57 protein-coding genes (1 of these 57 running past the window's edge) are annotated in these 54,866 nt (G+C 67.2%); 15 read left to right on the top strand and 42 right to left on the bottom strand.

The annotated features are described in order from the left end of the window. Positions 1-833, top strand: partial view of a hypothetical protein gene (locus tag AC3WJI_RS06075; protein WP_492756357.1) — the 3' portion only. Its footprint begins 19 nt before the window's first position; the window shows 833 of its 852 coding nt (coding positions 20-852); its start codon lies beyond the left edge, outside the window; it ends in the stop codon at positions 831-833. Positions 834-836: 3 nt separating this feature from the next. Further along, a complete protein-coding gene (locus AC3WJI_RS06070; RefSeq protein WP_492756356.1) occupies positions 837-1,190 on the top strand; it encodes a hypothetical protein in 354 nt (117 codons plus the stop codon). Here the strand turns inward: AC3WJI_RS06070 and AC3WJI_RS06065 are convergent. Continuing rightward, positions 1,187-2,755, bottom strand: a complete 1,569-nt coding sequence (locus AC3WJI_RS06065) for an HAD-IIIC family phosphatase (RefSeq protein ID WP_492756355.1) — start codon at positions 2,753-2,755, stop codon at positions 1,187-1,189. The two genes, AC3WJI_RS06070 and AC3WJI_RS06065, sit on opposite strands and share 4 nt — an antisense overlap. Positions 2,756-2,801: 46 nt before the next feature. Between AC3WJI_RS06065 and AC3WJI_RS06060 the strand changes: the two genes are divergently transcribed. After that, positions 2,802-4,424, top strand: a complete 1,623-nt coding sequence (locus AC3WJI_RS06060; protein WP_492756354.1) for an NAD(P)/FAD-dependent oxidoreductase — start codon at positions 2,802-2,804, stop codon at positions 4,422-4,424. A 181-nt stretch (positions 4,425-4,605) separates the two neighbouring features. On the opposite strand, the gene AC3WJI_RS06055 is transcribed toward AC3WJI_RS06060, so the two are convergent. Further along, positions 4,606-5,022 (bottom strand): winged helix-turn-helix transcriptional regulator, encoded by a 417-nt coding sequence (locus AC3WJI_RS06055; RefSeq protein WP_492756353.1) that lies wholly within the window; start codon positions 5,020-5,022, stop codon positions 4,606-4,608. A 49-nt stretch (positions 5,023-5,071) separates the two neighbouring features. On the opposite strand from AC3WJI_RS06055, the gene AC3WJI_RS06050 reads away from it, so the two are divergent. Continuing rightward, positions 5,072-5,665 carry an NADPH-dependent FMN reductase gene (locus AC3WJI_RS06050; RefSeq protein WP_492756352.1) on the top strand — a complete coding sequence of 198 codons (594 nt, stop codon included), beginning with the start codon at positions 5,072-5,074 and terminating at the stop codon, positions 5,663-5,665. Between the two features lie 5 nt (positions 5,666-5,670). On the opposite strand, the gene AC3WJI_RS06045 is transcribed toward AC3WJI_RS06050, so the two are convergent. Genes AC3WJI_RS06045 through obgE form a run of 4 tightly spaced genes read right to left on the bottom strand, consistent with a single transcriptional unit; the run spans position 5,671 to position 9,392 of the window. After that, entirely contained in the window at positions 5,671-6,576 is a 906-nt protein-coding gene (locus AC3WJI_RS06045; RefSeq protein ID WP_492756351.1) for an NAD-dependent epimerase/dehydratase family protein, read from the bottom strand. A gap of 19 nt (positions 6,577-6,595) precedes the next feature. After that, complete coding sequence (gene proB, locus AC3WJI_RS06040) at positions 6,596-7,702, bottom strand: glutamate 5-kinase (RefSeq protein ID WP_492756350.1); 1,107 nt, start codon at positions 7,700-7,702, stop codon at positions 6,596-6,598. A 36-nt stretch (positions 7,703-7,738) separates the two neighbouring features. Beyond that, positions 7,739-8,302 (bottom strand): Uma2 family endonuclease, encoded by a 564-nt coding sequence (locus tag AC3WJI_RS06035; protein WP_492756349.1) that lies wholly within the window; start codon positions 8,300-8,302, stop codon positions 7,739-7,741. A gap of 40 nt (positions 8,303-8,342) precedes the next feature. Further along, a complete protein-coding gene (obgE, locus tag AC3WJI_RS06030) occupies positions 8,343-9,392 on the bottom strand; it encodes a GTPase ObgE (protein ID WP_492756348.1) in 1,050 nt (349 codons plus the stop codon). A gap of 155 nt (positions 9,393-9,547) precedes the next feature. Between obgE and lptF the strand changes: the two genes are divergently transcribed. The 3 genes from lptF to AC3WJI_RS06015 are packed head-to-tail and all read left to right on the top strand — an operon-like array spanning position 9,548 to position 12,458. Next, positions 9,548-10,750: an LPS export ABC transporter permease LptF gene (lptF, locus tag AC3WJI_RS06025; protein WP_492756347.1), complete on the top strand. Its 1,203-nt coding sequence runs from the start codon at positions 9,548-9,550 to the stop codon at positions 10,748-10,750. Positions 10,751-10,779: 29 nt separating this feature from the next. After that, a complete protein-coding gene (lptG, locus tag AC3WJI_RS06020) occupies positions 10,780-11,844 on the top strand; it encodes an LPS export ABC transporter permease LptG (protein WP_492756405.1) in 1,065 nt (354 codons plus the stop codon). 5 nt (positions 11,845-11,849) lie between these two features. Beyond that, positions 11,850-12,458 (top strand): DNA-3-methyladenine glycosylase I, encoded by a 609-nt coding sequence (locus AC3WJI_RS06015; protein WP_492756346.1) that lies wholly within the window; start codon positions 11,850-11,852, stop codon positions 12,456-12,458. A 69-nt stretch (positions 12,459-12,527) separates the two neighbouring features. Here AC3WJI_RS06015 and AC3WJI_RS06010 read toward each other — a convergent pair whose 3' ends face one another. Next, on the bottom strand, positions 12,528-13,622 hold the full coding sequence (locus AC3WJI_RS06010; RefSeq protein WP_492756345.1) for a fatty acid desaturase family protein: 1,095 nt from the start codon (positions 13,620-13,622) through the stop codon (positions 12,528-12,530). 135 nt (positions 13,623-13,757) lie between these two features. Between AC3WJI_RS06010 and AC3WJI_RS06005 the strand changes: the two genes are divergently transcribed. Beyond that, a complete protein-coding gene (locus AC3WJI_RS06005) occupies positions 13,758-14,909 on the top strand; it encodes an N-acetyltransferase (RefSeq protein ID WP_492756344.1) in 1,152 nt (383 codons plus the stop codon). Positions 14,910-14,960: 51 nt separating this feature from the next. Here the strand turns inward: AC3WJI_RS06005 and AC3WJI_RS06000 are convergent, their stop codons facing one another. From AC3WJI_RS06000 to AC3WJI_RS05970, 7 genes are all read right to left on the bottom strand, one after another. Further along, a complete protein-coding gene (locus AC3WJI_RS06000) occupies positions 14,961-15,230 on the bottom strand; it encodes a hypothetical protein (RefSeq protein ID WP_492756343.1) in 270 nt (89 codons plus the stop codon). A gap of 266 nt (positions 15,231-15,496) precedes the next feature. After that, positions 15,497-16,273, bottom strand: a complete 777-nt coding sequence (gene xth, locus AC3WJI_RS05995) for an exodeoxyribonuclease III (RefSeq protein WP_492756342.1) — start codon at positions 16,271-16,273, stop codon at positions 15,497-15,499. A 43-nt stretch (positions 16,274-16,316) separates the two neighbouring features. Beyond that, positions 16,317-16,658 (bottom strand): iron-sulfur cluster insertion protein ErpA, encoded by a 342-nt coding sequence (gene erpA / locus AC3WJI_RS05990; protein ID WP_492756341.1) that lies wholly within the window; start codon positions 16,656-16,658, stop codon positions 16,317-16,319. A 152-nt stretch (positions 16,659-16,810) separates the two neighbouring features. After that, the gene (locus tag AC3WJI_RS05985) at positions 16,811-18,007 is read right to left on the bottom strand and encodes a M23 family metallopeptidase (protein WP_492756340.1); all 1,197 of its coding nucleotides are present in this window, start codon (positions 18,005-18,007) and stop codon (positions 16,811-16,813) included. Between the two features lie 121 nt (positions 18,008-18,128). Then, positions 18,129-18,923 carry a ferritin-like domain-containing protein gene (locus AC3WJI_RS05980; RefSeq protein WP_492756404.1) on the bottom strand — a complete coding sequence of 265 codons (795 nt, stop codon included), beginning with the start codon at positions 18,921-18,923 and terminating at the stop codon, positions 18,129-18,131. Next, positions 18,923-19,384 (bottom strand): peroxiredoxin, encoded by a 462-nt coding sequence (locus AC3WJI_RS05975; protein WP_492756339.1) that lies wholly within the window; start codon positions 19,382-19,384, stop codon positions 18,923-18,925. Before AC3WJI_RS05975 ends, AC3WJI_RS05980 begins: the two co-directional genes overlap by 1 nt. An 11-nt stretch (positions 19,385-19,395) precedes the next feature. Beyond that, positions 19,396-22,071: a bifunctional [glutamine synthetase] adenylyltransferase/[glutamine synthetase]-adenylyl-L-tyrosine phosphorylase gene (locus AC3WJI_RS05970; protein ID WP_492756338.1), complete on the bottom strand. Its 2,676-nt coding sequence runs from the start codon at positions 22,069-22,071 to the stop codon at positions 19,396-19,398. An 85-nt stretch (positions 22,072-22,156) separates the two neighbouring features. Between AC3WJI_RS05970 and AC3WJI_RS05965 the strand changes: the two genes are divergently transcribed. Further along, a complete protein-coding gene (locus tag AC3WJI_RS05965) occupies positions 22,157-22,345 on the top strand; it encodes a hypothetical protein (RefSeq protein WP_492756337.1) in 189 nt (62 codons plus the stop codon). A 47-nt stretch (positions 22,346-22,392) separates the two neighbouring features. Here AC3WJI_RS05965 and AC3WJI_RS05960 read toward each other — a convergent pair whose 3' ends face one another. The 3 genes from AC3WJI_RS05960 to AC3WJI_RS05950 all read right to left on the bottom strand — a co-directional run bounded on the left by AC3WJI_RS05960 (position 22,393) and on the right by AC3WJI_RS05950 (position 24,135). Then, a complete protein-coding gene (locus AC3WJI_RS05960; protein ID WP_492756336.1) occupies positions 22,393-23,043 on the bottom strand; it encodes a sigma-70 family RNA polymerase sigma factor in 651 nt (216 codons plus the stop codon). Positions 23,044-23,134: 91 nt separating this feature from the next. Then, positions 23,135-23,272: a hypothetical protein gene (locus AC3WJI_RS05955; RefSeq protein ID WP_492756335.1), complete on the bottom strand. Its 138-nt coding sequence runs from the start codon at positions 23,270-23,272 to the stop codon at positions 23,135-23,137. Positions 23,273-23,334: 62 nt separating this feature from the next. Beyond that, positions 23,335-24,135 carry a response regulator gene (locus AC3WJI_RS05950; protein WP_492756334.1) on the bottom strand — a complete coding sequence of 267 codons (801 nt, stop codon included), beginning with the start codon at positions 24,133-24,135 and terminating at the stop codon, positions 23,335-23,337. 276 nt (positions 24,136-24,411) lie between these two features. On the opposite strand from AC3WJI_RS05950, the gene AC3WJI_RS05945 reads away from it, so the two are divergent. The 3 genes from AC3WJI_RS05945 (at position 24,412) to AC3WJI_RS05935 (ending at position 26,595) form a co-directional block, all read left to right on the top strand. Continuing rightward, positions 24,412-24,576, top strand: a complete 165-nt coding sequence (locus AC3WJI_RS05945; protein ID WP_492756333.1) for a NepR family anti-sigma factor — start codon at positions 24,412-24,414, stop codon at positions 24,574-24,576. A 9-nt stretch (positions 24,577-24,585) separates the two neighbouring features. Further along, entirely contained in the window at positions 24,586-26,154 is a 1,569-nt protein-coding gene (locus AC3WJI_RS05940) for a sensor histidine kinase (RefSeq protein ID WP_492756332.1), read from the top strand. A gap of 306 nt (positions 26,155-26,460) precedes the next feature. Beyond that, a complete protein-coding gene (locus AC3WJI_RS05935; RefSeq protein ID WP_306097181.1) occupies positions 26,461-26,595 on the top strand; it encodes an entericidin A/B family lipoprotein in 135 nt (44 codons plus the stop codon). 55 nt (positions 26,596-26,650) lie between these two features. Here AC3WJI_RS05935 and tatC read toward each other — a convergent pair whose 3' ends face one another. From tatC to argS, 8 genes are all read right to left on the bottom strand, one after another. Then, entirely contained in the window at positions 26,651-27,418 is a 768-nt protein-coding gene (gene tatC / locus AC3WJI_RS05930; protein WP_492756331.1) for a twin-arginine translocase subunit TatC, read from the bottom strand. Beyond that, a complete protein-coding gene (gene tatB, locus AC3WJI_RS05925) occupies positions 27,415-27,846 on the bottom strand; it encodes a Sec-independent protein translocase protein TatB (RefSeq protein ID WP_492756330.1) in 432 nt (143 codons plus the stop codon). The genes tatC and tatB overlap by 4 nt, the downstream gene beginning before the upstream one ends. A gap of 61 nt (positions 27,847-27,907) precedes the next feature. Beyond that, complete coding sequence (locus AC3WJI_RS05920; protein WP_492756329.1) at positions 27,908-28,153, bottom strand: twin-arginine translocase TatA/TatE family subunit; 246 nt, start codon at positions 28,151-28,153, stop codon at positions 27,908-27,910. Positions 28,154-28,243: 90 nt separating this feature from the next. Then, positions 28,244-28,846, bottom strand: a complete 603-nt coding sequence (scpB, locus tag AC3WJI_RS05915) for an SMC-Scp complex subunit ScpB (protein ID WP_492756328.1) — start codon at positions 28,844-28,846, stop codon at positions 28,244-28,246. Then, the gene (locus AC3WJI_RS05910) at positions 28,843-29,580 is read right to left on the bottom strand and encodes a segregation and condensation protein A (protein WP_492756327.1); all 738 of its coding nucleotides are present in this window, start codon (positions 29,578-29,580) and stop codon (positions 28,843-28,845) included. Before AC3WJI_RS05910 ends, scpB begins: the two co-directional genes overlap by 4 nt. 145 nt (positions 29,581-29,725) lie before the next feature. Further along, positions 29,726-30,733, bottom strand: coding sequence for a beta-N-acetylhexosaminidase (gene nagZ / locus AC3WJI_RS05905; protein ID WP_492756326.1), 1,008 nt, complete (start codon positions 30,731-30,733; stop codon positions 29,726-29,728). A gap of 38 nt (positions 30,734-30,771) precedes the next feature. After that, positions 30,772-31,491: an SPOR domain-containing protein gene (locus AC3WJI_RS05900; protein ID WP_492756325.1), complete on the bottom strand. Its 720-nt coding sequence runs from the start codon at positions 31,489-31,491 to the stop codon at positions 30,772-30,774. Next, positions 31,492-33,216: an arginine--tRNA ligase gene (gene argS, locus AC3WJI_RS05895; RefSeq protein ID WP_492756324.1), complete on the bottom strand. Its 1,725-nt coding sequence runs from the start codon at positions 33,214-33,216 to the stop codon at positions 31,492-31,494. It lies immediately after the preceding gene. A 348-nt stretch (positions 33,217-33,564) separates the two neighbouring features. On the opposite strand from argS, the gene AC3WJI_RS05890 reads away from it, so the two are divergent. Then, the gene (locus AC3WJI_RS05890) at positions 33,565-33,651 is read left to right on the top strand and encodes a DUF559 domain-containing protein (RefSeq protein ID WP_492756403.1); all 87 of its coding nucleotides are present in this window, start codon (positions 33,565-33,567) and stop codon (positions 33,649-33,651) included. A gap of 77 nt (positions 33,652-33,728) precedes the next feature. Here AC3WJI_RS05890 and AC3WJI_RS05885 read toward each other — a convergent pair whose 3' ends face one another. The 3 genes from AC3WJI_RS05885 to AC3WJI_RS05875 all read right to left on the bottom strand — a co-directional run bounded on the left by AC3WJI_RS05885 (position 33,729) and on the right by AC3WJI_RS05875 (position 36,857). Continuing rightward, positions 33,729-33,953, bottom strand: a complete 225-nt coding sequence (locus AC3WJI_RS05885; RefSeq protein WP_492756323.1) for a hypothetical protein — start codon at positions 33,951-33,953, stop codon at positions 33,729-33,731. 282 nt (positions 33,954-34,235) lie between these two features. Continuing rightward, a complete protein-coding gene (locus tag AC3WJI_RS05880; RefSeq protein WP_492756322.1) occupies positions 34,236-35,387 on the bottom strand; it encodes a DUF1501 domain-containing protein in 1,152 nt (383 codons plus the stop codon). A gap of 3 nt (positions 35,388-35,390) precedes the next feature. Beyond that, complete coding sequence (locus tag AC3WJI_RS05875) at positions 35,391-36,857, bottom strand: DUF1800 domain-containing protein (RefSeq protein WP_492756321.1); 1,467 nt, start codon at positions 36,855-36,857, stop codon at positions 35,391-35,393. A gap of 216 nt (positions 36,858-37,073) precedes the next feature. On the opposite strand from AC3WJI_RS05875, the gene AC3WJI_RS05870 reads away from it, so the two are divergent. Next, positions 37,074-37,346, top strand: coding sequence for a hypothetical protein (locus AC3WJI_RS05870; protein ID WP_492756320.1), 273 nt, complete (start codon positions 37,074-37,076; stop codon positions 37,344-37,346). Positions 37,347-37,386: 40 nt separating this feature from the next. On the opposite strand, the gene AC3WJI_RS05865 is transcribed toward AC3WJI_RS05870, so the two are convergent. Further along, positions 37,387-38,553, bottom strand: a complete 1,167-nt coding sequence (locus AC3WJI_RS05865; protein WP_492756319.1) for a deoxyguanosinetriphosphate triphosphohydrolase — start codon at positions 38,551-38,553, stop codon at positions 37,387-37,389. A 132-nt stretch (positions 38,554-38,685) separates the two neighbouring features. Here AC3WJI_RS05865 and AC3WJI_RS05860 point away from each other — a divergent pair, with 132 nt between their 5' ends. After that, positions 38,686-39,117: a VOC family protein gene (locus AC3WJI_RS05860; protein WP_492756318.1), complete on the top strand. Its 432-nt coding sequence runs from the start codon at positions 38,686-38,688 to the stop codon at positions 39,115-39,117. A gap of 18 nt (positions 39,118-39,135) precedes the next feature. Here AC3WJI_RS05860 and AC3WJI_RS05855 read toward each other — a convergent pair whose 3' ends face one another. From AC3WJI_RS05855 to AC3WJI_RS05795, 13 genes are all read right to left on the bottom strand, one after another. Further along, positions 39,136-41,088, bottom strand: a complete 1,953-nt coding sequence (locus AC3WJI_RS05855) for an SPOR domain-containing protein (protein WP_492756317.1) — start codon at positions 41,086-41,088, stop codon at positions 39,136-39,138. A gap of 89 nt (positions 41,089-41,177) precedes the next feature. After that, the gene (gene ftsZ / locus AC3WJI_RS05850; protein ID WP_492756316.1) at positions 41,178-42,653 is read right to left on the bottom strand and encodes a cell division protein FtsZ; all 1,476 of its coding nucleotides are present in this window, start codon (positions 42,651-42,653) and stop codon (positions 41,178-41,180) included. A gap of 110 nt (positions 42,654-42,763) precedes the next feature. Next, positions 42,764-44,026 carry a cell division protein FtsA gene (ftsA, locus tag AC3WJI_RS05845; RefSeq protein ID WP_492756315.1) on the bottom strand — a complete coding sequence of 421 codons (1,263 nt, stop codon included), beginning with the start codon at positions 44,024-44,026 and terminating at the stop codon, positions 42,764-42,766. A 3-nt stretch (positions 44,027-44,029) separates the two neighbouring features. Further along, the gene (locus AC3WJI_RS05840) at positions 44,030-44,926 is read right to left on the bottom strand and encodes a cell division protein FtsQ/DivIB (protein WP_492756314.1); all 897 of its coding nucleotides are present in this window, start codon (positions 44,924-44,926) and stop codon (positions 44,030-44,032) included. Further along, a complete protein-coding gene (locus AC3WJI_RS05835) occupies positions 44,923-45,849 on the bottom strand; it encodes a D-alanine--D-alanine ligase (protein ID WP_492756313.1) in 927 nt (308 codons plus the stop codon). Before AC3WJI_RS05835 ends, AC3WJI_RS05840 begins: the two co-directional genes overlap by 4 nt. A gap of 121 nt (positions 45,850-45,970) precedes the next feature. After that, positions 45,971-46,873, bottom strand: a complete 903-nt coding sequence (gene murB / locus AC3WJI_RS05830) for a UDP-N-acetylmuramate dehydrogenase (RefSeq protein ID WP_492756312.1) — start codon at positions 46,871-46,873, stop codon at positions 45,971-45,973. A gap of 190 nt (positions 46,874-47,063) precedes the next feature. Then, entirely contained in the window at positions 47,064-47,258 is a 195-nt protein-coding gene (locus AC3WJI_RS05825) for a hypothetical protein (protein WP_492756311.1), read from the bottom strand. Then, positions 47,255-48,673, bottom strand: coding sequence for a UDP-N-acetylmuramate--L-alanine ligase (gene murC, locus AC3WJI_RS05820; protein ID WP_492756310.1), 1,419 nt, complete (start codon positions 48,671-48,673; stop codon positions 47,255-47,257). Before murC ends, AC3WJI_RS05825 begins: the two co-directional genes overlap by 4 nt. Beyond that, positions 48,670-49,821 (bottom strand): undecaprenyldiphospho-muramoylpentapeptide beta-N-acetylglucosaminyltransferase, encoded by a 1,152-nt coding sequence (gene murG, locus AC3WJI_RS05815; RefSeq protein WP_492756309.1) that lies wholly within the window; start codon positions 49,819-49,821, stop codon positions 48,670-48,672. Before murG ends, murC begins: the two co-directional genes overlap by 4 nt. Continuing rightward, on the bottom strand, positions 49,818-51,047 hold the full coding sequence (locus AC3WJI_RS05810; RefSeq protein WP_492756308.1) for an FtsW/RodA/SpoVE family cell cycle protein: 1,230 nt from the start codon (positions 51,045-51,047) through the stop codon (positions 49,818-49,820). Before AC3WJI_RS05810 ends, murG begins: the two co-directional genes overlap by 4 nt. Next, positions 51,044-52,381, bottom strand: coding sequence for a UDP-N-acetylmuramoyl-L-alanine--D-glutamate ligase (murD, locus tag AC3WJI_RS05805; RefSeq protein WP_492756307.1), 1,338 nt, complete (start codon positions 52,379-52,381; stop codon positions 51,044-51,046). The genes AC3WJI_RS05810 and murD overlap by 4 nt, the downstream gene beginning before the upstream one ends. After that, entirely contained in the window at positions 52,378-53,448 is a 1,071-nt protein-coding gene (mraY, locus tag AC3WJI_RS05800; RefSeq protein WP_492756306.1) for a phospho-N-acetylmuramoyl-pentapeptide-transferase, read from the bottom strand. The genes murD and mraY overlap by 4 nt, the downstream gene beginning before the upstream one ends. Continuing rightward, positions 53,448-54,824 carry a UDP-N-acetylmuramoyl-tripeptide--D-alanyl-D-alanine ligase gene (locus tag AC3WJI_RS05795; RefSeq protein WP_492756305.1) on the bottom strand — a complete coding sequence of 459 codons (1,377 nt, stop codon included), beginning with the start codon at positions 54,822-54,824 and terminating at the stop codon, positions 53,448-53,450. The genes mraY and AC3WJI_RS05795 overlap by 1 nt, the downstream gene beginning before the upstream one ends. Between the last annotated feature and the right edge of the window lie 42 nt (positions 54,825-54,866).

Genomic DNA, 54,866 nt, shown 5'->3' with positions numbered 1-54,866 from the left:
TGCTCGCCGCCCCCTTGTTGCTGACGGCGGGGGCAGCGCATGCCGCCGAGCAGAAGGCGACCGTCATCTCCGCCGGCAGCGAGCAGGCGATCAGGCTCGGCAAGACGGTGATCTCGCGGCCGTTCGGCGCCGAGCTTGTCGATCATCTCTCGGTGGTCGGCAGCTATACCGTCCGCGACGCGCGCCTGCACCTCATCCGCGGCAAGAGCGGCGCGGAATGCCCCGCGCGCTACGCGGTGATCGTGACACGCGCGGGCCAGGAGCCGGTCGTCACCGAATCGTTCGGAACGTGCAGTCCCGCCGCCCGGCCGCAATTGCGCCGCGGCGTGTTCACCGTCGCGATGCCCGCCGCGAACGGCGGCCCGCTGGTCCGATACCTTTACGCGGACGGCCGCATGCATCCTACCGCGGCGGCGATCACCCAGGGCGCCGGAACGATGGCTCCCGCCGCCCCCGCCACGCTTGCCGTCTCGACGTGCAAGCCCGCCAATGCGATCGACCCGTCGGACCAGGCGCGCGCGCTCGACGCGTTCGAGCAGGCTTGGCCAAAAGCCTATCGCCGCACCGGCACGCTCAAGCGCGTCGAGCTGGGTCAGAGCGAGATGCGCCAGGTCGTGACCGACCTCGCCTGCATGTCGAGCTGGCCGATCGGCGAGCGGCGCGTCCCCGAACTGGCGACACCGCTGTTCCGCAGCACGCGGCATCGCACCGCGGCCTTCGCGGCGCTCGAATCGATCGAGCGCGACCCCGATGTCGATGCAAACCTCAAGGCAGTCGCGCGCACCTTCTCCGCCGAAATGCGCTACCGCATCGCGCTCGACCCGCCGCTCTGAGCCATGCGTGGCCAGATCATGATCTCGGTCGTCGCGGCGGCGCTGCTCGCCGGCACCGCCGCAGCAAAAGCGGCACCGCCTGAGACCGTGCGCTGCTCGCTCGACGACGGGCCCGAGCGTGCCTGTCAGTTCACCGATCAAGTCGATCGCAACGGCGCGCACCGGATGCGCTTCACCGGTCCGGGGATCGAGGTGACCTTTGTGGGCCGTGCGAACAGCGGCTGGTGGGCCGGCCAGCTCAACGGCAAGCCGGCGATGGGGTATGAGCGCAATCGCGGCAATACCGTGTTCAGCACCAGCGATCTCGGCACGCGCTTCGCGTGGTGGTATCCGCGGAGCGCGCACGGCAGCTATTAAGCGGCTTCGGCCTCCGCACCGCCGCCCAGCGCCACCTGCTCGACCCAGCAATCCACTTGCCCGGCGATCTTGCTGAGCAGCCCGGCATGATAATGCGTAACGTCGGCCATCTCGTCGTCGCGCTCGATCAGATGCGCCAGGTCGAGCACCCAGAGATGCTCGGGATTCTCCCGCGCGGCGCGGCGCCATAGCGCGTTGAAGAAGCGCGTCCGCTCGCGCGTATGGTTGAGGGCAATGCGGTATTTATCGTCGGGCGCGTCTTCGGGCGGCAGCACTACCAGCATCCGCGCGCCGCGCTCGATCAGCATCGTGCAGGTGCGGATCACACAGGTCTGGTAGAGCCCGCGTTCGAGCAGATGCCACTGGCCAGGCCAGCGCACGTCCAGATAATCAACCGTCGCGCCATAGACGAGGAAGGGCGGGAAATGCTGCTCGGCGTAGCTGCCGTCCTTCATCATGCGCAGCGCGAACAGCCGGGGCGAGTTGTCGAACTCGATCGCCGGGCGGAAGCGGCTGAAATGCGCGATCCCGCCCGATTGGCAATCGAACATGATCCGGATCGCCGGCTCGGCGGCCACCGTCGGCAATTGCTCGGCGAACAGTGCGGCGCGGATCTCGGGATCGTGGAAGCTGCAGTCGGTGATCCAGTCGGGCGCGACGCGGCTGAACCGCCCATCCCAGGCGCTGCTGTCGATCGCCGGCCACAGCGCGCGCACCTTGTCCAGCGCATATTCCTCGAGCCCCATGTGCATCACCCGGCACGAGAAGGTGAAATGCTTGAGCTGCCCGGCGGCGCGGTCGACCATCGCGAAGCCGATCAGCCCGTAGCGGCCGTAATCGTCCCAGGCGAAGAACGACCAGCTGTCGAAACCGACCACGTCCATGATGTCGCGCTCGAGCGCTGCCTGCTCGACCCGTGAGGCGGTGTAGTTGAGCTGGTTCGAGCGATTGATCAGCTCGGCGATGCGCGGCGCGAAGTCGAGATTGTCCATCAGCGTCGGCGCGCACGCCTGGATACCGCAGCCGCGCAAGAAATCCTCGTTCGAAAGCGACGTCGCCGCAGCGCGGTCCCGCTTCTTGCGCTCGAGAATCCGATACTCTTCCACCCGGCTGCGCGTACCGGCCTGCAGCACCAGCAGCCCGGCTAGCTGGTCGTCGGCATCGGCGCGGGTGATGTCGAGCGTATGGATATCAGGCAGCGCGTGCGCGACCTCGGCGAGGTTGAGCGGATTGTCGTCGACGAACAGCACATTGGCCGCGCGCAACTGCATGTCCTCGATGATCGCCGTGATCGCAGCCGACTTCGGCGTGAAGGCGATGTGCGGAAAGACGAATTCATCCCACAGCCCGAAGCCGGCCAGTCTGGCCTTCGCCACCTCGAAATCGTTCTTCGAGCAGATCGACGACACCACGCCCTTGGCGTTGAATGCCCGAATCAGTTCGGCCCGGCCCGCGTGCAGCGTCACCGCCTCGCCATCGGCGAGCGTTCCGTGCCACAGCGTGTCGTCGAGATCCCAGATGATCAGCTTGATCGGCGCAGTCCACATCCCCTCATTGTAGGACATTCGCGCGCGCTGGCAGCATTCGGCGCAAGCGGTTAGGGGCTTGGCGATGCTTCGCCTTTCCGGACTTTACCTTCCGCTCGACCACGCCCCGGAGGCGCTGCCCGAAGCGATCGCCCGCCGGCTCGGCATCGCGGTTGCCGACCTAAAGGGCTTCACGGTCTATCGCCGCGGCAACGATGCGCGTCGGCGCAATGCGATCCAATTGGTCTACACTGTCGATGTCGAGCTGACCGACGAAGCCGAAGTGCTCGCGCGGTTTCCCGCGGACAAGGACCTCCGCCCGACCCCCGACATGGCATATAAGTTCGTGGCTCAGGCGCCTGCCGGCTGGGCCGGGCTGCGCCCCGTGGTGATCGGCGCCGGGCCGTGCGGGCTGTTCGCCGGACTGATCCTCGCCCAGATGGGCTTCCGCCCGATCATCCTCGATCGTGGCAAGGTCGTCCGCCAGCGTACCAAGGACACCTGGGGCCTGTGGCGCCGCGGCGAGCTCAACCCCGATTCGAACGTCCAGTTCGGCGAAGGCGGCGCGGGGACCTTCTCCGACGGCAAGCTCTATTGCCGGGTCAAGGACCCGCGCTTCCTGGGCCGCAAGGTGCTCGAGGAGTTCGTCAAGGCCGGCGCCCCCGACGACATCCTGTGGGAAGCGCATCCCCATATCGGCACCTTCCGCCTCGTCACGATGGTCGAGAGCATGCGCCGCGCGATCGAGGAACTGGGCGGCGAGTATCGCTGGGAGACGCGCGTCGATGACATTGCGCTCGAACGCCTGCCCGACGGCAAGCAGCAATTGCGCGGGCTCCATCTCCACGATGGCAGCTTCCTCGAGGCCGACCATGTCGTGCTCGCGGTCGGCCACAGCGCGCGGCCGACCTTCGAGATGCTCCACCGTCGCGGCGTCCATCTCGAGGCCAAGCCCTTCTCGATCGGTGTCCGCATCGAGCATCCGCAAAGCTGGATCGACCGCGCCCGCTTCGGCAAATGCGCCGGGCACCCCGATCTCGGCGCCGCCGCCTACAGCCTCGCGCATCACTGCGCCAATGGCCGCACGGTCTACAGCTTCTGCATGTGCCCCGGCGGGCGCGTCGTCGCCGCGACCTCGGAGGAAGGTCGCGTCGTCACCAATGGCATGAGCCAATATTCGCGCGCCGAGTTCAACGCCAATTCGGGGCTGGTGGTGGCGATCGATCCGGCGCGAGACTATCCAGACGGCCCGCTCGCGGGCCTCGCGCTCCAGCGGTATTGGGAGGACATGGCCTTTCTCGCCGGCGGCTCGAACTATCACGCGCCGGGGCAGAAGGTGGGCGACCTGCTCGCCGGCCGTGCCTCGACCGCACTCGGCGAAGTGATCCCTTCCTACAAGCCCGGCGTGACGATGACCGATCTCTCGGCCTGCCTGCCAGGCTTCGTGATCGAGGCATTCCGCGAGGCGCTCCCGGTATTCGGCCGCCAGATCGCCCATTACGACCATCCCGACGCAGTGATGACGGGAGTCGAGACGCGGACCTCCTCGCCGGTGCGGATCACCCGCGGCGCCGACTTCCAGAGCCTCAACGTCGCGCGGCTGTTCCCTGCGGGCGAAGGCGCAGGCTATGCCGGCGGCATCCTCTCGGCGGCGATCGACGGCATCAAGACCGCCGAGGCGGTCGCGCGGAGCATGATGGAGCGATAGATAACGTTCGACTTCCCCTCCCTGGAAGGGAGGGGTCAGGGGTGGGTAGCCACGGGCGAGGCTCGATGCCTCGCCGGTGGCTGTTTTGGCGAACAACTCGACAGTCTTTTAGCCGCACAGACGTGCGCACCCTCCCCTGCCCCTCCCTGCAAGCAGGGAGGGGAGCCATTTGAATAGCTCCCTAATCCCCCGCCCGGCGCGCCGCATATTCGATGCGGGCGGCGTCCATCCGCGAGGAATTGGCGAGCACCCATTCGGCCAGCGTCTGCACCGGCTGGAGGAAATCGCGCCCGAGATCGGTCAGCGCATATTCGACCTGCGGCGGCGTCACCGGCGTCACGGTGCGTGAGACGAAGCCGTTCTCCTCCAGGTCGCGCAGCGTCGACGCCAGCACCTTCTGGCTGATCTCGCCGACATCGCGGCGCAGCGCATTGAAGCGGCGCGGCCCCTGCCCGAGCACGCGCACCACCAGCATCGACCATTTGTCGCTGATCCGCGCGAGCAGACGGCTGATATGCTCGCAACGGGCCGTATCCCCGCTGCAGGCGGTATCCAGCTGGTTATCTAGTGTCGGCAAGGTGCCTCCTTGTTGGGTCATGCGAACCCCTAGTAATCAGGTTACCTCAAGAAACCAACCTGAGGTTCCCATGACTGCCAAGCCCCGTATCGCCATCATCGTCGGCTCAACTCGCCCCACCCGCTATGCCGACGCGCCGACCCAGTGGATCCTGGCACAAGCGCAGGCGCGCGACGACCTCGACGTCGAAGTGGTCGACCTGCGCGATCATCCGCTGCCGCTGTTCGACGAAGTCGCCTCCAATCTCTGGATGCCGAGCCAGAATCCCGAGGCGGTGCGCTGGCAGGAGACGATCGGCCGCTTCGACGGCTATATCTTCGTGGTCGCCGAATATAATCACTCGATCACCGGCGCGCTCAAGAATGCGCTCGACCAGGCGTATAAGGAGTGGGTGCGCAAGCCGTTCACTGCGATCGGCTATGGCGGCACCGGCGCGGTGCGCGCGGTCGAGCATCTGCGGATGATCGGGATCGAGTTGCAGATGGTCTCGACGCACGCCACCATCCATATCGGCGGCGGCGACTTCATGGCGGTGCATCCCGCCTTCGGCAACAAGCCGATCGCGGAGATCGAGGCGAGCCTGCTCCCCTCGACCAAGACCGCGCTCGACGAGCTCGTCTGGTGGGCCAAGGCGACGATCGCCGCGAAGGCCGCCGACGCCTGACGAGCCTAGAGCAGGCCTTGCTCGCGATACCAGGCCGCGGTCGCGGCAAGGCCTGTTTCGGTCTTCACTTGCGGCTTCCAGAGCTCTTCGGGCGGGCGCCGCGCCGAATTGATCACCCAGTCGGCATGGCAGAAATAGGCGACGCGGTCGGGCGTCAGCTTGGCACCCTTGCCGCGGACCAGCCGGTCGAGATGCGCGCCGGCCATCATCAGCGGGCGCGGAAGCGCGATCGCCGCGACGCGCTTGCCGACCGCGGTGCCGATCGCCAACCCGAATTCCTTGTGGCTCCAGCCCCCCTCGCGTCCGTCGTCGCAATCGAAAGACCGTCCGGCGGCGTTGCCCTCGGCCAGCGCGAGCAGCAGCCGGCCGAGATCGCCGACTTCGATCACCGACAATCGTCCCCCCGGCGGCAGCAGCGCGATCCCCTTCTTCGCCAGCCGGAACAGCTCGAGCATCTCCATGTCGCCCGGGCCGTAGATTGCCGGCGGGCGCACGACGACCGTGTCGAGCAGGGATTCCGCGACCAGTTGCTCGGCCTCGGCCTTGGACCAGCCATAGTCCGACATGCCGGGCTCGCGCGCGGCGAGCGACGAGACGTGGACGAAGCGCTGCACCCCGGCCCCTTCCGCCGCGGCCAGCATGTTGCGCGTGCCGTCGACATTCCCGCTCACGAATCCCGCGCGGTCGGGCGCATTGACCACGCCGGCGACATGGATCACCGCGTCGGCACCATCGCACAGCCGTGCCAGCGCACCGGCGTCGCCGAGATCGCCCGCCACCCATTCGATCCGCTCGCGCGCGGCTTGTTCGCGCCGGGTGAGCGCGCGGACCTGATGCCCCGCCGCGGTCGCCAGCGCGATCAGCCGCGATCCGACGAAACCGGTGCCGCCGGTGATCGCGAGAGTGGCCATCAAATCTGCTCCTGCGCCGTCAAAGCAGCGCCATATGGCTGCGGTGCACCAAAGCCGAGCGCGGTGCATAGCCGAGGATCGCGGCATGCTCGTCGCTGCGCCGGCCGACCAGCCGCGCGGCGTCCTCGGCGGGGTATTCGGCGAGCCCGCGCGCGAGCGTCCGTCCGTCGGGTCCGGCGATCGTCACCAGGTCGCCGCGCGCGAAATCGCCCTCGACCCGCGCCGCGCCCGCCGCGAGCAGGCTCTTGCCGCTCGCCAGCGCCCGCGCCGCGCCCGCGTCGACATGGATCGTGCCCCGCGCGGTCAGCCCGCCGGCAAGCCACGCCTTGCGCGCCGGCGCGGCCTTCTCGGCGACGAACAGCGTGTGCTTCGCCTCTGCCGACAGCGGTCGCTCGACCCGCCCCGAGGCGATCGCAAGATGCGCGCCCGCGGCATTGGCGATCCGCGCCGCCTGGATCTTCGAGACCATCCCGCCCGATCCCATACCCGATTCGGACCCTCTGTCGGCCATCGCCTCGATCGCGGCGTCGATCCGCTCGACCCGCGCGATGTGCTGTGCCCCCGCCAGCGCCGGATTGCGATCGTACAGCCCGTCAACATCGGAGAGCAGCACCACGCCCTGCGCCGCCGCCGCCTGCGCCACCCGCGCCGCGAGCCGGTCATTGTCGCCGAAGCGGATCTCCTCGGTCGCGACGCTGTCATTCTCGTTGAGCACCGGCACCACGCCGAGCCCGAGCAGCCGGTCGAGCGTCGCCGCGGCGTTGAGATAGCGGCGGCGATGCTCGAGATCGTCGAGCGTCACCAGCATCTGCGCGGCAGTGAGCCCCTCGCCGCCGAGCGTCTCGGCCCAGACCTGCGACAAGGCGATCTGCCCAGTCGCCGCCGCGGCCTGCGCATCCTCGAGGCTGGCGCGTCCGCCCTTGGCCAGCCCCAGCCGCCGAGCGCCGAGCGCAATCGCGCCGGAAGAGACCACCGCGACCTGCTGCCCGGCACGGACGCGCTCGGCAATGTCGGCCGCGATGCCTTCTAGCCACGCGCGCCGCACCCCGCCCTCGGGATCGACGAGCAACGCCGAGCCGATCTTGACGACGATGCGCGGACAGGAGGTGGGCGGGAAGAGCGACACGCCTACGCCGTTAGCGTGCCGGCGCCGTCCCGCCAATCAGTCGCGCGCGAAGATTTCGTCGTGGGGAATTGTGATGCCTAGCGATGGGATCGGAATACCGCGCTCACCCGAAAACATCTGATCGTTCCATGCGTTCGGACCCGTTCGTTCCCGCGTGCGACAAAGTTCGTTGACCGGATCGACAAATGCAATTGTCCGAACGCTAGCGATCGCCTGATACTCTTCCAGCTTGGTACCCTGATCGAACATGCTGGTAGTGCGTGAAAGTACCTCGATGATCACGGTCGGATTATCGAGAACCTTGCTGCCCATCAAGTCTTGAACCGGCGGCTGATCGCAATAGATAGCGACATCTGGATACCTGATGTCCGTCTCGGTAACTTTGACGGCCATTTCCGAACCATGTGGCCGGCACCCGGTTCCCCGCAGCTTGATTTTGAGCCACGCGAAGATGTTACCCTGCACCCACGAATGTTCGTGGGTGCCGCCCGTCATCATATAGATCACGCCGTCGTGAAGCTCGAATTTCTTGTCGGTGCCGAAGTCCATTTCCAGGAATTCTTCAGCGGTGATCGGCCGGTAAGCGGGGTCATGGCGCATGATAATATCTTACCACGTCGCGGAGGAACCGGCTAGGAGCTCACACCGGCGACCACTCGATCGCGTCCTCGCCCTCGTCGTCGTCGCTCACCGCATTCGCCTCGGGCCCGATCGCCTCGAGCAGCTTGTCGAGCACCCAGTCGACCCCGATCCCGCTCGCCCCCGACAGCGGGATGACCTCCGCCCCGCTCGCCTCTTCGAGCTCGGCCGAAAGCGCCGCGATCAGTTCGTCGTCGAGCGTGTCGATCTTGTTGAGCGCGACGATCACCGGCTTCTCGTCGAGCCCGGCGCCATAGGCCTCGAGTTCGTCGCGGACGATGCGATAGCTCTCGGCGACGTCGTCGTCATTGGCGTCGACGAGATGGAGCAGCACGCGGCAGCGCTCGATATGGCCGAGGAAGCGGTCGCCGATCCCGGCGCCGTCGGCTGCACCCTCGATCAGCCCGGGAATGTCGGCCACCACGAACTCGTTTTGCTTGTGGCGGACCACGCCGAGCTGCGGACGCGTGGTGGTGAAGGCATAGGCGCCGACTTTGGCCTGCGCATTGGTCACCGCGTTGATGAAAGTCGACTTGCCGGCATTGGGCAGTCCGACCAGCCCGGCATCGGCGAGCAATTTGAGCCGCAGCCACACCCAGGCTTCCTCATAGGGCCAGCCGGTGCCGTGCTGGCGCGGCGCGCGGTTGGTCGAGGTCTTGTAGCTGGCGTTGCCGCGCCCGCCGTCGCCGCCGCGCAGGAAGACGATGCGCTCGCCCTCCTTGGTGAGATCGGCGAGCAGGGTCCGCTCGTCATCGTCGGCGAGGATCTGGGTGCCGATCGGCACCCGAATCACCAGATCGTCGCCGCCCGCGCCCGTCCGGTTCGATCCCGAGCCGCCCTGTCCGCGCGGCGCCCGGAAATGCTGGGTGTAGCGAAAGTCGATCAGCGTATTGAGCCCGGCCACTGCCTCGAAGACGATGTCGCCGCCCTTGCCGCCATTGCCCCCGTCCGGGCCGCCATATTCGATGAACTTCTCGCGCCGGAAACTGACGGCACCGGGGCCGCCGGCGCCCGAGCGCACGAAAATCTTTGCCTGATCGAGAAAATGCATAGCGGTCCATATAGACCTTGCCACCCATCCGTCACCCCATCACCGGCATTCCGTCGTTTCGGGGTGGCGCGCAGGGGAACCGGGAGTATAGGCTCTTGCTTTAGCTGAGCGGCGCGCCTCGCGTCGGCACGACGGAGCAGGCACGCAGCCCAAGCATGAAATCGATCGATCGCTACATGGCGCGGCTGATCGCGGTTCCGTTGATCTCCACGCTGATCATCTCGGCGATGCTGCTGGTGCTCGACCGCATGCTTCGCCTGTTCGACTTCGTCGCGACCGAGGGCGGGCCGGTCAGCGTGGTCTGGCGGATGCTCGCCAATCTGCTCCCCGAATATCTCGGCCTCGGCATCCCGATCGGGCTGATGCTCGGCTGCCTGCTCGCCTTCCGCCGGCTCGCGACCTCTTCCGAGCTCGACGTGCTGCGCGCGGTGGGCATCGGCTATACCCGATTGCTCTACGTGCCGTTCCTCTATACGATCGCGCTGGCGATCCTGAACCTGGTGATCGTCGGCTATGTTCAGCCGCGCGCACGCTACAATTACGAGCAGCTGCGCTTCGAACTGCGCTCGGGCGCGCTCGGCGCCTCGATCAAGGTCGGTGAGTTCACCAATTTCGGCAGCAAGATGACCCTGCGGGTCGAGAGCAGCGCCAATGAGGGCCGCGACCTCTCGGGCATCTTCGTGCGCATGACGACCAAGGAAGGGCCGGTCGCGGTCACCGCCGAAAAGGGCCAGTTCCTGCGCGCCGACGATCCCAATACGATCATCTTCCGGCTGACCAAGGGCACGCTGGTGCACACAGCCCAGGGCTCGACGATCCCGCGCGTGCTCACCTTCGACACGCACAACCTGCCGATCCCGCTCCCGAAATACGAGCAGTTCCGCAAGCGTGGCGACAAGAGCCTCGAGCGGACGCTTCCCGAGCTCGCGGTGATCGGTAAGAGCCACCAGGTCACCGATGCGCAGCGCACCACCAGCCGCGCCGCCTTCCACTTCCGCCTCGCCGAAGTGGTATCGATGTTCCTGTTGCCGATGCTCGCCGCCGCGCTCGGCATCCCGCCCAAGCGCTCGACCTCGGCGCTCGGCGTTTTCCTGTCGATCGTGATGATCGTGACCTATCACAAGATCAACGAATATGCGCAGGCGGTCGGCAGCCTGGGCGGGATCGATCCGATCCTGGCCCTGTGGGTGCCCTTCGCGATCTTCGCGGGGCTGGTGTTCTGGATGTACTACACCGTCGCTTATGTCCCCGGCGGCCAGCCGATCGGCGCGCTCGAAAAGGTGTTCGCCAAGGCCTGGACCGCGATCCGCCGCCGCCTGCCCGGCCGCCGCCGCAAGACCACGGAGATCCCGGCGTGAACTGGGTCAATTTCTTCCCGTCGCGCACCATGTCGATCTACATGGGCAAGATGTTCCTGGTGCGCACCTTCGCCATCCTGGGCGCATTGGTGCTGGTGCTGCAATCGCTCGATCTGCTCACCGAATCGAGCAAGATCCTCGCCTATGCGGGCAATGGCGACGCGGAGGTTTGGCGCTATATCAGTTTGCGCGTGCCGCAGATCGTCTCGACCTTCCTGCCATATTCGGTCCTGCTCGGCTCGATCCTCACCCTATCGCAGCTCAACCAGAACAGCGAAGTCATCGCGATGAAGGCCTCGGGCCTGTCGGCGCACCAGGTGCTGGCGCCGCTGATGGTCGCGGGCGCAGTGGTGGCGCTGGTCTCCTTCAGCTTCAACGATCGCGTCGTCAGCCGCGCGACCGCGACGCTCGAGCAATGGAAGAAGGTCGATTACGGCCCGTTGCCGATCGATCGCGGCGACCGCTCGAACGTCTGGGTCAAGGACGGCAGCAACCTGATCTCGGTCGAGCAGATCCGCGGCAAGGGCGATGCTGCGCAGCTCTATGGCATCACCGTCTATGAGCGCACCGGCCAGTCGCTTCGTGCGATCCTGACTGCGAAGCACGGCATTCGCGATGGCGAAGGCTGGCGCGTCGACGGCGCCCAGCGCTTCGACGTTGCCGCCGGCACGACCACGCCGCTGGCCCCGCTCCGGATCGCCGACGGGGTGCGGCCCGACCAGTTCACTCTCAGCCGCGTAAACGCCGACGAGCTTTCGTTCGGATCGCTCCGCGAAGTCGTCGGCGATCTCAAGCTGGCCGGCCGGCCGACCAAGGCATTCGAAGGATCGCTCTGGCACAAATTGTCGGGGCCGCTTTCGTCGATCCTGATGCCGCTGCTCGGCGCGGTCGCGGCGTTCGGGCTTGCCCGCTCGGGCAAGCTGTTCGTCCGCGCGGTGATCGGCATGGCGCTCGGCTTCCTCTACTTCGTCGCCGACAACTTCGCGCTCGCCATGGGGAATCTCGGCGCCTACCCGCCCTTCCTCGCGGCCTGGGCGCCGTTCCTGCTGTTCCTGATGATCGGCGAGGCGGTGCTGCTGCGGACCGAGGAATAGTCCAGGTGAGCGCAACGCTTCCCGGTCCGGACGGGCAGCCGCGCTGCCGCTGGTGCCTCGGAGCGCCTGAATTCCTCCCTTATCATGACCGCGAATGGGGTTTTCCGGTCGCCGACGATCGCCGCCTGTTCGAGAAGCTCTGCCTCGAAGGCTTTCAGTCGGGCCTGAGCTGGCGGACGATCCTGGCCAAGCGCGAGAATTTCCGCGCCGCCTTTCACGGCTTCGACGCGGACCGGATTGCCGCCTTCACCGATGCGGATGTCGAGCGGCTGCTCGGCGACGCAGGCATCGTCCGCCATCGCGGCAAGATCGCCGCGGTGATCAACAATGCCAAGCGCCTGCAGGAACTGGTCAAGCAGGAGGGGTCGTTCGCCGCCTATATCTGGCGGTTCGAGCCGAAGCCCGACGAACTGGCGCCGCCGCAGACCGCCTCGACTTCGCCCGCGTCGGTCGCGCTGTCGAAGGACCTCAAGAAGCGCGGCTGGACGTTCGTCGGGCCGACCACGGTTTTCGCCTTCATGCAGGCGATGGGCCTGATCAACGATCATGCCGAGGGCTGCGTCATCCGCGAACAGGCCGCCAAGTCGCGGCGCACCTTCAAGGTACCGGTCTAGCGCTCCCAATGAAATGGGCCGGCCCCGCGAGGGACCGGCCCGATCTCTTCTAAGCGTGGGCCGTGCAGCCTAGCGCCGCGTCCCCATCGTGCTGCGCGCAAGCTGGTGCACCAGTCCGGGCAGCCCGGCATAGCTTGCCTTGTGATAGGGCGAATCGCGCTCGACCATCGCGGTCAGGCGGCGGTGCGCCTCGGCGAGATTGTGGTACGGCACGCTCGGCAGCAGATGGTGCAGCGCGTGGTAGCGCAGTCCCACCGGCGCCCACAGCACCGGCAGCAGCGCCGGCGGCGGCACGTTGACGCTGTCGAGATATTGCGCGGTGACCGTCATCGCCTCGCCTTCATTCTCCCAGAGATGCGCGACGAGCGTGCGGATCTGGTTGATAACCGTGATCACGCCGATCACGCCGAGGAAGATCAGCAGGCTGCGCAGCGGGATCACGCCGGCGGCAGTCAGGCCGATCAGTCCGATCGCCCAGACGCTGGTCGCGGCTTCCTGCCACAGCCACTGCCTGCGCGCCTCGCCCTCGGCCGGGCGGCGGCGGAAGGCCGGGTTGATCACCAGCCCCGAATAGCGCTCGACCACCGGCTTGCGCAGCGCCGGTACGACCAGCGACAGCGGCGCGAGCACGGCATAGCGGATCAGCAGGCCGATCGGCGCCAGCGCGGCGATCAGCACGAACAGGGGCAGCGACCACGGCTTCATCAGCGCCAGCGGCAGATATTCGGGATCCTCGACCGTGCCGTAGCGCGTGCGCGCATGGTGGAGGTTGTGGACGCCCTCATACATGAAAGAGGGCACCATCAGCGGCACGCCGACCAGCAGGTTCCATCCCAGCCGATAGCCCGGCACATTGCCGTGCTTCATATGGGTGATCTCGTGGATGAAGCTGCCGGCGCGGTACAGCGCGAGCACCGCCACCACCGCGGCGAGGATCGCGAGGCCGGGCGAGCTAAGCGTGATCGCCAGCGCCAGCGCGCCATAGCCGACCGCCGCCGATGCGATCGTGTCGGCCCAGTAAACGAGCGGACGGGCCTTGTGCAGGTCGCGTGCGATCTCGGCGGCAGCGCGCAGCATCGCCTTGTCGTCGGCGATGCGCGCGGTCGCGGGGCGGGCGGCCGGAGCCGCCGTCTCGCGCAAATCCAGTGCAATTGAACTGTTCATAGGGAGGTCCATTGCCCCCAGATAGTGGCTAGGATGGGGCAATAACAGGGGGATGCCGCGGCGCAGCAGGTTCCGCTTGACAAGCACCACCCTCTGGCGGGACTTCGGCGCACCTCTGTCCAAAGGCTCGCGCTCATGTCCGCACTCGCCCTCCGCCCCGTCGTCACCAAGGCGGACACCAATGCCTTCGTCGAACTCGCTTACCGCCTCAACCGCGACGACCCGCATTGGGTGGCGCCGCTGCGCGACGAAGTGAAGGCGACGATCGATCCGAAGAAGAATGGCTGGTTCAGCCACGCCGAGGCGCAGCTCTTCCTCGCCGAGCGCGACGGCAAGGTGGTCGGGCGGATCTCGGCGCACATCGACCATCTCGCGCTCGAAATGAAGCCCGAGCAGGGCTTCGGGCCGGGCACCGGCTTCTGGGGGCTGTTCGAGGCCGAGGATGCCGAGGTCGCCGCCGCAGTGATCGCGCAGGCCGAAGCGTGGCTTCGCGACAAGGGCATGACCCGCGCGCTGGGCCCGGTGAGCCTGTCGATCTGGGAAGAGCCGGGGCTGCTGGTCAAAGGCCACGACCATTCGCCGACGGTGCTGATGGGCCACCACCCTGCCCGCTACCAGGGCTGGATCGAGGCGTTGGGCTATGCGCCCGCCAAGAAGCTGATCACCTATGATCTCGACATTTCGCAGGGATTTCCGCCGCTGGTCCAGCGCATCATTGCCGCGGGCGAGAAGAATGCGCGCATCCGCATCCGCAAGGTCAATAAAGCGCGCTTCGACGAGGAGGCAAAGATCATCCTCGCCATCCTAAACGATGCTTGGTCAGACAATTGGGGCTTCGTCCCCCTAACCCAACCCGAGGTCGACGATGTCGGCAAGAAGCTCAAGCCGTTGGTGTTCGAGGATCTGATCATGATCGCCGAGCTGGAAGGCGAGCCGGTGGCGTTCATGGTCACGCTTCCCGACCTCAACGAGCCGCTCAAGCCGCTCAAGGGCGCGCTGCTACCCTTCGGCTGGGCCAAATTGCTGCTGTGGCTGCGTAAGCCCAAAGCCCGGACGATGCGCGTGCCCCTGATGGGCGTCGTCAAGCGGCTGCAAAGCTCGCGCATGGCGAGCCAGCTTGCGTTCATGATGATCGAGTTCATTCGCCGCTCTGCAGTTGCCAAATATGGCGCGACCCGCGGCGAGATCGGCTGGATCCTCGAGGACAATCAGGGGATGATCGCCATCGCCGATACGATCGAGAGCCGCATCAACCGCGAATATGTGATCTATCAGAAGGCGCTCTGAAGCAAGAGCCCGCGGCGGGAACGCCTGGCGCCGCGGGCCGATCGTCAAACGTTACTTACGCGCTTCGCCGGCGGGATCGATGCCGGTCCGGGCGATCCACTCGGCGCGCGTGCGGCAAATCTTCTGACGGCGATGGCTACCGGTCGGGGTTTCGACGACGCAGTAACGCTCGGCTGTCTGGGCCTTGGCAGGCGCCTTGGGCGCCTCGGCGGTGGGATCGACGGCGGCATAGGCGGGCGCGGTGGCGCTTGCGACCAGCACGGCGGCGGCGATCATGGCGGCGGCGGCGCTCGAGATGCGGCCAGTGGTACGAATGTTCATTCCCTTTACTCCTCTGCGTTTTGACACCAGGCGCTCCCTCGTTCCGCCTGCCTCCTCAGCTTTGCATCGAGCGTGCCAATTTGCAGATTCTTTGCTTTTCAAGTACTTGGCTATGTTGCACTGATAAGTCAGCGCCATAGCGCAGCAATACGCACCAAATATTGGTGTTTCAGCCAGACACTGTTCGAAAAGGGACAGTTGGGTTGTTCGAAAACGATCGCACGCCGCTTGCAGCGACTTTTTCTCTCCGAGGGGAGCTAGCGAAGCTAGGCGTCGCGCAAGGTAACCCAGGTCGGCGCATGATCGCTGGCGCGTTCGCGGCCGCGATACTCCTTGTCGACCCCGGCGCCGGTCAGCCGATCGGCCGCCTGGGGGCTGAGCAGGAGGTGGTCGATGCGGAACCCCGCGTCGCGCTGCCAGCAGCCGGCCTGATAGTCCCAGAAGGTCCAGATCCCGCCGCCTGGGAAGCGCGTGCGCAGCGCATCGGTCCAGCCCTGCGCGAGCAGGCTGCGGTAGCGTGCGCGCGATTCGGGCTGCATCAACGCATCGCTCGCCATTGCGCGCACCGAGAAGGTATCGTCGTCATTGGCGATGACGTTATAATCGCCGGCAAGCACCACGGGCCTCTCCTCGGCGAGCAACGCGCGCGCGCGCTCGGCGAGCCGATCCATCCATTTGAGCTTGTAGTCGAACTTGGGACCCGGCTGCGGATTGCCGTTGGGTAGATAGATCGAGGCGATCACCAGATCGCCGATTTCGACTTCAACATAGCGGCTATGCGCGTCGTCGGGATCGCCGGCGAGGCCACGCTGGCGCTCGACCGGCTGCTGCCCGCGCGCGAGCACCGCAACGCCGTTAAAGCCCTTCTGTCCGTGCCATGCCGCGCCATAGCCCGCTTTCTCGATATCGCCGACCGGAAGCGTCTCGTCGGCGCCCTTCAGCTCCTGAAGGCAGACGAAATCCGGCTTCTGCTCGTCGAGATATTCGAGCAGGCGCTCCATGCGGGCCTTGATTCCGTTGACGTTGTAGCTGACGATTTTCATGCCCGCTGGTTAGCGGCGTCGACGACGCAGCGCCAGCGCCGGATCAGACCGAGAAGCTCGTGCCGCAGCCGCACCCCGAGGCGGCGTTCGGATTGGTCACAGCGAAATGCGCGCCACCGAGATTGTCGACGAAATCGACCTGTGCGCCGCGGACCAGATCGAGGCTGATCGAATCGACCACCAGACGCACGCCGTCGGTCTCGGCGACAGTGTCGTCGGCCTCCGGCGCCTCGGCCATGCCGAACTTGTACTGGAACCCCGAACAGCCGCCGCCCTCGACCGAGAGCCGCAGAATCGCCGGCTTGCCCTGCTTCGCCGCAATCGCCGCAACGCGCGCGGCAGCGGGGGCGGTCAAGGCGATGTCGGGATTGAGAACGGTGGCCATGCGCCGAAGATAGGGCGTGCGATGCACGAGGGCAATGTCGGGCTGAACCGTCACAGCGCAAGTCCGCGATAGGAGACTTATAGAGAGAACCCGACGCGAACATCCTGAGGGTGGGGGCCGCCTCGCGGACGGCCCCTCTCCTCTCCTGCCTCTTACTTCGCGGGGCCGCCGACGCCGCCCGGCGCGCGGTCCTGGGCCGCGGTCAAATATTCGCCGGTCTGGAGGAACGGGATCGGATTGACCGCCTTCCCGTCGACGCGAACTTCATAATGGAGATGGCTGCCGGTCGAGCGGCCGGTCGAGCCCATCAGGCCGATCATCTGGCCGCGGCGGACGCGGGTGTTGTCGGCGACGAGGATCTTAGACAGATGGCCGTAGCGCGTCTCGATGCCGCGGCCGTGGTTGATCTGGACGAGATTGCCATAGCCGCCCTGACGCCCCGCATGGCTGATGACGCCATCGGCGGTCGCGTAGATCGGCGTGCCGATCGTGCCCGGAATGTCGACCCCGGCATGCATCGCCGCAGTGCCGCGGAAAGGATCCGAACGGACGCCGAAGCTCGAGGTGAACAGGAGCTTGTCGACCGGCTGCATCGACGGGATCGAGATCACCGTCTGCTCGAGCGCATCGAGCTTCTTCCAGGTCAGGAACAGCGCGCGGAACTGCGCATCGGCGCTCTCGGCCGAATCCGACCCGGCGGCGGCGCCGTCATTGTTGTCGTCCATCGGCTCGTAGGGGCCGCCCATCGCGCCGCTGACGACGCGGATATAGCGCTCGGGAGCGAGGCCGAGGCGGCGGAAATGGCTTGCGGTCTGCTGGTAGCGCGCCTCACCCGCGACGCGAGCCTGACCGGCGAGCGCCACCTGCGTCGCTTCGACCTTGCTGAGCGGCGCCAGCATCTCCTTAGCGACGGCGCTGGTCTGCGGGACGGTTTCGGCGACAGCGGCATCGAGCTGGGCGGGATCGGTCTTGCCGTTGAGCACGGCGGAGATCAGCGCCTGGCGCTGCTCGACCCGCGCCGCCTGGAGCTTGGCAGCCTCCTTCGCGGCGGCGACCTCGGCGTGCATCTGCGCGACCTGCGCGCGCATCTTGGCGACCTGGGCCTCGGGCGAACCAGGGACCGCGCTCACGCCGCTCACCGCGATTACGCCCGCCATCGCCTGCGACACGCCATAGCCCGAAAACAGAACCGTGATCGTCGCGGCACCGGCGAAAAGCGCCTGGGTGCGGCCGGCAAGGCTGAAGCGGCGCAGATCGCGCCCGTCATGGAAAATAAAGTCGCGGGTGGTGAAAAACTTGCGGAACCGCGCGCCAAGGTTCGCATTGTTGAGCTTCGTAGCGTTGGCCATGAGTCCCCGGCAGTTCAAGGCAAGCACGCACCGATTGCGACCCGGTGATCGGCTTACGAAAATTCCCAAGTCGCAGCAGCAGCCCCTCCGCTTCTGGACGCGTGGGGTTTGGCCTGAGAAATCACGGAACCGCAAGGGCTTGGTAGTAACCACGCGTCAGACCGGCTGAGTCGCGCGCCGAGTCGTTGAATGGAGGTTTAATCAGCCCGCCGAAATAGGTTCGGACGAGGTGCTGCCACGTCCCTTCGGGGTTAATATTTTGTTGAGCGCAGCTTGATTCGAACCAGCGCGTCCCCGCGCGGACATGCGATATTTCGTCGTTCAAAATGCGAGTCAGGATCTTCGCGGTAGCGCTGTCGCCCACTGCCTCGAAGCGCCCGATCGTCGCTGGCGTGACGTCGAGGCCGCGAGCCTCGAGCACCATCGGGACCACTGCCAGTCGCGCCAGCGGATCGTGTGCGGTTGCCGCGGCGGCGTCCCACAGACCGTCATGCGCAGGCAGCGCGCCATAAAAGCTGCCGAATTGCTTGAGCCTTCGGTCGAGCAAGGCGAAATGCATCGCTTCGTCAGCGCCGACCTGCATCCAATCGTCGATGAATGCGCGCGGAAAATGCCCGCCGAACCGCCCGACCGCGTCGAAGGCCAGGTCGATCGCTGCGAATTCGATGTGCGCGAGCGCGTGGATCAGCGCGACGCGGCCGCGCTCGGATCCGCCCTTGCCGCGCTTGGGCATGCGGTTGGGCGGAAGCAGTTCGGGATGCTCGGGCCGCGCTGGCCGCTCGGGCATCGTCCTGTCGAAGCGATGTGCGAGCCGGCCCAGCCGCCAGTCGCGCGCCGCCGCGCGCGCCGCCTTGATCTTGGCGAGCGGTTCGGCCGCCTCCAGCACCGCCCGTGCAGCCTCGGCGACGCTGCGCATCACCGCGCCAGCATCTCCCGCGCCGCCGCGAGCACCGCCTCGGCGTGCCCCGGCACGCGCACCTTGCGCCATGCGCGAACGAGCCTGCCGTCGGCGTCGACCAGGAAGGTCGAGCGGTCGATGCCCATGTAGCGCCGGCCGTAGAGTTGCTTTTCGATCCACACGCCCAGCGCTTCCATCACCGTCCCGTCATCGGTGGCGAGTGGCACGCTGAGATCGTATTTTTCCGAGAATTTCCGATGCTTTGCGGCAGTGTCCTTAGACACGCCGAGAATGTCTACGCCGAGCGCGGCGAACTCGGGCAACAGTGCCGAAAAATCCTGGGCTTCGCGCGTACAGCCGGCGGTGTCGTCCTTGGGATAGAAATAGAGCACCAGCGGCCGGCCACGCCCGGCTAGCGCGATCGGGCCTTCCCCGCCTTCCAGCGTCAGGTCGGGAAGCGCGTCTCCGGGCTCGATCATCTTGCTCTCCGTCAGCCGCCGGCGCGGATGTCCGCCCAGCAATCGCGCACCTCCTGCCGGGTCTGTTCGAACGAGGCAACCACTGCCTCCCACGACCCGAGGCCGACCGCGCGCGCGATCAGCGCCTGCGTCGTCTCCCCAGGGGGCTGCGCATCGGGCGCGACCAGCCGCAAGGTCACCAGCAGCCGCGAGAGCAGGTCATAGGCGCCGAGCATCGTCGCGGGCAGCAGCCCCTCCCCGACCAGCAGCCCGATCGCGGTGCGCAATTGCGGCGCGAATCCCGTGCGGCGCCGCAGCTGGAGCACGTGAACGGCGAATTCGAGATCGACCAGCCCGCCGGGCAGCAGCTTGGCGTCGAGCGGCCCCGCTGGCGGCTTGTGCGCCGCCATCTCGTCACGCATCTTCGCCGCGTCGGCGACAATGTCGCGCTCGGGCCGGGCGCCGCCCAGCACGTCGTCGACGATTCCCTGCACTGCCGCGCGCGCCGCCGCCGATCCGAATATCGGCCGCGCCCGCGTCAGCGCCATATGCTCCCAGGTCCAGGCGTCCTCGCGCTGGTAGCGCGCGAAGGCGTCGAGCGACACCGACAGCGGCCCCTGCGCACCCGACGGCCGCAGCCGGGTATCGACTTCGTAGAGCGGCCCCGCCGCGGTCGCGACGCTCAGCGCGCCGGTCACACGCTGCGCCAGGCGGTTGTAATAAGTCACCGCGCCGAGCGGTTTGGCGCCGTCGGACTCGGCGGCATAGTCGCCGGTGAATAGATAGATCAGGTCGAGATCCGAGGCGTGGGTGAGCGCCTGCCCGCCCATCCGCCCCAGCGCGAGGATCACCAACTCGCTATCCGGCACGCGGCCATGCGCGCGCTCGAACTCCGCCACGGTCGCCGCGGCGAGCACTTCGATCGCTGCCTCGGCGATGCGCGCATAGCCGTACGCGACGTCCAGCGGATCGCTTGCCCCAGCCACGATCTGCGCGCCGAGCGCGAACCGTTTCTCGCCGACCAGTCGCCGGACATGTTCGAGCTGCCATTGATAGTCCGCGCCGCGCTCGCGTGCCGCCATCTCGGCGATCAGCTCGGGGATTTCGGCGACCGGCTCGAGCGCGCTGGCGTCGATCAGGCCGTCGAGCAATTCGGCGCGGCGCGCCAGTTGCTCGGCCAGGGTCGGCGCGTGACACAGGATCGCGCTCATCAGCTGGCGGAGCCCCGGCTGCGCCTCGAGCAGACGGAAGAAGTTGATCGCGCTCGGCAGCCGCGAGAGCATCGCGTCGAAACGCGTGATCGCGTGCGTGCTGTCAGGCGCCTGTGCGAAGGCGTCGATCAGGCCGGGCAGCAGCGCCTCGAGCGCCTCGCGCGCCTGAGGGGTGCGCAGTGCCGGATAGCCGCCACCCCGCCAGCCCTCGACGATTCGTAACGCGCCCGCAGGGTTATCGAACCCCGCCGCGCCGAGCCTTGCTTCGAGCCTCTCGTGATCAGAGGGCAAGCGCGGCTCCTCCTCGCCGGCCAGCGCATCGTAGACCGTCCCCACGCGCTCGACATGCGGCCGCAGTTGTTCGATCAGCGCCGATCCACTCGCCAGCCCATGCAGCGCAGCGACATTGTCGAGCGCTTCGCGGCCCGAAGGCAGCGTATGCGTCTGGAGATCGTCGACCATCTGCAGCCGGTGCTCGATCGTGCGAAACTCGGTGTACGCCGCAGACAGCGCCGCGGCGTCCTCGGCATCGATCCGCCCATCCGCGGCGAGCGCCGCCAGCGCGTCGCGCGTCGCGGGCACGCGCAGCGCCGGATCGCGCCCGCCATGAATCAGCTGGTGGATCTGCGCGAAGAATTCGATCTCGCGGATGCCGCCGCGGCCGCGCTTGAGATCGAAGCCCGGGCCGAATGCCTGCGCTTGCGAATAATGGTCGCGGATCCGGCGCGAGATGTCGCGGATCTCGCGGATCGTTCCGTAGTCGACCGCCCGCCGCCATACGAACGGCCGGATCGCCGCGAGGAAGCTATTGCCCAGCGCAAGATCCCCTGCGCATGCGCGCGCCCGGATGAACGCCGCGCGCTCCCAGGGAAGGGCCTGCGACTCGTAATAGGAAATCGCCGCCTCGACCGGTAGCGCGATCGGCGTCACTTCGGGCGATGGCCGCAGGCGGAGATCGACCCGCATCACATAGCCATCGGCCTCGCGCGCCTGGAGCAGTTCGATCACGCGCCGTCCGATCCGCACCGCGGCCTCTTCCGGAACCTCGCGCGGACGGCACGGCAGGATCGTCGGATCGAAGATCAGGATCGGGTCGATGTCCGACGAATAATTGAGTTCGCGGCTGCCCTGCTTGCCCAAGGCGATCGCCGCGAAGCCCTGCGGCTCGGCTTCGGGGGTACGTTCGCGGATCGCGGTACGGATGGCGCGGCCCAGCGCATCGTCGGCAAAGTCGCTTAGCAGCGTGGTGACGCGAGTGAGATCGAACAGCCCGGACAAATCGCCAAGCGCGACGAGCAGTGCCAGCCGCCGCCGCTCGATCCGCAACCGACGCGCTTGGGGCATTTCTCCCTCGAAATCACGTGCCGCCCCAAGAGGATCGCCGAGTGCCGACTCTAGGCTATCGACCAGCTGCGGCTCGCGATCGAGCAGCATCGCAAGGAACGGCGCATGCGCTCGCGCACGATCGATCGCGCTCTGCAAATCCGCCGAATTCACGCGTCAACCCCTTGTCGATACGCGGCAGGAACAACAGATTTCACAATGTCAAGCAACAAATGTGAAGTAAGGACGTTTTTGTCTCGTGAACCGCACGGCATCCCTTCCTGCCCCCGAGGCCCAGCTTTTCGCTTATAGCGTTGAGCCGCCGCGCGCCAGCGACGCTATCGCCGTCTCGCTGCGCGATGCGTTCGAGCGCGAGGCCGCACTGCCTGAGGACATGGCTGCGCTGCTCCAGCGGCTCAACCGCCACGATTTCTCGGGAAACTGCTAAGCAAGGGCGCAACACTCTCGCCTAGCCAACGACCTTGCGCCGCGAGCCTATCGCTCGCGGCTGAGATCGTCGACTTCGCCCATGATCGTGTCGAGCGCGCTCTTGCCGCCGGGATTGGGCAGACTCTCGCGCCGCGACGGCAATTGCCCCTCGGTGAGCAGATTTTCGAGCGCGACACGTCCGCGCGCGACCCGGCTTTTGATCGTGCCGACCGCAACATTGCAGATCTCCGCCGCCTCCTCGTAAGCGAAGCCGCCGGCACCGACCAGGATCAGCGCCTCGCGCTGCGGCTGCGGCAGATGGAGCAATGCGCGCTGCATGTCGTTCAATTCGACATGGCGATCCTGGCTGGCCGGCGCCGCGAGCAGGCGGTCGGCGACGAGGTCGTCCCACTCGCCCTTGAAGCGCGCGCGGCGCATCTGGCTGAGATAGAGGTTACGCAGGATGATGAAGGTCCAGGCGCGCATGTTGGTGCCCGCCTGGAAGCGCTGGCGCGCCGCCCAGGCCTTGAGCAGTGTCTCCTGCACCAGATCATCGGCGAGATCGCGGCTGCCCGAAAGCGAGCGGCCGAACGCGCGCAGATGCGGGATCACCGTCGCGAGCTGTTTCTTGAACTCGGGATCGGAGAGCGCGACATGCTCACGCGGCGGCTCGGCTGCCGCGCCCTCGTGATCGTCGGGCAGGTCGGTCTCAGTCATTCGATCCCGTTCAATTGCACGTGCCGGATTGCGGCCTGGATTGGAGATAGGCGCGGTCTGCGCGATTGCCAGCATTTTCGCAGCGCCTGGTTCAGGACCAGACGATGATGGCAAAGGCGATGATCACCAATACCAGGCCGAAGCCCAATACGTAGCGCGTCATATGCGGCGTGGAGCCGGCGCGGGCGCGATCGGTGGAGACATGGATGGGGTCGTTGTTCTCAGCCATGTTTCCTAAACCCGTCAAAACCGTTTTGGGTCCGTATCATCTGGAACCCGCGCCGGAATTTTTCAGGCCGCGGGCACGGTGGCCTGATCGAAGAACAGCGCCTGGCTGATCGTGGTCTTCACCGTTTCGCGCTGGAACGGCTTGGTGATCAGGAAGGTCGGCTCGGGCCGCTCGCCGGTGAGCAGCCGCTCGGGGAACGCCGTGATGAAGATCACCGGCACGCTGAACTCGGCAAGGATGTCCTTGACCGCATCGATGCCCGAGCTGTCGTCGGCGAGCTGGATGTCGGCGAGCACCAGGCCCGGACGGTCCTCCATCGCCAGTGCGACCGCCTCGTCGCGGGTAACCGCGACGCCGGTGACTTCATGGCCCAGATCGCGGACGATCTGCTCGAGGTCCATCGCGATCAGCGGCTCATCCTCGATGATCATCACGCGGGTGCGCGTCTGGCGCTCGATCTCGGCGACCGCCTCGGCGACGAGCGACGAGACCTGCGCGGGATCCTCCTCGATCAGATAGCCGGCATCCTCGATGCTGAAGCCCTCGACCGTCGTCAGCAGCAGCGCCTGGCGCGACAACGGAGTGAGGCGGGCGAGCCGCTTGCGCGCGATCGATTCCGCTTCGTTCGAGCCGTCGTCGACGAAATCCTCTTCCTCGAGATGGGTCGACTGCCAGATCGCCTGGAAGGTACGATACAGGCCCAACCGCGGATCGACTTCACGCGGAAACTGGTCGGGTGCGGCGACGATCGCCTCGAGCGCCGCACGTACGTAACGGTCGCCCTCGGCCTGGCTGCCGGTGAGCGCGCGCGCATAGCGCCGAAGCAAAGGAAGGTGCGGCGCGAGTTGCTGTCCAAGCGACATAAGGGAATTTTTCTCCATCGAGTGCGCGGGCCGCTTTCTCGCGCCCCGACGCCTGCATTGCAATCGTTTCTGCTGCCGAAGGAGCCCCTCCCCCGATTTCGCATCGGCTGTGGAACAATCGACGCGCTATTTGGTTTCATCGTCCAGACCGTGTGGAGCGGGTGTCTCCACGGGGGCGCTTGCGCTCTGGCGTCATGACGTTAATCGGGCACCGGGTGCTCATGCGTATTTCACAGTCCGGGTCCCGGACAAATCGGGTCCTCACGGGGGGAATTGGTGCGTTCCGCTAAAAGTGAAACAAAGAAGCCGCTCAAGCCAAGCGGGTCGGAAAGCAGCAAACCCAGCCGCAATGTTGGGGATGCGCTTCGTCAGGCATATGATGACGCCGTGCGCGAAACGGTGCCCGACGATCTGCTCGACCTGCTGAAGAAGCTCGACTAGCCATACCCCATGAATAGTCCGGATCTGGAGCCGCGCGCCAAGGGCCCTGCGGCGGCGCTGGCGCGTATGCCGACCGGCGCAAAGGTTTTCCTGATCCTCGTCGGCGCATTGCTCCCCCTCGCGCTGATCGCTCTTTTCACCACCATCCAGACCACGCGCACCGCCGACACCGAGGCACGCGCGCGCCTCAACGCGATCGCCGACGAAAGCTCGGGGATGGTCGAGAACGTGCTCACCAACGAAGCCAGCCAGATGGCCGAGGCGCTCGCCGCGCTGGAACGCGATCGCGGCGATGCGGGCAGCTGCATGCGGCTCGCCGGAAGCCTCGCCGCGCATGGCGGGGTCCGCTTCGCGCTCGCCGACGCCCAGGGCCGCGTATTGTGCGGCCAGCGCTTCGTTCTCCCCGCCGCCCCCGCGCTGCGCTCGGGCGAGACGCGCGCGGCGCTGCTCGTCGACGGCCTCGCGATCCGCATCGGCGGCAATGGCGGGATGACCGCGACCGCCTGGTATCCTGTATCGGTGCTGTCGGCGCTGGCGCGGCCGAGCGGCTTCGTTCCCGATTATGGCGCGGCACTGATCCGCGACCGCGAACGGCTGGTCCTGCGCGACCTCGGCACCGCCGGACCGCTCGGCCGTCGCGAGACCGCGCGCAGCGATCTTTCGCTCGATCGGCTCGCGCTCGAAATGGTGGTGCCCGGCGCGCCGATCACGTCACCGCTGATCATAGCGACGGTGCTGCTCGTGCTGATGTGGATTGCCGCCGCGGCGATCGGCTGGTTCGTGGTGAATATCCTCTTGATCCGCCCTCTGCGTCGCTTGCGTGCCAGCGTCGGACGCTACCAGCCAGGCGAAGTCCTCGACATGAAACCCTTGGGCGCGGCTCCGGCACAGGAAATCCGCGAATTGGGCGAGACCTTCCAGCAGATCACTCGAACGGTGCAGCTCCACGAGAGCGATCTCGCCGACGGCCTCGTGCGCCAGACCAAGCTGACGCGCGAAGTGCATCACCGGGTCAAGAACAACCTCCAGGTCATCTCGAGCCTGATCAATTTCCACGCCCGCGGCGCGAAGAGCGTCGAGGCGACCGAGGCCTATGCCTCGATCCAGCGCCGCGTCGACGCGCTGGCGGTGGTCCATCGCCACCATTATGCCGAGCTTGAGGAAAATCGCGGACTGGACCTGCGCTCGATCATCGGCGAGCTCGCCGCCAATATCCGTGCGACCGCACCGGACAGCGCTTCGGGGCTGGGCATCACTCTCGAGATCGAGCCGCTCCTCGCCAATCAGGACGTCGCGATCGCGGTCGCCTTCCTGCTCACCGAGATCATCGAGCTGGCGGTCAACCGCAATCCTGCGGCGCAGGTCCGCATTTCTATCAAGGGCGCCGAGGAACCCGATCGCGCCGTGCTGCGCGTCAATTCGCCCGCGCTGGTCGAAAGCGCCGAACTCGAAGCGCTGCTCGAGAACCGCTACGGCCGGGTCATCGCCGGGCTCGCGCGCCAGTTGCGCACCCGGCTGCATCACGATCCGCTGGTCGGCGCCTATGAGGCATCGATCGCGATTACCGGGCGCCCCTGAACTCGACGATGTCCGTCCCCGATCCGGGGGCCGGAAACTTTTTTCGAAAAAAGTTCGAACGACCCGGAACCCGCCCCCGTGATGCACGTTCTACACTTCGGATAGTGACCTTTTGCCCCCCCGCTCTCGCTATCCAAGACATGGGCCCGGAAGCGTCAACCCTCCCCCCCCCGGTGACGCTTCCGGGCCTAACACTTTCTCCCGACATCGAAATCTTCCTAATGGCCGCAGGCGGTTTCGTGCCTGTCGCGGAACGATTTCGGCTGTCCGGGCATTTCTTCCCCGCCCACAAGCTGGAGAGTTTCTATGCGCAAGATTTTGACCTGTGCCGCCCTTGCCGGTGCGATCCTGGTTTCGGCCTGCAACACCGTCGAAGGCGTCGGCCGCGACGTTTCCTCGGCCGGCGACACCGTCGCCAAGACGGCCGACGACGCCAAGTAATCGCGTCATTCGGTTTTCACGAAAGCCCCTCCCGTAGCGGAGGGGCTTTTTCGTATCAGGATACCGGCTCGGCCTCTGCCGTGCGCTCGCGCCGCCGTCGGGTAAACCAGATCGCGATCAGCGCGAGGAAATAGAGCCCGACAAGCGGCACCGCGAGCAGCAATTGCGAGCCGACATCGGGCGGGGTCAGCACCGCCGAAATCGCGAACGCGCCGACCACGGCGTAGCGCCAGGCGCCCTTGAGCTGTTCGTAGGTAACGATCCCGGCATGTTCGAGCAGCATCAGCAGCACCGGCAGCAGGAACGACAGGCCGAAGCCGAAGATGAACTGCATCACGAACTTCAGATATTCGTTCACTTCGGGCAGCGCCTGTTGCTGGACGCCGCCGCCCAGCTCGCCCTGGAAGCCGAGCAGGAATTTGAGCGCAACGGGAATCGCGACGAAATAGGCCATGCACGCGCCGGCGAGGAACAGCACCGGCGTCGCCAGCAGGAACGGCAGCAGCGCGCGCTTCTCCTTGCGGTACAGCCCCGGCGCGACGAACTGCCACAATTGGTTGGCGATCACCGGAAACGCGATCATCAGCGCGGCGAAGAATGCCACCTTGATCTCGACGATGAAGCCGCCGGTCACCGCGGTGTTGATGATCGTCACCTGCCCCGCTGCCTTGAGCGGCGCCACCAGGAAGCCGAGAATGCCGCGCGCGAAGTAGAGGCAGCCGCCGAACGCGATCACCAAGGCCGCGAGCGACCAGAGCAGGCGGCGGCGGAGCTCGATCAGATGGTCGAGCAAGGGCGCCTGGGTATCGTCGATCTCGTTCACGATTGCGGCTCGTCGGGGGTGGCGGGCTTGGGCTTGCGCACGCGCTTCGGTTTCGGGGCAGGCGCCTCGGCCGCCTCTGCCGGCTCTGCGAACAGCGCCGGCTGCTCGACCATCACCGGATCCGCGTCGACCGGCTCGGCCGGCGCATGCTCGACGAATGCTTCGGGCTCCGGTGCGGGAAGCGAAGGCGTCGGCGGATGCTCGCGCATGATGCGCTCATTCTCCGCCGCCCATTGCTTCTCCATCTCGGCCAGTTCGGACTCGCGGACCATCGCATCGAAGCCCGAGCGGAACTGGCGCGCCACGCCGCGCGCCTTGCCCACCCATTTGCCGACGAAGCGCATCGCCCGCGGCAGGTCCTTGGGTCCGATCACCAGCAGCGCCACCACGGCCACAAGCAGCAACTCGGTCGGCGCTACGTCTAACATTCGGCACTGCCTCGGGGGCGCCCCGAAGCGAGGCGCGAATCAGATTGGGAGAGAAAAGAGCTCAGCGCTCTTCGCGGGTGCGCTCGGCTTCGGTGTGGAAGCTGGCATCGGGCGTCGGCGCAGGCTTGCCCTCGATGCGCGTCGGCGGGACCGGCTTCGCATCGTCGTCGTCCTCGGCCATGCCCTTCTTGAACTGCTTGATGCCCTTGGCAACGTCTCCCATCATGTTGGAGAAACGGCTGCCGCCGAACAACAAAATGACCAGCACACCGACGATCAGCCAGTGCATCAGGCTCATGCTACCCATGGGAACTCTCCTCTATCGGGGTCTATCTAGGCGCGGCACGCGCCGGGGGCAACGGCTAGCACCGCGCCCGGACGAATCGGTTGGCGAGCCCTATTCACCTTCCGTGACAGTTTCGCTCGCCCCCTCGCTCGCCTCGTCCTCGAACGCCGCCTCGAAGGCGAGGTCGACCGGGTCGAGCAGCCCCGCCGCCTTGAGATCGTCGATTCCCGGCAAGTCGCGGCGGCTGGCCAGCCCGAACTGGCTGAGGAACCCGGCCGTGGTGGCATAGGTTAGCGGACGGCCGGGAACTTCACGGCGGCCGGCGGGGCGCACCCAGCCGGCCTCCATCAGCACGTCGATCGTGCCTTTGGAGATCTGCACCCCGCGGATCGCCTCGATCTCGGCGCGCGTGACCGGCTCGTGATAGGCGATGATCGCCAGCGTCTCGATCCCCGCGCGGCTGAGCCTGCGCGCCTCCTCGCGGTCGCGGCGAAGCAGGTGCGCGAGATCGGCGGCGGTCTGGAAGTGCCAGCGCTCGCCGCGCCGGACCAATTCGATGCCCCGCCCGGCATAGAGTGATTCGAGCCCCGCCAGCGCGCCGCGGACATCGGCCTGGCTACCGACATGCGCTCGAATCTCGTCCACCGTCATCGGCTGCTCGGCGGCGAACAGCACCGCCTCGACCGCGCGGCCGAGATCGTCCTGCGGGGTCATGCGCTCGCCTTGAGATAGAGCGGCGCGAATGCCGATTTCTGGCGCAGCTCGAGCCGCCCCTGCCGTGCGAGTTCGAGCGCCGCGACGAAGGAAGAGGCCAGGGCCGATTTGCGATAGGTCCCGCTCGCGCCTTCGGGGAGGAAGGTCTCGATCGTACTCCAGTCGATCCGCGCGCCGATCAGCGCCGAGACTCGGTCGATCGCCTCTTCCAGGGTCATCACGTCGCGCACCGCGACGACGTGCATCACCGGCCGCGTCCGCGCGCTGATCCGGCCATAAGCGGCGATCAGGTCATAGATCTCGGCCTCGTACCGCCCCTTGCGCACCACGCGGAGCCCCTCGGGGTTCCCGCGCAGGAACACGTCGCGCCCCAGCCGGTCGCGCGCGACCAGCCGCGCGCCCGCTTCGCGCATCGCGTTGAGCCGTTCGAGTCGCAACTGAAGCCGCAGCGCCAGTTCCTCGGGACTCGGCGACTCCTCGGGATTGCGCGGCAACAGCAGCGCCGATTTGAGATAGGCCAGCCACGCCGCCATCACCAGATAATCGGCGGCAAGCTCTAGCCGCAATGCCCGCGCCTCGTTCACATAAGAGAGATATTGCTCGACCAGTTGGAGGATCGAGATCTGGCGCAGGTCGACCTTCTGGTTGCGGGCGAGCGCGAGCAGCAGGTCGAGCGGCCCTTCCCAGCCATGGATGTCGATCGTGAGGGTGTCGGAAGGGGCGTCGTCGCTCATTGCCGGGGAGTTAAGCAGCCTATGATCCTCCCCCGCAAGGGGGAGGTGGTGCCGAAGGCGACGGAGGGGGAGGAATCACCGAATGCAGTGAGTCCCCCCTGCGTCAGCTACGCTGACACCTCCCCCTGGCGGGCGAGGATCAGGTTCAAACCAACGCCAGCAACGCGTCCCGCTTGGCGATCAGCGCATCGAACGCCGCCGGCTCCGCACCGTCCGCGACCGTCGCCATCGCCCGCTCCAGTCGCGCGACGCATTCGGGTGTCGCCTCGCCGATCAGCCCGGCGATCTCGACCATCTCGTCCATCCGCGCCCAGCAATCGAGCACCACGTCGCAGCCGGCGGCAAGCGCCTGCGACGCCTTCTCGCCCGCGGTGCCCGACAGCGCCTTCATGTCGATGTCGTCGGTCATCAGCAGCCCGTCGAAGCCGATCCGGCCGCGGATGATATCCGCGATCACCTTGGGCGAAAGCGTCGCCGGGCGCTCGCTATCCCAGGCGTCGAACACGACATGGCACGTCATCCCCATCGGTGCTTCATGTAGTCGCGCGAACGGCTCAAGATCGACTTCCAGCGCATCGGGGTCGGCAGTGACCCGCGGCAGGTCATAGTGGCTGTCAACCAGCGCACGGCCATGCCCCGGCATGTGCTTGACCACGCCGACCACGCCGCCGCGCCGCATCCCCTCGAGCATCGCCTGTCCCAGCGCCGCGACGCGCATCGGATCGCCGCCGAATGCGCGGTCGCCGATCGCCGGCGTGACGTCGGCCTGCCGGACATCGAGCAACGGCGCGCAATTCACCGTCACCCCGACCTCGGCGAGCATCATCGCCAGCGCCTGCGCATTCGCCCGCGCCGCCTCGATCGCCGAGATCGGGCCGATCTCGTACAATGCATCGAACGCCGCCCCCGCGGGAAACGCCGGCCATTCGGGTGGCACCATCCGCGACACGCGCCCGCCCTCCTGATCGATCAGGATCGGCAGGTCCGCCCGGCCGGAGAGTTCGCGCAGGCTGGCGGTCAGCCCCTTCATCTGCGCCCGATCGCCGCAATTGCGCTTGAACAGGATATAGCCGAGCGGATCGGCATCGCGGAAAAAGGCGCGCTCGTCGGGCGTGAGTTCATGGCCCGAGACGCCAAAGATTACCGGTTTCATTTGCTCGCCTTAGCCGATCCTCCCCGTCGCGGGGAGGATCAATTGGCGATGAAGCAGTTCTCGCCGGCAACCTTGAGCCGCCCGCAATATTCGCGCGCCTGGGGGTTGCTGCCCGCATTGACGCGCAGTCGCCACACGACCTTGCCGTTTGCCTCGCCGCGCTCGACCGATTTGCCGAGCGGCGCGAGATAGCCGAACCGCTTCGACAGTTGCGCCCAGGCGGTGTTCGCGCCTGCTTCGTTGGGGAAGGCGCCAAGCTGGATCAGCGAGCCCGAGCCCGGACGCGCCGCAGCGGGCCGCGCGCCTGCGACCGTCGAAGTCGACGCCGCCGTCGCCGCGCTCGGTATGTCGAGCTTGACCGTCTTGGTCCCCGGCACGTTGCCGCCCGGCGCGGTGGCCCGCGTTCCCTGCACCGGCGCCTCGGCGACCGCGCCGACATTGATGCTCGAATTGCTCGCCGCGCCCTGGCTGGTCGCGAACACGCTGTCGCCCTCGCCTTCGGCCTTCATGCCACCGGGCTCGTCGGGCTTGACCTTATAGTCGCCGGCGGGCGCCTTGATCAGCACGCCATTGCCTTCGCTTACGCCCTGCGCGCGCTGGTACCAGAGGAAGCCGACCGCGATGAAGCCCAAGACGGCGATCGCCAGCACGGCGAGCAGCATGAAGCGCGCGACCGAATGGTCCTGCGGATATTCCTCCTCGGCCGTTTCCAGCCAGGGAAGCCGATCCTCCTCGTAATCGCCGGTCCGCGCGTTCATTCAGTGCATCTCCTGCACGGCCTCGACACCCATGAGGCCCAACCCATTACGGATAATCTGTCCCACGCCGCGCGCCAAGAACAGCCGTGCGCAGGTGAGCGCAGGCTGGTCGGCGAGCAGGAAGCGGCGCTCCGGACGGTCGTTGCCGACATTCCACAGCGCGTGCAGGGCCGCTGCCAAGTCATAGAGATAGAACGCAATTCGATGCGGCTCACGCGCCAGCGCCGCACCCTCGACGGTGCGCGGGAACTGCGCCGCGAGCTTCACCAACGCCAGCTCTTCCGTATCAAGCAGGGACAGATCGGCGCTGGCGCACGCAATCCCCGCCTCCTCGGCCTTGCGGTGGAGCGACGCGATCCGCGCATGCGCATAGTTCACATAGAAGACCGGATTGTCCTTCGATGCTTCTACCACCTTGGCGAAATCGAAGTCCATCTGCGCATCGGCCTTGCGCGTCAGCATGGTGAAGCGGACGACATCCTTGCCGACCTCGTTCACGACATCAGCAAGCGTCACGAAGTTGCCCGAACGCTTGGACATTTTCACCGGCTCGCCCGCGCGGAGCAGCCGCACCATCTGGACGAGCTTGACGTCGAACCGCGTCTTGCCGCCGGTCAGCGCCTGCACCGCCGCGACGATCCGCTTGACCGTGCCGGCATGATCGGCGCCCCAGATGTCGATCAGCTGGTCGGCCGATTGCGCCTTCTGGAAGTGATAAGCGAGATCGGCGCCGAAATAGGTCCATTGCCCGTTCGACTTCTTGATCGGCCGGTCCTGATCGTCGCCGAACTGCGTCGAGCGGAACAGCGGCAGCTCGACCGGCTCCCAATCCTCGGGCGTCTCGCCCTTGGGCGCCTCGAGCACGCCGTCATAGACCAGGCCGCGCTCGCGCAGCCACGCCTCGGCCGCCTCGGGCTTGCCCGCCGCCTGCAACTCGGCCTCGGACGAGAACAGGTCGTGATGGATGCCGAGCAAGGCGAGATCGGCCTTGATCATCACCAGCATCGACGCGACGGCTTGCTTGCGGAACAGCGCGAGCCATTCTTCCTCGGGCTTGCCGACGAACGTGTCGCCATGTTCAGCCGCGAGCTTCTCGCCGACCGGCTTGAGATACTCGCCGGGATACAGGCCCTCGGGGATCTCGATCGTCTCGCCGAGCGCCTCGCGGTAGCGCAGGTGCGCCGAGCGCGCGAGCACGTCGACTTGCCCGCCCGCGTCGTTGACATAATATTCGCGAACGACCTTGTGCCCGGCAAATTCGAGCAGGCTGGCAAGCGCGTCGCCGACCACCGCGCCCCGGCAATGCCCCATGTGCATCGGTCCCGTGGGGTTGGCCGAGACATATTCGACATTGACCGTCGCGCCCGCGCCTACGTCCGAGCGGCCATAGTCGCCCTGGGCCTCGAGGATCGCATCCAGCTCCCCGCGCCAGGTGTCGTCGGTCAGCGTCAGGTTGATGAAGCCCGGCCCGGCCACCGACACCGCCGAGACTTCGTCGAGCTTCTCCAGTTCGGCCGCGATCTTCTCGGCCAGCGCGCGCGGATTGGTCCCCGCGGGCTTGGCGAGCACCATCGCCGCGTTGGTCGCGAGATCGCCATGGCTGGCATCGCGCGGCGGCTCCACCGTGACCGCGCGTCGCTCCAGCCCGGCAGGCAAGTCGCCGGCGGCGACGAGCGCGTCGAGAGCGGCATCCAGATGCGCGGCAAAACGGACGTAGAGAGTCATCGGGCTTCCAACAGTGAACGAGAGCGCGCGCTCTAGCGGATGCAGGCCCCGGGGACAATTAGTGGCGCGCGCAAGGGAAGGCCCCATCGGTGGCAGCCGTGGGCGGACCTGCCTTCTAGCCCTCTCCCGCTTTCGCGGGAGAGGGTTGGGTGAGGGTCTTCCTTCTTCTACTTCACCCTGCCAGCGTACGCCCGTCCGCCGACAGACGAGACGCCATGCGTCGCAGCTCCGCAAGGACGGGGCCGATGCCGAGCGGCTGCTCTGTGGCTCGCAGCGCTACCCGCGGCTTATCGGACACAAGTTCCGCTTCCAACCCGTGATCGGCGCCCCTCGTCGTCGACTTCCTGTGTGGAGACACAGCTCATCGTTGAAGCGGACGGCAGCCAGCATGATGTCGAGGTCGACGCCCGGCACACGCTCTTCCTAGAGAGCTAGGCTATTGGGTCCTGCGCTTCTGGAACAAGGAGTCCTGGAAAATCTCGACGGCGCGCTGGAGGCCGTCATATCAGCCCTCAACGCGGATCGGCTGGGCTGACGAAGCAAAAGAAGAAGACCTCACCCAACCCTCTCCCGCGAAAGCGGGAGAGGGCTTTAAGAAAGCTGGCCGCGATCGGGAGCGTGAGCAGCCCCTGATCGGCCCAGTAATTTTGATAAAGCCCACGCGATCCCGCCGCGCCTACGACTAGCAAAGTAGGATTTGTTCTGCTTTCGTTCGATAGATGCAACGTCAGCGCCATATCGTTCGATCCGCCGAGTCCGCACGCCGAGCCAGGTCTCGTCGCGTCGGCGCCGCTTCGCTGGCGCTTGCCTGTCGCGTCGCTGTAGAGTCGGCGTCGCGCGGCCGCCGCGTTCGTGTCGCGCGAGTGGCGCTCGATGGTCGCATCAGTGGCGCGCCACAGGCGCGCAAGTGTCGCGTCCGTGTCGCCTCGCGGGCGCTTCCCCGGCGCAAACCCGCCGCTTCCGCGGAAAACCGCGTTTTCGTGTCAAGATTGACAACCAACCCGCACCCTGCGGCCGACTCAAACCCGCACCAAATCCTTCAGCACCCCCGCACTCTTCATGTCCGGGAACAGCTTCGCCGCCGTCCGCGTCGGGGTCAGGTCGAAATGCGAAGCCACCGCGCTGTTGATCAGCGTGTCGACCCCCGTGGTCGGCCGCAGGTCGCGGTTCTCGTAGAGCGCCGCGTCGCCCAGCCCCGGCCAGTCGGCGACCACCCGGCCGCCATTGACTGCGCCGCCGATCAGCATCGCCAGCGCGCCGGTGCCGTGATCGGTCCCCTGCGTGCCGTTGACCTTCACCGTCCGCCCGAACTCGGTGGCGACCACGACCATCGTATCGGCCCAGAGCGGCCCCAGCCCCTGCTGGATCGACCCGATCATCGCATCGAGCCCCTTCAATTGTCCGGTCAGCCGGCCACGCTGCTGCGCATGGGTGTCCCAGCCGCCGGTCTCGATCATCGCGATCCGCGCGCCACCCTCGGCGGTGAGCAATTTGGCAGCGAGCGCGCCGGTCGCCGCGGCATTGCGGCCATTGTCGCCCGCCAAGTCGCTAGTCAGCATCCGCGTCGCGGTCGCCTGCTCCCAGATCGCGTGAAGCTGGGGATCGTCGCGGTACATCGTCGATACCCGCGCGATGAGATCGTCCGAGGCATCCGGCAGCGCCGAAGGCGCATAGCTCGCCACTTCGACCGGCCCGCGCAGTGCCATCGGTATGGTCGCGGCGAGCGCGATCGCGCGGTCGTCGGCGGGCAGCAGCGACAGCAGCCGGTTGAGCCAGCCATCCTTGAGCGCATAGGCACTGCTGCCGCCCGTCTCGAGCACGTTCTGCCCGTCGAAATGCGAGCGCTCGCGATAGGGCGAGGCAACGGCATGGACGAACAGCGCCTGCTTGGCCTGCCACAGCCCCAGCGTGTTGGTCATCGCGGGATGCAGCGCGAAAGTGGCATCCAGCTTGGGCGCGGAGAGGAAGTCCTCGGCGAGCACGCCGCGCTGGCCCACGAACGCCGGATCGCCGATCGGCCCCAGCGTTCCCAGCCCGTCGGCGGCACCGCGCTGGATGATGAAGACGAAGCGGCGCTCGGTGGCGGCTCGGGCGAGCGCCATCCGTGCTCCGAACGCGGAGGTGAGCACCGCGGAGGCGCCGAGCGCCACGAAGCTGCGACGATTGAGCATGACCTATCTCCGCATGAATTCTGGGGCGACGAGCATCAACGCGACGCCCTGCCCCGGGCTTTCGGCCCGCGCGATCGATTGCGCGGTGGCGTCGCTCAGCGCGCCGGGAAACAATGCGGCGGCGCGCGCGCGCGCATCCACGGTGTCGCGGGTGCGCTGCGCCAGCCGCTCGGCCGCCTCGACCCGGCGCATCACGGCGTCGGGTCCGGCCCAGCTTCCCGCGACATCCTCCCAGCCCGCCGGCGACCCCGGCTTCCACACCGGTTGCCCGAGCTGAGTCATCAATCCGTTCATCGCCATCGGCGGCAATTGCTCGGCGCCAAGGCCGCGCAACGCGGAGATCGTCCACTCCCAGGGCGACTTGAACTTGACGGGCGCCGCCACCCAGCATTCGGGCGCCTCGACCAGTGCGCGATACACGGTCGGCAAGTCGCCCCCCGAGCGCAGGAACGCCGTCTCGAGCTCGCCGACCAGCGCCAATGGCGGATCGTCCCCGGCGAAATGGCGCGCCAACTTGGTGGCGATGTGCCGTGCCGTCGCGGGATGCGTCGCGAGCAGGTCGAGCACCGACGCGGCCTGCGCCTCGCCCTGCTGCGGCCAGCTCTTGCCCAGGATCGTCCGCGCGCCCGGCTCGTGCAGCCGCGGCACGAAGACGAAGCTTCCCTCGCCACCCCCTGCGGGACCACGCCCGAGACCGGCGACGGTCCAGCCGGTCATCGCGCGGGCGAATTCGGTGACGTCGGCCTGGCTGTAGCCGGTGCGCACGCCCAGCGTATGCAGCTCCAATATCTCGCGCGCCAAATTCTCGTTGAGCCCGGCCTTCGGCCCGCGCCTGCCCGCCTGACCGAAGGGGCTGTTCGGCCCCACCGACTGCGCCTGGTCGAGATAGACCAGCATCGCCGGATGCCGCTCGACCGCATGGAGCATGTCGCCGAATTTGCCGAGCACGTGCGGCCGCACCGCTTCGAACTCGAGGCTGCCGGCGAGCCCGACCATCTCGAGCTTGTCCGCCGACACGGCGAAGTGGTTCGCCCAGAAATGCACCAGCCGCTCGACGAACGGCGCCGGCGCATTGAGCGCGGTCAGTGCGCGCGCCGAAACTGCGGCGGCATAATGATCGCGCGCCTGCAGCCGCGCCTGACGGCGGACCTGCGCGGCGGGGCCGTCTGGATCGCGGGGCATCGGCATCGCCTGCATCCGCGCCGATCCGCGCATCGCCGGCTCGACTTCCATCTCGGGCTTGGCAGTGGCGGCCTGCGCCATGCCGCGCCGGGCCTCGCGAAGCGCACGACGATAGTCCGCGATCTCGGCGACGATCTGCGTGCTCGGCGTAAGCGCGGCGATCGCCGGCGGGGTCGCGTCATACCGTGCGAATTGCGCGAGCAGCCAGCGGGCCGGATCCTCGCCTGGCGCATCACCGGGACGTCCACCCAGGCCGAACCGATTGAGCGCGATGCTTGCCTTGGCCATGATCACCTCTGCTTGCCCGCCACTCTCGATAGCCAAGGCTTGTCGCAGAAGTTTGTCAGCCGATCGGCTCGCCGCGATTCTTGCACGGACTGCAACTGCTGCGAACGTGCTTTGCGTTTGCCGTTTCTGTTGCAGTGCAGCATTATTTGTTTCGAGAACAGAACAAGACACAGGATGCCGGTCTGGCTCTTTCGAGTTTTTGAAGGAGACAAGATCGTGACTCGTTTTCTGATTGCGGCCGCTGCCGCCACCATCGCTTTCGCCACGCCCGCCCTCGCCAAGGAGCGTGTGTTCACCCATGAGGGCGTGACCTACGCCTACACCTCGACCCAGAGCGATTCGGGTCTCGTCCTCGAAGGCAAGGCCTCGACGGGCAGCAAGTTCCGCTTCGTCGTCAAGGGCGACTGGGTGCAGGGCTATGCCGGCGGCGCCCGCGTCGCTTTCCGCACGCCGAAGCGCGGCGCGGCAGTGCTGGTCGCACAGCGCTGAACGTTTCCAGGGGCCTTCGCGTGCGAGGGCCCCTTATTGTTTAGAAGCCTTCGGGCAGTTCGATCGGCCCGACGACCTCGCGGTAGCGGGCGATCGCATAGCGGTCGGTCATCCCCGCGATGAAGTCGGCGATGTGCCGACTGCGCCAAGGCTCCTCGCCGGGCAGCGCGTCGCGCCACTCGGCGGGCATCCGCGCCGGCTCCGCGGCATAGGCCGCGAACAGTCCGGCGACCACGTCGTGCGCCGCCTGCGCCGCTTCGAGCTGGCTCGGATGGTGGTAGAGATTGGCGTACATGAAGCGCTTGAGCCCGCGCTCGGCGTCGCGCATCGCCTCCGAGAAGGTGACGAGGCAGCGTCCCGCCGCGCGGACATCCTCGACCGTCTCGATCTTGCCTTCGTCCAGATTCGTCCGCGTCGCGCCGATCAGGTCGTTGACCATCGCGCCGATCTGCGAGCGGATCAGCTCGCCGACCAGCCGCTTGGCGGGGATGCCGGGAAACTTGGCTTCGACGCGCCGCCAGCCCTCCGCGATCATCGGCACTTCCATCAGCTGATCGAGGCCGAGCAGCCCGGCGCGGAGGCCGTCGTCTATGTCGTGGTTGTCGTAGGCGATGTCGTCGGCCAAGGCCGCGACCTGCGCCTCGAGCGACGGCCAGCGCCGCAAATCCAGGTCGAATTGCGCATCCGCGGCGGCGAGCGCCCATTCGGGCGCCGCGATCGGCCCATTATGCTTGGCGAGCCCTTCGAGCGTCTCCCAGCTCAGATTAAGCCCGTTCCACGTCGGATAGGGCCGGTCGAGCTCGGTCAGCGTGCGCAAGGTGTGCCCGTTATGGTCGAACCCGCCCTGCCCGCCGAGCGCCGCCTCCAGCGCATCCTCGCCGGCATGGCCGAACGGCGGATGGCCGATGTCGTGCGCGAGGCACAACGCCTCGGTCAAATCCTCGTTGAGTCCGAGCGCGCGGGCGATCGTCCGCCCGATCTGCGCGACCTCGAGGCTGTGGGTCAGCCGCACGCGGAAATGGTCGCCATCTGGCGCCATGAAAACCTGGGTCTTGTGGCGCAGCCGCCGGAAGCTGATCGAATGGATGATCCGATCGCGATCGCGCTGGAAGGCGTCGCGCGGCCCGCGGACAGTCCCGCTTTGTTCCCCGTGGAGGCGCCCGCGGCTTCGTTCCGGTGTACTCGCCCAGGAAGAAATCGCTGTCACGCGCACGCCTCTAGCCGTTCGGGCTGGGCTTGTCGAAGACTTCGCGGAAGAATAGCCAAGGCGACGCCCGGGGCGCTTGCGATGGCGCCCTCCTCTGTTACCTTCCGCAATCAGCAGGGAGGCAGGATGCTAATGGCCATAATCGCTCTGGAACCGCCCCAGGCCGTCACGTCCCCGGCGCCAGCCCCGACCCAGGCCGGCAGGGTAACCGGCGTCGGCGGCATCTTCATCAAGAGCAGCGACCCGCGGGCGCTTGCCGCCTGGTATCGCGATACGCTGGGCATCGAGCTCGAAACCTGGGGCGGCGCGCTCTTGCGCTACGATGCGCCTGACCACCCGCCACATCTGGTGTGGAGCCCCTTCGCCACCAAGAGCAAATATTTCGCGCCCTCGACACGGGAGTTCATGCTCAACTTCGCGGTCGACGATCTCGACGCGATCGTCGCGAAGCTCAAGGCGAAGGGCGTGGCGATCCTCGATCGCAGCAATGATGAAAATGGGAAGTTCGCGTGGCTGCTCGATCCCGAGGGCACCAAGATCGAACTCTGGCAGCCGAAGGCGTAACCGCCGGCCCGCTTACACTCAGTCGCCGAGCTTGGTCACCTTTTGCCCCGCCTCGCTGGTGAACACGAAGGCGGACACGTCCGATTTGCGCAGCGAATTGACGAAAGCCTGGGCTTCGGCGGCGGTCTTGAACGGACCGGCGAGGACGCGGTTGGTCGCGCGCAGCGGCGTCGACCAGGCGGACTTACCCTTGAACGTCGCCGGCGCCTTGGCGGTGACTGCCTTCCACGCCTTGGGCAGGCTCGCGGCGTTCGCGCCGCCGGCAACCTGCACCCAGATCCGCGCGGGCTCGGCTTTGGGCTTGGGTTCGGCTTTCTTTGCCTTGGGATCGGGCTTTGCCGGGTCCGGCTTCTTGCCGGTCTTGGAGTCTGGCTTGGCGGGATCCGGTTTGCGAATGTCCTTGCCCTTAGCGATGGGCTCGGCCGGTTCGGGCTTTGGCTTTGCAATCGGCTTGGCGGGCGCGGGTTTGGGCGCCGGACGAGGAGACTCGGCTGCGGCGATGCGCGTCGGCTCGGGTGGCAGTTCCACAGGGGTCGCGGTGACGATCTGGAGCTCTTCGGCGGGAATGGTGATCCCGGCGACGATCGAGGCGAGAACCGTGTCTTCCTGCCCGACGCGCGCGGGTCCAGGCGGCGCCGGTTCGGGCTTAGCCGCCGCGGCGACGGCAGGAAGGGCATTGCCCTCGCTCGGTGCCGGACGCGCAGTGGCGGGGACCGTCTCCACCTGCCGCGCAGGCGCAGGCGCAACGGCGGGCGTGACCGTGGGAGCGGGTGCGGTGTCGCTGCGCGCCGTATCGCCGACCGAGCTTGCCGCGGGGCTCCCCTGCCCCGGCGCGCGGATAGCGCTGCGTTCAGCTGGCCGTGTCTCTCGGCTGGCGACCACGGGCGCGGCCGTCGAGCGAACCGGCGCATCGATCTCTTCGGCGCGCGGCGCCGGCAACGGCTGCACCATCGGACCCGAAGCACGTGCGAGGCTGGGCGGGCTCGGCAGCGGCGCCGCCGCGGCGGTTTGCACCGGCGGCTGGCTAGGAATGGGATCACGCGCAGGCGGCGCGACGTTGCGCGCGTCACGCTCGCGTTCGCGACGCGAGCGGCGGTCGCGCTGCGGCTTTGCCGTTGAGCGCACCGGCTGGGTCTGCGCCTGCGCGAGCTGGGTCGGGCGGGCCGCCGCGACATATTGCGGCAATTGCGGTGCCTGGCGCGCATCCGCGAGCCGCACCGCGCTCGGCGAGAGCTGGCCGAAATGCACCGCGAAGGCGCGATCGGCAGGCGCGAGATTGGCAAGGCGGCGGAAGAACGGCGCCAGCGAATGGCCCATATTGCCCGGCATCATGCTCGCCGCGATCCGCTCGGCACCGGGCATGTCGCCGTTCATCGCGAGGACGAAGGCCCGCGCGCGCCACGCCGCGCGGTCGCTCTTGCGCAGCAATGGATCGAGCTGGCGCATCGATTCCTCGACATCGCCCGAAATCCCCAGCGACAGTGCGTAGCGCCGCACCGTCTCGTCGTCGCGCTCGCCTTGCAGCGCCACCTTGTAATCGGCCTGGGCGAGGCCCGGCTGGCCGAGCAGGTCATAGGCGAAACCACGATCGCCGGCATAGCCGCGCGGCGAGAGGCCGCGTGCCTCGGCCGCCTGGAACAGCCGCAGCGCCTCGCCCGGCCGCTCCATCCGGACCAGGGTGGAACCGCGCCCGGCGAGGATGCCCGGATTGGTCGGGTCGATCGTCTCGGCGCGCGCAAAGAAAGCCAATGCGGCGGCCGTGTCACCCAAGTGCACGCTCAGATTGCCTGCCTCGAGCAAGGCACGCACGTTGCGCGGATCGGCGGCGAGCACGCGCATTTCCTCCGCCAGCCGATCGGCGTCTGGATTGGGCACCGGCACCAGCCCGGTCTGGGCAAGGGCCGGACTGCCGGCCGCGGCGGCGAGCGCGAGTGCCAGCGCAATCGGTCGCAGGAAGGGAATCTGCTTCATCGAGCGATCAGCCAGACACGCCATTGGATGAACCGCCAATGACACGTCGCCGGCGTCTCGCCGAAGCGAGGGGCGCCGGCGACGAATGCCTATTGGTTGTTCTGGCTGCGCAGGAAGCGCGGGATGTCGAGCGGGTCCTTGTCGTCATCCTCGTGCGCCTTGGCGGCGCCGCGCGATGCCATTCGCTCGAACAGCGTGCCACCGGCGCGACGGCCCGCGGGCTTCGCCTCGGGTGCGGGCTCCTCGTCGGCACCGCCCGTCAACCAGCGGCGGCGGCTGGTCAGTTCGGGCGCGGGCGCAGGCTCGGGCTCGGGCGCTTCGAGCGGCATCGCGCTGCTCTCGCCGAGCAGCAGTTCGTCCGACTCCTCGGCCTCGTCATAGCGCGTTTCCGGCTCGGGCTCGATCGCGTCGGGGGCTTCGAGCTCGAGCGGCTCGGAGGCCAGTTCGGGCGCTTCCTCGGCGGCGTAGCTCGGCTCGGAGAAGCCAGGCTCGGCAGCAGGCGCAGCGGGCTCCGCCGCGGCGGCAGCGGCACTGCGACGCGGGGTCGAGAAGGAGAAGACACGCGGCTGCTCGGCGGCGGGCACGATGCGCGCCTGAGCGTCGGCATCGATGCCGGTCGCGACGACCGACACGCGGATCTTGCCTTCGAGGTCGGGGTTGAACGCCGAGCCCCAGATGATGTTTGCGTCAGGATCGACCAACTCGCGAATGTGGTTCGCAGCCTCGTCGACTTCGAGCAGGCGCATGTCCTCGCCGCCGGTGATCGAGACGATCACGCCCTTGGCGCCGTTCATGCTGACGCCGTCGAGCAGCGGGTTGGCGATCGCCTTCTGCGCGGCGATCAACGCACGGTCGTCGCCGTCCGCCTCCCCGGTGCCCATCATCGCCTTGCCCATCTCCTGCATCACCGAGCGGACGTCGGCGAAGTCGAGGTTGATCAGGCCCGGCATCACCATCAGGTCGGTGATGCCGCGAACGCCCTGCTGAAGGACCTCGTCGGCCATCTCGAACGCCTGCTTGAATGTCGTGTTGGCGTTGGCGATCAGGAACAGATTCTGGTTCGGGATGACGATCAGCGTATCGACGTACTTCTGCAGCTCTTCGATGCCGGCATCTGCCGATTGCTGGCGGCGGCGGCCTTCGAACGCGAACGGCTTGGTCACGACGCCGACGGTGAGGATGCCCATGTCACGCGCGGCCTTGGCGATCACCGGGGCGGCGCCGGTGCCGGTGCCGCCGCCCATGCCCGCGGCGATGAAGCACATGTGTGCGCCTTCGAGGCTCTTCTGAACCTGATCGATCGTCTCTTCGGCCGCTGCGCGGCCGATTTCGGGACGCGAACCGGCGCCGAGGCCCTGGGTGATCTTCGCACCGAGCTGGATCCGCTGCCCCGCCGACGACTGCTTGAGCGCCTGCGCGTCGGTGTTCGCGACGAGGAACTCGACTCCCAACACATCGGCGCGGATCATGTTCGCGATCGCGTTACCGCCCGCGCCGCCGACACCGATCACCGTGATCTTGGGGGTCAGTTCGTCAACGTCGGCCGGAAGGAATTCGATGCTCATCCAAAATCTCCTACGGCGCCGCCACCGCGCTAGCGCGGCACCCAATCACCCTGTGATGCACCAAGGGCTTGGTTGACTCTAGTGGAAACCGCCCCGCCGGTCGTATTTCTTTAATAATTCGACCGGAACGCCGCCATCAAGCGCTGAAGAACCGCGCCCGGACTCGCCTTGGTGACGATCTGGTGGCTCGACGGCTCGAGCGCGCGCAGGTCGATCGGGTCCGCCGCGGCGAAGCGCGCGAGCCCGGCGAGCGTGGCGAAGGCGGGGCCGGCATGCGCCTCGGGAAGGGCGATCAACCCCTTGGGCCGGCCGACGCGGACCGCATTGCCGAGCGATTGCTGCGCGTAATCGGCGATGCCCTTCAGCTCGGCGCCGCCGCCGGTAAGCACGATCTGGCGGCCGATCGGATCCTGGAAGCCGAGCTTCTTCAGCTCCTTCTGGATCTCGGCCATCAGCCGCTCAAGCCGCTGGCGGATCGTCGCGTTCAATTGCGCCTTGGTGATGCGCGGCCCCTCGGCGCCGTCATCGGGAATGGCGAGCTGGACGTCGATCATCTCGTGATTGTCGCGGGGGCTGAGGTTCGCCGACCCGTGGAAGCATTTGGTTCGCTCGGCCCAAGTCCGCGCGGTGCCGAATGCCGAGGCGATGTCGTCGGTAATGTCGGCCGAACCCATCGGGATCGACGCGAGGCCGGCGAGCACGCCGCCGGCGAATACCGAAACGTTGGTGACGCCCGCACCGATCTCGACGAGCGCGACGCCAAGTTCGCGCTCTTCGTCGGTAAGGCAGGCGAGGCCCGTCGCCACCGGCGCGGCGATGATCGAACGGACCTCTAGATGCGCCGAACGGACGCACAAATCCAGATTGCGGACCGGCGATCCCTCTGTCGAGACGACGTGGATGTCGATGCCGAGCCGGTCGGCATGCAGCCCCAGCGGGCGCTTGACCCCGGCGAGGCCGTCGATCGTATAGCAGGTCGGCTGGGCGTGGAGCACCATCTTGCCCTGCGGGTCGATCGCGTCGCGCCCGGCCTTGAGCAGTTCGTCGATATCCGCCTGCTCGACCCGGTGCCCGCCGAGATCGGCCTCGAGCTTGACCACGTCGGAGAGCAGTCCGCCCGCCGAGAAGCTGACCCAGACGTCCTCGATATTGGTGCCGGCGATGCGCTCGGCCTGCTCGACCGCCTCGCGGATCGCGAGCTCGGTCGCGTGCATGTCGGCGACATAGCCGCGCTTGACGCCGCGGCTCTCGCGCTGGCCGGTGCCGAGCACGACGAGATGGCCGTCATCGGTGCGCTGCGCGATCAATGCCGAGACCTTGGACGACCCCACGTCGAGCGCGGTGATCAGCCCTTCCGGTACTACTTTGGCCATCGTCTATTCCCCTGTTTCAACGCGGGTCGCCGCCGCCTGCCCAACCGGCCGCTGCATCACCATATTCCCTGGTACGCGCATGTCGAAGCGGATCGTACCTTTTCTTAGCAGACCTTGCGCTGCATCCAACTCTGCGAATTTGCGTAAGGACTTAGCGGCCTCTTCCTCGCCTTCGGGTAGCTGGAGCTTCTCGCCGGTGGTGAAGGTGAGGTCCCAGCGGCGATTGCCGACCCAGGTCGCCGCCTTGACCAACGGCTTGATCGACGGGACTGCATCGAGCAGCTTGCGCCGCGCCGGCTCCTGCGCATTGGCGCCCTCGCCCACCAGTAGCGGCAGATCGGGCATCGCATCGGTCGACACCGGCTCGAGCGGCACGCCGGTCGGATCGACTAGCATCAACTGGCCGTGGCTCTGCCAGATCGCCGCGGGCTCGCGCTCGACGATGAAGATCCTCAGCGTGTTGGGCAGGCGCCGCGAAACCCGCGCGTCCTTGACCCACGGATATTTGAGCAGCCGCTCGCGCACCTCGGCGATGTCAACCAGCGGCATCGCCAGCGAATTCTGATCGAGCGCCTGGCGGAACACCGTGTCACGGTCCATCCGCTTGAGCCCGTCGATCTGGATCTCGTCGACCTTTAAGCCGACTTCGCCCACCATGTCCGCCGCGGCGATGCCGGTGGCGGCCGGGACGCCGAACCAGGTCGCGATCCCCAGCGCCACCGCGCCGACCGTGCCGACGATGCTCCACGTCGCGATCCGGGTCAGCGTCGCCTGGCTGAACGGCAGCGCCGCCACCGCCTGGTCGAGCAGGCTCGCGCGCTTCGGCCGCCGCGCGGGCTTGCGCTTCTTGGGCGCGGCGCCGCGTCGGGTCGCGGTCCGCTGGGTCGGACTCCGGCTCAAAGCGCCTCGTCCACGATGCGCTGGACCAGTTCCGGATAGGAGATGCCGAGATGCTTCGCCTGTTCGGGAACTAGGCTGAGCGGCGTCATGCCTGGCTGCGTGTTGACCTCGAGCAGGAACAGTCCGTCGACGCCCTGGCTGTCGTCCCAGCGAAAGTCCGAGCGCGAGCAGCCCTTGCAGCCGAGCAGCCGGTGCGCGTCGAGCGCGATGCGCTTGCAGGCATCGGCGACGTCCTCGGGAATGTCGGCGGGAAAGACATGCTCGGTGAGCCCGTCGGTATATTTGGCGTCGTAATCGTAGAAGCCGTTGCGCGGCTTGAGCTCGGTGACGCCGAGCGCCTGGTCGCCCAGGACGGCCGTAGTCAGCTCGCGCCCGCGGATGAACGGCTCGGCGAGCAGTTCGTCGAATTCCTGCCACGGCCCGCGCACGTCGCGGCCGATCGGATTGCCGTAATTGCCCTCGGCGGTGACGATCGCGACGCCGACCGACGAGCCTTCGTTGACGGGTTTCAGGACATAAGGCCGCGGCAGCGGGTCTCGCGCGTACAGCTCCTCGCTGCGCACCATGCGGCCGCCGGGCATCGGAATGCCGTGGGAGACGAGCGCCTGCTTGGTCAGCTGCTTGTCGATCGCGATCACCGAAGTGACGAGGCCGGAATGGGTATATTTCAGCCCCATCAGGTCGAGCGTGCCCTGGACCGTGCCGTCCTCGCCCGGGGTTCCGTGAAGTGCGTTGAACACGAGGTCGGGCTGAAGCGCGGCGAGCTTGGTGGCGACGTCGCGGTCCATATCGACGCGACTGACGCGGTGGCCGAGCCCCTCGAGCGCATCCGCGACGCCGTTCCCCGACATCAACGACACTTCGCGCTCCGCGGACCAGCCGCCCATGAGGACGGCAATGTGGAGAGCGGTGAAGCGGGTCACAGCTGTTCCCCGGCGAAGGCCGGGGCCCAGACCTCAAACCAAATCGCACGCGGCAGCGTGCACTTCGGCGCGCTGCGCCGAATCTGGGCCCCGGCCTTCGCCGGGGAACAGGAAAACGCACTCACTTTTCGATTCCAATCCGTTGGATTTCCCACTCCAGCATCACGCCGGACTGCGCCTTCACCTTGGCGCGGACGTCCTCGCCTAGCGCCTCGATGTCGGCAGACGACGCATTGCCCAGGTTGAGCAGGAAATTGCAGTGCTTTTCGCTGACCTGCGCATCGCCCCGCCGCAAGCCGCGGCAGCCGGCGGCGTCGATCAGCGCCCATGCCTTGTGGCCGTCGGGGTTCTTGAAGGTCGAGCCGCCGGTCTTGGAGCGCAAAGGCTGCGATTGCTCCCGGGCGGCGGCGATGTGGTCCATCTCCGCCTGGATCGCAGCGGGATCTCCGCGCTCGCCGCGAAACGTCGCACTGACGACGATCGCGCCCGCGGGTAATTCGCTGTGGCGATAGGTGTAGCCGAGATCGCCGAGCTGGAGGGTCCGTCTCTCGCCGTCACGCAGGACGACCTCACATTCGACGAGTATGTCCTTGGTCTCGCGGCCATAGGCGCCGCCGTTCATTCGCACGAAGCCGCCGACCGTGCCGGGTATCGAACGCAGGAACTCGACCCCGGCGATGCCCGCGTCGCGCGCCTTGGACGAGACGAGGATCCCCGACGCACCGCCACCGCAGCGGAGCGTGGTGACATCGACCTGCTCGACGCTAGCGAATGCCTTGCCGAGCCGAACGACCACGCCCGGCACGCCGCCGTCGCGGACGATCATGTTCGATCCGAGGCCCAGCCCCATCACGGGGATCGACGGGTCGAGCGCGTAGAGGAAGTTGGCGAGATCCTCGGCATCGGCAGGTTCGAATAGCCACTCCGCCGCGCCGCCACTCTTGAACCACACGAGCGGCGCAAGCGGGGCGCCATGGGTCAGCTTGCCGCGAACGGGGGGTAAGGCGTAGCAGACTTCACTCACTTAAGGCCCCTCCCCTTCAGGAGCATCAGGTCGGCCATGCTCCCAGCATGGCCTGAACAGCGCGGGGCGCTGTTCACCTGATGCTGGGTTGGGGTGGGGCATGTCCACAGGCGATCGGCTCGGTGAGACGGACAGGCCCCGCCCCCAACCCCTCCCCTGAAGGGGAGGGGCTTAGAGAAGCGGCCACCGCTCACTTCCATCCCCAGAACTTGGCCCATTGCTGCCATGCTGCCAAGTTCGCCTCCGCCGCCTTCTGCCCGGCTTCCTGCATCGCGGTCATCTGCTTGCCCGCGTCGAGCATCTTCTGCGCGGCGTCGATCTGCGCCTTTTGCGCGCGCAGGATCTCGCGCTGCATCTCGACCGCAGTGGAGAACCAGTCGCTCATGCCGCCGCTCCCTGCCGGACCTGCTCGATCGCGGGCGCGAGCCCTGCCGCCCACTTGGTGATGTCGCCGGCGCCGAGGCACACGACCATGTCGCCGGGGACGGCCATCTCGGCAAGCACCCGCGCCAGCGCTTCGGCATCGGCGACCGCCGCGACCGAACGGTGCCCGCGCCGCTTGATCCCTTCCACCAGGGCCTCGGAATGGACGCCCTCGACCGGCTGTTCGCCCGCAGCGTAGACCGGCGCCACCAGCACCATGTCGGCATCGTTGAACGCCTGCGCGAAGTCGTCCATCAGATTGCCGAGCCGCGAATAGCGGTGCGGCTGGACCACGGCGATCACCCTGCCCTCGGCGCTCTCGCGCGCGGCGGCGAGCACCGCGCGGATCTCGACCGGGTGGTGGCCGTAATCGTCGATCACCGTGACGCCCTGCGTCTCGCCGACCTTGGTGAAGCGGCGCTTGACCCCGCCGAAGCGCCCGAACCCCTTCTGGATCGTCACGTCGGGGATGCCGAGCTCGAGCGCGACGCCGATCGCGGCGAGCGCGTTCTGGACGTTGTGCCGGCCCGGCATCGGCAGCTCGATATTCTCGATCGATCGCGTCGTGCCGTCGCGATTGCGGATGATCGCCTCGAAGCGATTGCCACCCGAATGCGGGGTGACGTTGACGCCGCGCACGTCCGCCGACGCCGCGAAGCCGTAGGTCACGATCCGCCGGTCGCGGACGCGCGGGATGATCGCCTGCACCTCGGGATGATCGAGGCAGAGCAGCGCCGCACCGTAGAAGGGCACGTTCTCGACGAACTCGACATAGGCGTCCTTGGCGCGGTCGAAGCTGCCATAATGATCGAGATGCTCGGGATCGATATTGGTCACCACCGCGATCGTGCCGTCGAGCCGCAAGAAGCTGCCGTCGCTCTCGTCGGCCTCGACCACCATCCAGTCGCTGTCGCCCAGCCGCGCGTTCGAGCCGTACTGATTGATGATCCCGCCGTTGATCACGGTCGGGTCGACCCCACCGGCATCGAGAAGCGCCGCGACCATCGACGTCGTCGTGGTCTTGCCATGCGTCCCCGCGACCGCGACGGTCGACTTCAGCCGCATCAGCTCGGCGAGCATCTCGGCGCGGCGCACCACCGGCACGCGGCGCTCATAGGCCGCCTCGACCTCGGGATTGGTCCGCACGATCGCGGTCGACACCACGACCACTGCGGCATCGCCGATATTCTCGGCCTTGTGCCCGATCGCGATCGGAATGCCGCGGTCGCGCAGGCCTTGGACGACATAGCCCTCGGCGACGTCGCTACCCTGCACCTTGTAGCCCAGATTGTGCATCACTTCGGCGATGCCCGACATGCCGATGCCGCCGATCCCGACGAAATGGATCGTGCCGATGTCGGTTGCGACACCCTTCATGCGTGAGCGAGCCTTCCCTGAATGGCCGCGCGACGCACCTTGATCGGCGCGGTCGGGGCGTGAATCGATTCGACGAGATCCGCGAGGTCGCTCGCCGCATGCGGCCGCCCGACGCTCTTGGCGCGGGTCGCGGCGTTCTCCAGGCCCTGGGTGTCGAGCCCGAGCTTCTGGATCTGCTTGGCAAGCTCGGTCGCGGTAAAGGCGCGCTGCGAGATCGTCCGCGCGCCGCCGGCATTGGTGATCTCGCGGGCATTGGCGGTCTGGTGGTCGTCGGTCGCGCTCGGCAGCGGCACGAGGATCGCCGGACGCCCGGCCGCGGTCAGCTCGGCGATCGTCGACGCGCCGGCACGGGCGATGACGATATGCGCCCAGGCAAGCGCCTCGGGCATGTCGGTGATGTAGGTCGAGACGTCGGCCGGGATGCCGTGCGCCTGGTATTTGGCGCGCACTGCGTCGATGTCCTCGATCCGCGCCTGATGGGTCACCTGCAGCCGGCGGCGGAAATGCACCGGGAGCAGCGCCAGTCCATCGGGGACCACCTTGCTCAGCACCGTGGCGCCCTGGCTGCCGCCGGTCACCAGCACCCGGAAGATGCCGTCCTCGTCGAGCACCGGATAGGGCCGATCGCGAAGCGCCAGCACCGCCTCGCGCACCGGGTTGCCGATCAGATGCGTCTTGCGCTTCCAGCCGGACTTCATCCGCTCGACTTCGTCATAGGACGTGGCGATGGCGGTGACGCGTCCCGCAACGAAGCGGTTCACCCGGCCGAGCACGGCGTTCTGCTCGTGGATCACGGTGGGAATACCGGCACGGAAAGCGGCAAGCAGCGCCGGCAATGCGGGATAGCCCCCGAAGCCGATTACGGCCGCCGGACGCGATTCCTTGAACAGGCGCAGCGCCATCGAGCGTCCCGCCATGATACGACCGGCCGCACGGATATAGCCGAGCGGCCCGCCGCCCAGCCGTCCGGCGGGCAGCACATGCGTGTCGATTCCGTCGAACAGTCCCGGAAAGCGCACGCCGCGATCGTCGCTCACCAAAGCGACCTTGTGCCCCCGGTTCGCCAGCTCCGCGGCGAGCGCGGCGGCGGGCACCATGTGCCCCCCGGTACCGCCTGCTGCCAGGACATAGCTGCGCGTCTTCGTCATCCCTTACTCCACCGACCCGTATATGGCGAGCGCTTCAGATACGGGTTTCGGCGTGTGAAGGCGAGCAGCAACCCGTATCCGATCGACAGCGCGATCATCGACGAGCCGCCATAGCTGATGAACGGCAGGGTCATGCCCTTGGACGGCGCGATGCCGGTGTTGACCGCCATGTTGATCATCGCCTGCACGCCGAACTGCGCGGCGAGCCCCGAGGCGGCGAGCAGGCGGAACGCGTCCTCCTCGTCGAGCATCTTCATGAACACCCGGATCACGATCGCGGCATAGAGCAGCACGATCACCATGCACGAGATCAGCCCGAACTCCTCGCCGATCACCGAGAAGATGTAATCGGTGTGCGCCTCGGGCAGCTTGAACTTGACCTGGCCGCTGCCCGGCCCCGCGCCGGTGAGCCCGCCCGCGCTCAGCGTCTGGTGCGCCATGTCGACCTGGTAGCGGTCGGCGAGCGCGGCTTCCTTGGTCGGGAAGAGGAAGTTGTCGATGCGGGTGCGCGCGGTGCTGTAGAACAGATAGGCGGCGACCACGCCGGCGATCGCCGTGCCGATCAGTCCGCCGATCGCCAGCGCAGAGATGCCCGAGATCGTCAGCAGGATCAGCCAGACCGTCCCGAACACGATCGTCTGGCCGAAATCGGGCTGGAGCATCAGCAGGATCGCGATCACCGCAGTCACGCCGCCGGTGATGAACAAGACCGGCAGCTCGGGATCCTTGGCACGGAACGACAGCATCCACGCGGTCGCGACAATGAAGAACGGCTTGAGAAATTCGGACGGCTGGAGGTCGGAGACGCCGAGATCGAGCCAGCGCCGCGCGCCGTTGGTCTCCGATCCGATGATCGGCACCAAGGCGAGCAACCCTAGGAACACCACCGCGCCGACCAAAGCGAAGCGCCGCGCGACGGTGATCGGCAGCATCGACACGCCGATCAGCACGGGCACCGACAGGCACACCCACATCAGCTGGCGCCAGAAATAGTGCATCGCCGGCATGATGTGCGTGGCGTCCGAATAACGCTTGGCGGTCGCGGGCGAGGCCGCGGCGACGGCGACCAGCCCGATCGCGATGAGCAGCATCGCGAGCAGCAGCAGCATCCGGTCCACTTCCCAGAACCACATGCCGGCGCGCGTCGTATTGGCGCGGCCGAGCTGCTTGCTCACCCGGCGCTTGACGTCGCCACGGGCCCGGTCGGTGTCGGCAGCCTCGCTCATCCGAGCGCGCTCACGGCGTCGCGGAACGCCCGCCCGCGCGCTTCGTAATCCTTGAACTGGTCGAAAGACGCGCAGGCGGGGGAAAGCAGCACCGTCTCGCCGGGCGCGGCGTTTGCGGCGGCGCTGACCACCGCGGCATCGAGCGTGTGCGAACGCTCGACCGGCATCTCGCCTTCGAGCAGCGACGCGAACAGGTCGCCCGCCTCGCCGATCGTATAGGCTTTTACGACATGAGCGAAACCGGGTCGACACGCTTCGAGGCTGTCAGTCTTGGCCTTTCCGCCGAGGATCCAGTGCACGCGCGGATAGGCGAGTAGCGCCGGCGTGGTCGAATCGGCGTTGGTCGCCTTGCTGTCGTTGACGAACAGCACGCCGTTTTTGGTCGCGACGCGCTCCATGCGGTGCGGCAGGCCGGGGAAGGTTTCGAGGCCCTTGTCGATCGCGGCCTTGTCAATTCCCAGCGCCTCGCAGGCGGCGATCGCGGCGAGCGCATTCTGGGCGTTGTGCGGCCCCTGCAACGCCGGCCAGCGCGACTGGTCCATGCACACGCCCGGCGCGATCTTGCGGACGTCCTCGCTGCGGCCCGCTACCGCCAGCTGCCGGGCGATGTCGGCGGAGGGCGCGTCGCCGATGCCGATGACCGCGGCATGGCCCGCGGACTGCATTGCGAACAGCCGCGCCTTGGACGCGGCATAACCTTCGAACCCGTCATAGCGATCGAGATGATCCGGGGTGAGGTTGAGTAGCACCCCGACGTCGCAGTCGAGGTTGAAGGTCAGGTCGATCTGGTAGCTTGAGAGCTCTAGCACATAGACCCCGCCTTCGGGCAGCGGATCGCGACCTAGGATCGGGTGGCCGATATTGCCGCCGGCGAGGCTCGGCAGCCCTGCGGTGCGGCAGATGTGATCGATCAGCGCCGTGGTCGTCGACTTGCCGTTGGTGCCGGTGACGCCAACGACCTTGTGCGGTGGCAGTTCGGCGCGCGCCTGCGCGAACAGCTCGATGTCACCGACTATGGGCACGCCATATTTTGCGGCCTTTTCGGCGACGGGATGCCGATTAAGCGGCACTCCAGGAGAAACGACGACTGCGTCGAAACCACTCAAGCCGATAGGGAACGACACCCAGTCCTTAGTCGTAAAGCCCGGCTCCGTATCGAGTTTCTGACGATCAGACTTAAGCTGCTCCCACACCGAACGCTGCATCGCTTCGTTGTCGTCCCAGCCAAGCACGCTCGCACCGCTCGCCAACAGCGCGCGCACTGTCGCTGCCCCCGACCGCGCAAGTCCGAGCACCGCATAGCGTTTGCCGCGCCAGGCGTCGCTCGTGATCACCGCAGCTTCAGCGTCGAGAGCCCCGCCAGCGCCAGCACGAACGCGATGATCCAGAAGCGGATCACCACCGTCGGCTCCGACCAGCCGAGCTGTTCGAAATGGTGGTGGATCGGCGCCATCTTGAAGACGCGCTTGCCGGTGCGCTTGAAGAAGAACACCTGGATGATCACGCTCAGCGCCTCGACCACGAACAGCCCGCCGACGATCCCGAGCACCAGCTCGTTATGTGTGGTCACTGCGATCGCGCCGAGCGCGCCGCCCAAGGCGAGGCTGCCGGTATCGCCCATGAACACCGCCGCTGGGGGCGCATTGAACCACAGAAACGCAAGGCCCGCGCCGACGATCGCGCCGCACATGATCGCGAGATCGCCCGCCCCGGGGACGTGCGGGATGCCGAGATAGGTCGCGAACACCTTGTTGCCGGCGAGATAGGCGAGCAGCATGAACGCGATGCTGGCGATCACTACCGGCATCGTCGCCAGCCCGTCGAGCCCGTCGGTCAGGTTCACCGCATTGCCGAACGCGACGATCGTGAACGCGGCGAAGACGATGTAGAAATAGCCGAGATCGGGGTGGATCCACGCAAAGAACGGCACGTAGAGCTGCGTGCCGGTCTGCCCGATGATCACCCAGCTGGCGATGCCGGCGATGGCGAACTCGGCGAGCAGGCGCACCCGCCCTGAGACGCCGGCTGTGCTCGCTTTCCGCACCTTGTCGTAATCGTCGAGGAACCCGATCGCGCCGAACCCGAAGGTGACGAACATGCACGCCCACACCAGCGGATTGGCGAGATTCATCCACAGGAACAGCGAGATCATCAGGCTGGTCAGGATCATCAGCCCGCCCATCGTCGGCGTGCCGCGCTTGGCGAGGTGGCTCTGCGGGCCGTCGCTGCGGATCGGCTGGCCCTTGCCCTGGCGGACGCGCAGCCAGCCGATGAACTTGGGCCCGATGATCAGCCCGAGCAGCAGCGCGGTGGCAACGCCCGCGCCGGTGCGGAAGGTCTGGTACCGAATGAGGTTGAGCAGTCCGGGAAAGCCCAATTGTTCCGCGATCCAGTAGAGCATTAGGCCTTCGTCCCTTCCGCCAATGCCGCCACGACCGTCGAGAGACGCACGCCGTTCGAGCCTTTTACGAGCACCGCATCGCCCGGCGCCAGCACGGCGTTCAGCCGTTCGCGCGCGGTTGCGGCGTCGGCCACATGGACGAATTCCACTTTGCCCTCAAGCGCGTTCGCGAGCGCGGCCATCGCTTCGCCGACGAGAATCGCATAGTCGACGCCCGCCGCGAGGATCGGCTCGGCGAGCCCTGCATGAAACGCGTCGGAATGCTCGCCCAGCTCGCGCATCTCGCCGAGCACAGCGAGCTTGCGGCCGGGCTCGTTGGCGAGCACCGCGAGCGTTGCGCGCATAGACGAGGGATTGGCGTTGTAGCTCTCGTCGATCACCAGCGCTTCGCCGCCGGGCAGCTGCGCGAGGAAGCGCGCGCCGCGTCCGGCCAGTCCGCCCATCTCGGCGAGCGCGAGCCCGGCCATCTCCAGATCGCCGCCCGCCGCATCGACCGCAGCGAGGATCGCCATTGCGTTCGACACCCAATGCTCGCCCGGCTGGGCAATGGTGAAGCTGAGCTCGCGCTGGTCGAAACGTGCAGTCACGAAGGTGCCGCCGGTGCGCAGCCGCATCCGCTCAACTGCGCGGAAATCGGCGCCGTCGTTCAGCCCGAAGGTGACGACCCGCCCGGCGTGTGGCGTCGCCGCGGCGATCAGCCGGTCGCGGTGCGGGCTGTCGAACGGGACGATCGCAGTGCCGCCGGGCTCGAGCCCCTGGAAGATCTCCCCCTTGGCGTCGGCAATCGCCGCTTCGCTGTCGAAGAAGCCCATATGCGCCGGCGCTATGGTGGTGACCAATGCGACGTGCGGGCGGACCAGCCGGGTCAGCTGGGCGAGTTCGCCGGCATGGTTCATCCCCATCTCGAACACGCCGAAGCGCGTCGCCGCCGGCATTCGCGCGAGGCTGAGCGGCACGCCCGTATGGTTGTTGTAGCTCTTGACCGAGCGATGCGCGCAGCCCGGGTCGACCCGGTCGAGCGCGGCGAACAGCGCCTCCTTGGTCCCGGTCTTGCCGACCGATCCGGTGACGCCGATCACCTTGCCGTGCATCCGCGCGCGCGCCGCGACGCCGAGCGCGTCGAGTGCCGCGGTGGTATCGGCGACGCGGACATGGGGGTGCGATGTGTCTTCGGAAACGATCGCGCCTGCCGCCCCTTGCGCGAACGCCTGGTCGAGGAAGCGGTGGCCGTCGGTGGCCTCGCCCTTGAGCGCGAGAAACAGGTCGCCCGGGCCGACTTCGCGGGAATCGAAGGTTACGCCCGTGGCGGTGAAGGGGGCGGAGGCCACGCCTCCCGTCGCGGCAGCGATCTCGTCATAGGTCCAGAGCGCGTTCATCGCTCCCCTTCCGCTTGCGGGAGGGGTCGGGGGAGGGGCTGG

It is taken from the genome of Sphingomonas sp. FW306-1B-B10E (assembly GCF_058782005.1).
The sequence above is the reverse complement of the archived record's forward strand: the minus strand, read 5'-3'. Positions and strand labels throughout refer to the sequence as shown.

Coding starts and splice junctions, on each gene's coding strand:
- nagZ (WP_492756326.1), bottom strand. CDS start 30,733: ATGAAACCGGTAATCTTTGGCGTCTCGGGCCATGAACTCACGCCCGAC.
- AC3WJI_RS06045 (WP_492756351.1), bottom strand. CDS start 6,576: ATGGCCACTCTCGCGATCACCGGCGGCACCGGTTTCGTCGGATCGCGG.
- AC3WJI_RS05975 (WP_492756339.1), bottom strand. CDS start 19,384: ATGATCGAGCCCGGAGACGCGCTTCCCGACCTGACGCTGGAAGGCGGG.
- AC3WJI_RS05955 (WP_492756335.1), bottom strand. CDS start 23,272: ATGGCTGAGAACAACGACCCCATCCATGTCTCCACCGATCGCGCCCGC.
- AC3WJI_RS05950 (WP_492756334.1), bottom strand. CDS start 24,135: ATGTCGCTTGGACAGCAACTCGCGCCGCACCTTCCTTTGCTTCGGCGC.
- tatB (WP_492756330.1), bottom strand. CDS start 27,846: ATGTTAGACGTAGCGCCGACCGAGTTGCTGCTTGTGGCCGTGGTGGCG.
- obgE (WP_492756348.1), bottom strand. CDS start 9,392: ATGCATTTTCTCGATCAGGCAAAGATTTTCGTGCGCTCGGGCGCCGGC.
- AC3WJI_RS06060 (WP_492756354.1), top strand. CDS start 2,802: ATGCTTCGCCTTTCCGGACTTTACCTTCCGCTCGACCACGCCCCGGAG.
- lptG (WP_492756405.1), top strand. CDS start 10,780: ATGTCGATCTACATGGGCAAGATGTTCCTGGTGCGCACCTTCGCCATC.
- scpB (WP_492756328.1), bottom strand. CDS start 28,846: ATGACCCCGCAGGACGATCTCGGCCGCGCGGTCGAGGCGGTGCTGTTC.
- AC3WJI_RS05980 (WP_492756404.1), bottom strand. CDS start 18,923: ATGCGCAGCGTCGCCGAGGCTGCACGGGCGGTGCTGGAGGCGGCCGAA.
- AC3WJI_RS05900 (WP_492756325.1), bottom strand. CDS start 31,491: ATGAACGCGCGGACCGGCGATTACGAGGAGGATCGGCTTCCCTGGCTG.
- ftsA (WP_492756315.1), bottom strand. CDS start 44,026: ATGGCCAAAGTAGTACCGGAAGGGCTGATCACCGCGCTCGACGTGGGG.
- AC3WJI_RS05810 (WP_492756308.1), bottom strand. CDS start 51,047: ATGAGCGAGGCTGCCGACACCGACCGGGCCCGTGGCGACGTCAAGCGC.
- lptF (WP_492756347.1), top strand. CDS start 9,548: ATGAAATCGATCGATCGCTACATGGCGCGGCTGATCGCGGTTCCGTTG.
- AC3WJI_RS05880 (WP_492756322.1), bottom strand. CDS start 35,387: ATGCTCAATCGTCGCAGCTTCGTGGCGCTCGGCGCCTCCGCGGTGCTC.
- murC (WP_492756310.1), bottom strand. CDS start 48,673: ATGAAGGGTGTCGCAACCGACATCGGCACGATCCATTTCGTCGGGATC.
- AC3WJI_RS06050 (WP_492756352.1), top strand. CDS start 5,072: ATGACTGCCAAGCCCCGTATCGCCATCATCGTCGGCTCAACTCGCCCC.
- AC3WJI_RS05940 (WP_492756332.1), top strand. CDS start 24,586: ATGAATAGTCCGGATCTGGAGCCGCGCGCCAAGGGCCCTGCGGCGGCG.
- AC3WJI_RS06070 (WP_492756356.1), top strand. CDS start 837: ATGCGTGGCCAGATCATGATCTCGGTCGTCGCGGCGGCGCTGCTCGCC.
- AC3WJI_RS05795 (WP_492756305.1), bottom strand. CDS start 54,824: ATGAACGCGCTCTGGACCTATGACGAGATCGCTGCCGCGACGGGAGGC.
- AC3WJI_RS06035 (WP_492756349.1), bottom strand. CDS start 8,302: ATGCGCCATGACCCCGCTTACCGGCCGATCACCGCTGAAGAATTCCTG.
- AC3WJI_RS06000 (WP_492756343.1), bottom strand. CDS start 15,230: ATGAACATTCGTACCACTGGCCGCATCTCGAGCGCCGCCGCCGCCATG.
- AC3WJI_RS06065 (WP_492756355.1), bottom strand. CDS start 2,755: ATGTCCTACAATGAGGGGATGTGGACTGCGCCGATCAAGCTGATCATC.
- argS (WP_492756324.1), bottom strand. CDS start 33,216: ATGACTCTCTACGTCCGTTTTGCCGCGCATCTGGATGCCGCTCTCGAC.
- mraY (WP_492756306.1), bottom strand. CDS start 53,448: ATGCTCTACTGGATCGCGGAACAATTGGGCTTTCCCGGACTGCTCAAC.
- AC3WJI_RS05860 (WP_492756318.1), top strand. CDS start 38,686: ATGGCCATAATCGCTCTGGAACCGCCCCAGGCCGTCACGTCCCCGGCG.
- erpA (WP_492756341.1), bottom strand. CDS start 16,658: ATGGCCACCGTTCTCAATCCCGACATCGCCTTGACCGCCCCCGCTGCC.
- murG (WP_492756309.1), bottom strand. CDS start 49,821: ATGACGAAGACGCGCAGCTATGTCCTGGCAGCAGGCGGTACCGGGGGG.
- AC3WJI_RS05825 (WP_492756311.1), bottom strand. CDS start 47,258: ATGAGCGACTGGTTCTCCACTGCGGTCGAGATGCAGCGCGAGATCCTG.
- ftsZ (WP_492756316.1), bottom strand. CDS start 42,653: ATGAGCATCGAATTCCTTCCGGCCGACGTTGACGAACTGACCCCCAAG.
- AC3WJI_RS05885 (WP_492756323.1), bottom strand. CDS start 33,953: ATGGCGCTGACGTTGCATCTATCGAACGAAAGCAGAACAAATCCTACT.
- AC3WJI_RS05910 (WP_492756327.1), bottom strand. CDS start 29,580: ATGAGCGACGACGCCCCTTCCGACACCCTCACGATCGACATCCATGGC.
- AC3WJI_RS05985 (WP_492756340.1), bottom strand. CDS start 18,007: ATGGCCAACGCTACGAAGCTCAACAATGCGAACCTTGGCGCGCGGTTC.
- AC3WJI_RS06010 (WP_492756345.1), bottom strand. CDS start 13,622: ATGAACAGTTCAATTGCACTGGATTTGCGCGAGACGGCGGCTCCGGCC.
- AC3WJI_RS05855 (WP_492756317.1), bottom strand. CDS start 41,088: ATGAAGCAGATTCCCTTCCTGCGACCGATTGCGCTGGCACTCGCGCTC.
- xth (WP_492756342.1), bottom strand. CDS start 16,273: ATGAAAATCGTCAGCTACAACGTCAACGGAATCAAGGCCCGCATGGAG.
- AC3WJI_RS06055 (WP_492756353.1), bottom strand. CDS start 5,022: ATGACCCAACAAGGAGGCACCTTGCCGACACTAGATAACCAGCTGGAT.
- AC3WJI_RS05935 (WP_306097181.1), top strand. CDS start 26,461: ATGCGCAAGATTTTGACCTGTGCCGCCCTTGCCGGTGCGATCCTGGTT.
- AC3WJI_RS05875 (WP_492756321.1), bottom strand. CDS start 36,857: ATGGCCAAGGCAAGCATCGCGCTCAATCGGTTCGGCCTGGGTGGACGT.
- AC3WJI_RS05960 (WP_492756336.1), bottom strand. CDS start 23,043: ATGACTGAGACCGACCTGCCCGACGATCACGAGGGCGCGGCAGCCGAG.
- AC3WJI_RS06005 (WP_492756344.1), top strand. CDS start 13,758: ATGTCCGCACTCGCCCTCCGCCCCGTCGTCACCAAGGCGGACACCAAT.
- AC3WJI_RS05920 (WP_492756329.1), bottom strand. CDS start 28,153: ATGGGTAGCATGAGCCTGATGCACTGGCTGATCGTCGGTGTGCTGGTC.